This window comes from Methylobacterium sp. E-066 (genome assembly GCF_022829635.1).
Taxonomy (GTDB): domain Bacteria; phylum Pseudomonadota; class Alphaproteobacteria; order Rhizobiales; family Beijerinckiaceae; genus Methylobacterium.
This window is the reverse complement of the sequence record NZ_JAKSYO010000168.1, coordinates 1-42,107: the sequence shown is the minus strand read 5'-3', so window position 1 is coordinate 42,107 and position 42,107 is coordinate 1. Positions and strand designations below refer to the sequence as shown.

The following is a 42,107-nucleotide window of genomic DNA, read 5'->3' as shown; positions in this document are numbered from 1 at the left end:
TATTACAACGAGATCAGACCCCACCAAGCCCTCGGCGGGATCTCGCCCAAGGCCTTCCTCGCAACCCTCACCCCCAACTGACCACCCCGCCCCGATCAGCGAATTTGTGAACCTGCACAATTGCGAGCGCAGCGAAGCAACTCAGGGAAACGCCACGTTCGGGGATCGCGCGCTGCCCTAGGTTGCTTCGCTCCGCTCGCAATGACGGCGAAGGCGGTGCGGACCCTCTGACCGGCCGCCCGTGCTCGCACCTGTCGCGCGCACGGGCGGCCAAGTTTCAAACTAGGCCGCCTCGCCCACGCTCGCCTTGACGATCTTGTCCGGGGAGCGCGGCGGCTCGCCCTTGTTGATCGTGTCGACCACGTCCATGCCCTCCACGACCTTGCCCCAGACCGTGTACTGCTTGTCGAGGAAGCGCGCGTCGTCGAAGCAGATGAAGAACTGCGAGTTCGCCGAGTGCGGGAAGTTGGTGCGGGCCATCGAGCAGGTGCCGCGCACGTGCGGCTCGGCGTTGAACTCGGCCTTCAGGTCCGGCAGCTCGGAGCCGCCCGAGCCGGTGCCGGTCGGGTCGCCGGTCTGGGCCATGAAGTTCTCGATCACCCGGTGGAACGGCACGCCGTCGTAGAAGCCCTGGGCGGCCAGCGTCTTGATCCGCTCGACATGGCCCGGGGCGAGGTCGGGGCGCAGCCCGATCACGACGCGGCCCTTGGTGGTCTCGAGGATGAGGGTTTCGGTGTCGGCCATGGGTAGGTCCTTCCTGTTGGTGGGACTGTAGCGGCGCCCGCCGGATCCGGCGAGCGCGCGTGAGACGGTCAGGCCGGCGGGCGGTAGACGAAGCGGAGGGCCACCGGCCGCCCGGCGATCGCCCGGCCGAGGCCCGGGGTGATCTTGGCCGGCGTGCAGCCGGCGAGCGCGTCCAGGGTCGCCCGCACCAGCGTCCGGCGCTGGTTCTGTGCGTACCCCGCCGCGTAGGTGATGCGTGGGGGGCCGAGCAGGCTGCCGTCGCGCCGCAGCGACAGCCGTGCGGTAATCTCGACGTCGTCGGACCCCGCGGCCGGCCGGCCGAGGCCGGCGGGCGGCTGCCAGCAGGCGGCCAGCACCGGATAGAGTTCGGCCAGGGTGTCGGCCGCCCGGGCCGGCTGATGCGCGAGCGGCACCGCGACGGTGCCCCGCAGGGTCTGCGGGAGGCTCAACGGGTAGCCGCCGCCGGGCTCGTCGGCATAGCCGCCATAGGCATAGAAGCCGTCATAGGCACGCGCCGCCGCCGGAGCGAGGGCGAGCGCGCCGATCACGGCCAGCCGGCGCCACATCGGCGGGCGCTACTTCGCCTTCTCGGCGAGCGTCATGCGGACGATCTTGTCCGGATCCTGCACGGCCCCGCCCGGCGCGCCGGGGGCGGCCTTCTTGATCCTGTCCAGCACGTCGAGCCCGTCCGTGACGTTGCCCACGACGGTGTATTGCTTGTTCAGGAACGGCGCGTCGCCGAGGCAGATGAAGAACTGCGAATTGGCCGAGTTCGGATCCGACGAGCGCGCCATGCCCACGGTCCCGCGGCGGAACTCGGCCGTCTGCGAGAACTCGCCCGGAATGTTCGGCAAGCTGGATCCGCCGGTGCCGTTGCCCTTCGGGTCGCCGGTCTGGGCCATGAAGCCGTCGATCACCCGGTGGAACTTCAAGCCGTCGTAGAAGCCCTGGGAAACCAGCGTCTTGATCTGCTTGACGTGCTTGGGGGCGAGGTCCGGCCGCAGCGCGATGGTGATGCGCCCGTCCTTGGTCTCGAGATAGACCGTGTTGGCGTCGGCGGCCCGCGCGGCCGTGACGGAGCCGAACGTGAGGGCGAGCGCGAGAAGGGCGTAGCGGCGGTTCATCGGGTTCCTTCCAGAAACGTTAGGGAATCAGGCGGTGGCGGCGAAGCGCTGCCGGAGGCGGTCGGCGACGGCCGCGGGCACGAAGGGCGAGACGTCCCCGCCCATGCCGGCGATCTGGCGCACCAGCGTCGCGGTGATCGGGCGCGCCTGGGTCGAGGCGGGCAGGAACACCGTCTGCACCTCGGGCGCCATGGCGCTGTTCATGCCGGCGAGCTGCATCTCGTAGTCGAGATCCGTGCCGTCGCGCAGCCCGCGGATGAAGATCGATGCGCCGCAGCGCCGTGCGGCCGAGACCGCGAGGTCGGCGAACGTCGCGATCTCCAGCGTCGCGCCCTCGGCCTGCGCCACCGGCCCGCAGGTCTCGGCGAGCAGGGCGGCGCGCTCCTCGGCGGAGAACAGCGGCGCCTTCCCGGGATGGACGCCGATGGCGATCACGAGGCGGTCCACCAGCCGGCAGGCTTGGCGGACCACGTCGAGATGGCCGTTCGTGACCGGATCGAACGAGCCGGCATAGAGGGCGGTGCGGGTCATCGAGGCCCGACCTAGAGCATTTTTGCGCCGGACGGAACCTCGGGGTGCGCGGGCCGGAGCCTCACGCCTCCTCGGGGCCGCCCTCCGGACCGGCATCGGGGCCGCTCTCGATGCCGCCGTCCAGGCCGCCGTCCAAGCCGCCCTCGGCGCCGGCTTCGGTGTCGTCCTCGCCCACGATGTGCTCCACCGACACGACCTTTTCGTCCTTGGCGGTGTTGAACACGGTCACGCCCTGCGAGGCGCGGCCGACGATGCGGATATCGTCCACCGGCACCCGGATCAGCTGGCCGCGGTCGGTGACCAGCATGATCTGGTCCGTGGCCTCGACCGGGAAGGAGCCCACGAGGCTGCCGTTGCGGTCGTTGACCCGCATGGCCGTGATGCCCTTACCGCCGCGGCCCGAGGTCCGGTACTCGAACGACGACGAGCGCTTGCCGTAGCCCCGCTCGGACAGGGTGAGCACGTATTGCTCGGCCGCGCCCATCTCGGCGTAGCGCTCCTGGGAGATCGCGGCGGCCTCGGCGCCGTCCTCGGCCTCCACCTCGACGCCCTCCTCCGCCTCGCCGGTGACGGCCCGGCGCATCTTCAGGTAGCCGGTCCGCTCCTCGGCGCTGGCGTCGAAGGCGTTCAGGATCGTCATCGAGATGACCCGGTCGTCCTTGGCCAGCAGGATGCCGCGCACGCCGGTGGAATCGCGGCCCTTGAACACGCGCACGTCCTCTACGGGGAAGCGGATGCACTGCCCCATCGCCGTGGTCAGCAGCACGTTCTGGTCCGGCCGGCAGATCTCGACATGGACGATGTGGTCGCCCGGATCGAGCTTCATGGCGATCTTGCCGTTGCGGTTCACCTGGACGAAGTCCGAGAGCTTGTTGCGCCGGACATTGCCGCTGGCGGTGGCGAACATCACGTCGAGGGTCTCCCAGGACGCCTCGTCCTCCGGCAGCGGCATGATCGTGGTGATGCGCTCCGATGTGTCCTGGAGCTGCAGGATGTTCACCAGCGCCTTGCCGCGGGCGTTCGGGGCGGCCATCGGCAGGCGCCAGACCTTCTCCTTGTAGGCTTGGCCCTGGCTGGAGAAGAACAGCACCGGCGTGTGGGTGTTGGCCACGAACAGGCGGGTGACGAAATCCTCGTCGCGGGTCGCCATCCCTGAGCGGCCCTTCCCGCCCCGGCGCTGGGCCCGGTAGGTCGAGAGCGGCACGCGCTTGACGTAGCCGGCATGGGACACGGTCACGACCATGTCCTCGCGGGCGATCAGATCCTCGTCGTCGACGCTCGAATCGTAATCGACGATCTCGGTCCGGCGCGGCGTGGCGAATTGCTGCCGCACTTCGACGAGTTCGTCCTTGACGATCGCCTGGATCCGGGCGCGCGAGCGCAGGATGTCGAGATAGTCGGCGATCTCGTCGGCCAGCGTCTTCAACTCGTCGCCGACCTCGTCGCGGCCGAGAGCCGTGAGGCGCTGCAGGCGCAGGTCGAGGATGGCGCGGGCCTGGGTCTCGGACAGGCGATAGGTGCCGTCCTCGGCGACCCGGTGGCGCGGGTCGTCCACCAGCGCGATCAGCGGCGCGATGTCGTGGGCCGGCCAGTCGCGGCTCATCAGGGCCTCGCGGGCCGTGTTCGGATCCGGCGAGGTGCGGATCAGCCGGATCACCTCGTCGATATTGGCGACCGCGATGGCGAGGCCGCACAACACGTGGGCGCGCTCGCGGGCCTTGCCGAGCAGGAACTTGGTGCGCCGGGAGACGACCTCCTCACGGAAGTCGACGAAGGCCTGGAGCAGGTCCTTCAGGTTCATCAGCTCCGGCCGGCCGCCGTTGAGGGCGACCATGTTGCAGCCGAAGGAGGATTGCAGCGGCGTGAACCGGTAGAGCTGGTTCAGCACCACCTCGGCCATGGCGTCGCGCTTGATCTCGACCACGATGCGCATGCCGCTGCGGTCGGATTCGTCGCGCAGGTCCGAGATGCCCTCGACCCGCTTTTCCTTGACCAGCTCGGCGATCTTCTCGACCAGCGTCGCCTTGTTCACCTGATACGGGATCTCGGTGAAGATCAGCGCCTCGCGCTCCTTGCGCAGCTCCTCGACATGCGACTTGGCCCGCATGATCACCGAGCCGCGGCCGGTGGCGTAGGCCTGCCGGGTGCCGGCCCGGCCGAGGATCATGCCGCCGGTGGGGAAGTCCGGCCCGGGGACGATCTCGGTGAGCTGCTCGATGGTCAGCCCGGGATCGTCGATCAGCGCCATGCAGGCGTCGATCAGCTCGCCGAGATTGTGCGGCGGGATGTTGGTCGCCATGCCGACCGCGATGCCGCCGGCGCCGTTGGCCAGGAGGTTCGGGAACCGGGCCGGGAGGACCTTGGGCTCCTCCCGCGATTCGTCGTAGTTCGGCTGGAAGTCGACGGTGTTCTTGTCGATGTCCGAGAGCAGCGCGGTCGCAGGCTTGGCCAGGCGCGATTCGGTGTAGCGCATGGCCGCCGGCGGGTCGCCGTCGACCGAGCCGAAATTGCCTTGCCCGTCGATGAGCATCAGGCGCATGGAGAAGTCCTGCGCCATCCGCACCAAGGCGTCGTAGATCGATTGGTCGCCGTGCGGGTGGTAGAGACCGATCACGTCGCCGACGATACGGGCCGACTTGACGTATTTCCGCTCCGGCAGGTGCCCGGATTCGAAGGCGGAATACAGGATGCGGCGGTGGACCGGCTTCAGCCCGTCGCGCGCGTCGGGAAGCGCGCGACTCACGATCACGCTCATCGCGTAATCGAGGTAGGAACGGCGCATCTCGTCGGTGATGGAGACGGGGCGAATGTCGCTGGCGGGCGGGGTGGTGCCCGTCGGATCGGTCTCGGCCAAGGAAGTACCCGTTATCAGGCCCGGAGGGGCGGTGCTGGCGACCGTCCCGGTGGCGCGCGGAGCGCCCGGACGGCCTTGCGGAACAGCAGTGATATCAGGTGGTTAAATAAGCTTTTCCGCGCCCGCACACAAGGCCGCGCCCCGGCCCGATCCGGCCGTGGCGCGGGCTGCACCTCTCAGTAGAACGTCGGGTGCCGCGGGCCGAAATGGCGGCGATACGCGATGGGCCGCCGGTGCCCGTAGTGACGGTGAAAATGGTGACGGCGGTGCCAGTGATGGCGCCGGTGATGCCAGTGCCGCCGATAGTGGTGGCGCCGGTGCCAGTGGCGGCGATAGTGCCAGCGGGCGAGCTGCACCGTGGGGCCGGGCGCAGCCGCCTCGGCGGCGGCCGGGACCGGCAGGGGCGCCGCCTGCGACGGGGCGCTGGCGAAGCCCCCGATCAGCGCGGCGAGCAGGACCAGGATAGGCCAGGGTCGCATCGTCTCTCTCTCCCGTGTGAGCCCCCGGCGGCGTCCCGCCGATCCGGGCCGGCACGATCCGCGCGCCGTCGCCAGGAACCGCCAAGGTCGGCAAACGGTTCGATCCGCTTTGACTGCGCAGACGATCATGGTTGCCGGGACCTCCTGTCCCGGTTCCCTTGCACCAGCCCCCGGAAAGCCCAACTCGGGCGGCAGCACCTGCGCTTCCGACCTCTCCCCAAGAGTCTCCATGCCGTTCGCGATCCCCGACGCCCTCCGGGCCTTCCTGCCGCGCCGTTTCCGCGACCGTCGCCCCCGGGTCGCCGTGGTCCGGCTCTCCGGCACGATCGGGGCGGTCTCGCCGATCCGCCCGGGGCTCTCGATCGGCGGCGTGGCGGGCAGCCTGGAGCGAGCCTTCACGATGCCCGGGATCAAGGCGGTGGCGATCGTGATCAACTCGCCGGGCGGCGCGCCGGCGCAGTCGCACCTGATCCACCGGCGCATCCGGGCCCTGGCCGAGGAGAAGAAGCTCCCGGTCGTAGCCTTCGTGGAGGATGTCGCGGCCTCGGGCGGCTACATGATCGCCTGCGCGGCCGACGAGATCGTCGCCGACCCGACCTCGATCGTCGGCTCGATCGGGGTGGTCTCGGCGGGCTTCGGCTTCCAGGGCCTGCTGGAAAAGATCGGCGTCGAGCGCCGGGTGCACACCCAGGGCGAGGCGAAATCGATGCTCGACCCGTTCCGCCCGGAGGATCCGGCCGACGTGGAGCGCCTGAAGCGCCTTCAGGCCGACATCCAGGACCTGTTCACCGGCCTTGTCACGAGCCGGCGCCCGACCCTGTCGACCTCCGAAAACCTGTTCACCGGCGCGGTCTGGACCGGTCGCCAGGCGTTGCCCCTCGGGCTGGTCGACGCGCTCGGCGACGTGCGCGCGACCATGCGCGCGCGCTTCGGCGACACGGTCGACCTGCGGCTCGTGGCCGAGGCCAAAGGCGGCCTCCTGTCCCGCCTGCTGCGCCGGGGCGGGGCACCGGGCGGGATCGCCGAGGACGCCCTGGCGGCGCTGGAGGAGCGCGCCGCCTTCGCCCGCTTCGGGCTCTGACGCGGGATTCCGCCTACGCAGCCACCTGCGCGAGAAACCGTTCGATCTCACCTTCAAGGTCGGCCGCGACCGTGTCGACGCTCCGGGCGGCCACGGTCACCGTCGCCGCCATCCGGGCTGAACGCGTCGCGGCACCGGCCACGGTGGTCAGCCCGGCGGTGATCACCCCGGTGGCGTCGGCCGTATCGGCGACGTTGCGCGAGATCTCCGCCGTCGCCGCGCTCTGGGCCGCGACCGACGTGGCGATCCCGCCCGTGGTCTCGCTGACCGCCCGCATGCGCGCGCCCATCTGGCCGATCGCCGCCACGGTCGCCGCCGTCGAGGATTCCACCGCGGCGATCTGGCCGCCGATCTCCTCCGTGGCCCGCGCGGTCTGGTCCGCCAGCGCCTTCACCTCGGCCGCCACGACCGCGAAGCCCCTGCCGGCCTCACCGGCCCGGGAGGCTTCGATCGTGGCGTTCAGCGCCAGCAGGTTGGTCTGCCCGGCGATCTGGCGGATCAGCCCGACGACGTCGCCGATGCGGCTCACGGCGACGGACAGGGCGCCGATCTTCGTGTTCATCGCCTCCGCTTCCGCCGACGCGTTGGCCACCAGCGACTGGGCCTTGTCGAGCTGGGTGCCGATCGCGCCGATCGAGGCGGACAATTCCTCGGCTGCGCTCGCCACCGTCTGGATCCTGGCCGAGGTCTCGTGCGAGCTCCGCGCGGTCGTCGCCACGGCGACCTCGGCCTCGGCGGAGCCGGCCGCCATCTCGTCGGCCCGCGCGTGCATCTCGCCGGTGCTGGTGGTGAGCGCGTCCTTGAGCACGAGAACCTGTCCACGGAACGCCTCGATGGCGCGATCGAGATCCGCCCGGCGCCGTGCCTCGTCCGCCGCCCCCGTCCTCTGCAGCTGCTCGAGTTCCCGCATCCGCAGGCCAGCACTGCGCAGCACTTCGAGCGACCGGGCCACGGTGCCGATCTCGTCGCCGCGCTGGGCATGCGGGATCGCGGTCTCCAGATCGCCCGTCGCCAGCGCCTCGATCCGGGCGGCGATCGCGGTAAAGGGCCGGAACAGGCGCGGCGCGGTCAGCCCGATCAGCGCGCAAACGAGCGCCGCGATGGCCAGGGCGGCGATGCTGACGGTGGTCATCGTCTGCGTATAGGCGTCGAAATACGTCTCGATCGGTAGGCCGATGAACAGGATGCCGTTGACCATCCCGGCCGCGTCCACGGTCGGCTGATACACCGTGTAGAATCGGCGCCCGAACAGCGTCGCCGGGCCCTCGTAGGTCTGGCCGGCCTGCATCGCGGCCTGGGCCGGGTGATCCGCCGCGAGGGTGGTGCCGACGGCGCGGGTGCCGTCTTCCCAGCGCACGGTGGTCTGGCGCCGCGCGAAGCTCTTGGAGGCGGGCTCGTAGCTGAAGACCGTGGCGACGCCGCCGGAATAGGCTACCGCGTCGTCCGGGACGGTCGCGTCCGCGAAGTCGGACAGGCTCGGCGTCACCACACTGGCAACCCGCGAGCCGGCCAAGTCAACCTTCGCGCCGGGTACGCGCGCGGCCATCAGCAGCGCCAGCGTGCGCAGGTTGTGCTCGCCGTTGGTGCGCTGCTGCTGCTGCATCTGCGACCAGGTCTGATGGGACACGGTGATCCACAGCGCCGCCACGGTCAGCGCGACGGCGAGCATCGCGAGCAGAGTCACCTTCGTGGACAGCGTCATCGCGCGCAGGGACAGAGGACGGTGAAGCATAGGCTTGATCCGATCGAGAGCACCTCACGAAACGTCCCGCTACCGGCAGTCTTTCTCAGGACACGGCGGCAGAGGGGGCGTTTTGTGAGACGTTTTCGATAGACGCTCCGACATCGCGATCGTCGGGTCGCCCCTGTCGTCAGCGCATCGTCCCGAATATCGGATCCCGGACGATGCACCGAGGCTTTGGTTTTGGAGTGTCTCGCCCCGAAAGTCGATGATCGCCTTTCGGGGCGATGCGCGAAATCCCAGTTCTATCGAACTTGGTCTTAAGACGCGTCGCATCGTCCCTGACGCCTCAGCCGCGCCCCGCCCGCCGGGCCGAGACCCGGGCCAGGGCGGCGAGGTCCTTCTCGCCGTCGCCGTGGCTGATCGCCTCGATCAGGCCGTCGCGCAGGACGCTGGCGAACGGCATCGGCACGCCGGCGCCTTCCGCCGCCTGGAGGGCCAGCCGCACGTCCTTGGCGCCGAGCCTCAATCCGAAGCCCGGCGGCTCGTAGCGGTTCTGGGCGATCGAGGCGCCGTAGCCCTTGTAGACCGGCGAGGCGAACAGCGTGTTGGTCATCAAGTCGAGGAAATCGGCGCCCGCGACCCCGTGGCCCTCGGTGAGCGCGCAGGCCTCGCCCATGGCCTCGATCGCCGAGATCAGCATGAAGTTGCCGGCGAGCTTGACCGCGTTGGCCCGCGACGGCTCCTCGCCGAAACGCCAGGTCTTGGCGCCCATGGCGTCGAGGAGCGGCGCCGCGCGGTCGAGCAGGCCCGCGGCGCCGGCGGCCACGATGTTGAGCTTGCCGGCCTCGGCCACGTCGGGCCGTCCGAAGACCGGGGCCGAGATGTAGGGGACGCCGGCCCGCTCATGCACGGCGGCGAGCTGCCGGGCGAGCGCCACCGAGACCGTGCTCATGCCGATATGCAGGCCGGGGCGCTCGGGCCGGTCGAGCAGGCCGCCCGAGACGATCACCGCCTCGAGCGCCGCGTCGTCGGCCAGCATGGTGATGGCCGCGTCCCCGGCAAACGCCTCCGCGGCGCTCGCCACCGGAATCACCCCGTCGAGGCCTTGCGCGGCCTCGGGCGAGCGGTTCCAGACCCGGACCCTGTGGCCCGCCCGCGCGAGGCTGGCGGCCATACCGCGGCCCATCCGCCCCAATCCGATGAATCCGACGTCCATGCCGTGCTCCTCGCCGCATCTGCCGCCGTGCCGAACCGGGTCGAGCCGCGACGGCGTGAGCGGGGATTTGCTCGGAACGTCGGGCGTGGCAAGCTGGACCGATGGCGCGCAATTGCATTGCAGACATTCCCGGCCTGCGGGTCGGCCACGCCAGCGACTTGCGAATCGCCAGCGGGGTCACGGCGATCCTGTTCGACGCGCCTGTCACCGCCTCCGTCGACGTGCGCGGCGGCGGCCCGGGCACCCGCGAGACCGACCTGCTCGATCCCGAGCGCACGGTGGAGCGGATCGACGCCCTGGTGCTCTCGGGCGGCTCGGTCTTCGGGCTCGACGCCGCCGCGGGGGTGACCGCCTGGCTCGCCGAGGCCGGACGCGGCTTTCCGGTCGGACCGATGCGGGTGCCGATCGTGCCGGGCGCGATCCTGTTCGACCTGCTCAACGGCGGCGACAAGGACTGGGGCCGCTACCCGCCCTATCGCGAGCTGGGCTTTCTGGCGGCGGCGGCCGCGTCGGACGATTTCGCCCTCGGCTCCGTGGGCGCCGGCACGGGCGCGCGGACCGGGAGGCTGAAGGGCGGGATCGGCTCGGCCTCGGCGACCGTGCCGGGCACCGGTTTCTCGGTCGGCGGGCTCGCTGCGGTCAACGCCTTCGGCAGCGCCACGATCGGCGACGGGCCGCATTTCTGGGCCGCGCCGTTCGAGCAGGCGGACGAGTTCGGCGGTCTCGGCTCTCCCGCCCGGGTGCCGGCGGACGCCCTCGCCTTCCCGGCCCGGACGCTCCCCGGCGCGGCGACGACCCTCGCGGTGGTCGCCACCGACGCCGCGCTGACCAAGGCGCAGTGCCGGCGCCTCGCGGTGGTCGCGCAGGACGGCCTCGCCCGCGCCCTGGTGCCGGCCCATACGCCGCTCGACGGCGACCTCGTCTTCGCGGTGGCGACCGGCACCGTGCCGCTCGCCGACCCGGTGGCCGACCTCGCCCGCCTGGGCGACGCCGCTGCGCGGGTGCTGGCGCGCAGCGTGGCGCGGGGCGTCTATTGCGCGACAAGCCTGCCGGGCTACGCTGTCGCGGCGCCTCTATCGGTCATGGGCCTGCCGCCGGCCTGGCGCGACGCGTTCCCAAAGATCCGAGATCTTATTTGACGTCGGGATCCCGGTCGGAAGACAATTCCGAGCAACGGAGATCCCAGTCCCTCTCCTCATCCTGGGGTGCCCGCGGGAGCGGGCCTCGAAGGAGCCTTCCAGGGATCGCGCGGCTGGCTGGAGGGCTCCTTCGAGGTCTCCGCTTCGCTCCGCCGCCTCAGGATGAGGCCGAGGGTAGGAAAGTCCGGTCGAACAGGCTCTCACACCTCCCCGCGCGCATCCGCGATCAGCTGCGCCAGCCCGGCATCGACCTCCTCGCCGAGCATCTTGCGCTCGGCGTCGGTGAGGTCCTTGGCCCAACTGGTGCCGCCGAACCCTTCCGCGCAGCGCGCCCGCTCGGAGGCGATGTAGGCCTCGGTCTCGGCGGGCTGCGTCTTCATCGCGTGGACGAGGCCGAACCAGGCCGCCCGCTCCACCACCGCCAGCCGCGCCCGCAGGCGGATCGCCGCCGCCTTGTCCGGATCGATCCCGTTGTCGCTCATGGTGTGTCTCCCACATCGTTCTCGGCGAGCCGCTCGATCAGGCCCTGGAGCCGGCCCGGCACCGGCTCGGCGGTCGAGCGCGCGTAGAGCACGCGCAGCTGCCGGCCGATCTCGGCGAGGCTCATGGAGCCCTTGGCGATCACCCGGTCGGCCTGGGCCCCGAGGCTCGCCTTCTCGGCGCTGGTGATCTCCTTGGCGGTGAGCACCACCACCGGCACGTCGCCGTCCGGCCGGGCGCGGAGCGCCCGCAGGAAGCTGAACCCGTCCATCTCGGGCATCATCAGATCGAGCAGGATCAGGCTTGGCCGCGTCTGGCTGACCCGCTCCAGGGCGATCCGGCCGTTCTCGGCCTCGTCCACGGTCCAGCCCTCGCGGCCCAGCGACCGGCGCAGGCGCTCGCGGGCATCCGGGTCGTCGTCGACCACGAGGACGCGCGCCTCACCGGGCCCTTCCGGGCGGTAGCGCTCCATCATGCCCTTCAGCCGGTCCCAGTCGATCGGCTTGACGAAGTAGTCGGTGGCGCCGAGCGCCTGGCCGAGCCCCTGCTCGGCCACCACCGAGGTCATGATCACCGGCGTGCCGGCGAGATCCGGATCGTTGCGCACGGCGTGCAGCACCGCCCAGCCGTCCATGCGCGGCATCTCGACATCGAGCAGGATCGCCCGCGGCCGCAGCGCCCGGGCGAGGGTCAGCCCGGCGCGGCCGTCATTGGCGGTGCGGACATGGAACCCCTCGCGCTCGAGGAAGCGCTGGAGCAGCTCCCGGGCGGCCGGGTCGTCGTCTACCAGCAGGACCGTCTCGTGCTGCTCGTGCGGCTCGACCGCGGCCGCGGCGGTCTCGGCGGCGGTCTCCTGCGGCGCGTCCTCGGGCTTGAGCACCGCGGGCAGGCGGATCGTGAAGGTCGCGCCCTGCCCTTCCGTGCTGGTCACGGCAATGTCGCCGCCCATGGTCTGGCAGAAGGCCCGGGTGATCGCGAGCCCGAGGCCGGTGCCGCCGAACTGGCGCGTGGTCGAATCGTCGGCCTGCACGAAGCGCTCGAACAGGCGCGCGATCTGCGCCTCGGACAGGCCGATGCCGGTATCGGTGACCGCGAAGGACAGCCAGTCCGCCCCCGCGTCGTGGTGCCGGCGCACCGCCAGGGTGATGGTTCCGGTCTCGGTGAACTTGGCGGCGTTGCCGATCAGGTTCAGGAGACACTGGCGGATCTTGGTTTGGTCCTGGTGCATCGCGCCCAGTTCGGCCCCGTCGGCGTCGAGGACGAAGCGGTTGCCCTTCTTCTCCACGAGCGAACCGGTGGCGTCGGAGACGTCCCGGAGCAGGTCCGACACCGAAAACGTCTCGGCCGAGGCGGTCATGCGCCCGGCCTCGATCTTGGAAATGTCGAGCACGTCGTTGATCAGCGACAGCAGGTGCCGGGCCGCCGCCTCGATCTTGCGCAGGTCCGGCAGGAGAGCGGCTTGGCCGATATCCTCCAGCTCCTCGCCGAGCATCTCGGAATAGCCGATCACCGCCGAGAGCGGGGTGCGCAGCTCGTGGCTCATATTGGCGATGAACTGGCTCTTGGCCCGGTTGGCGGCTTCCGCGGCCTGGCGCGCCCGCTCGACCGCCTCCTCGGCCTCCTTGCGGTCGGTGACGTCGACGCAGGTGCCGACCCATTCGCGTAAGCTGCCGTCCTCGGCGAGCACCGGCACGCCGCGCACCTCCATGGCGCGCCAGACGCCATCGTGCCGGCGCAGGCGGTACTCGATCTCGTAGGGCTTGCGTTCCTCGACGCAGGCGGCCCAGGCATCGGCCGCGTGGGCGCGGTCGTCCGGATGGACCGCGTCGACCCAGCCCCAGCCCTGGTAGGCCTCCTCGCTCTGCCCGGTATAGGTGCTCCAGCGGACCTGCGGGGGCATCAGCTCGCCCACCGCGTTGGTGTTCCAGATCACCGCCGCGGAGGCGTCCACCAGCGCCCGGAAGCGCTGCTCGGAATCGCGCAGGCGGTCCTCGACGGCGCGGCGCCGAGAGATGTCGGTGTTGGTGCCGTACCAGCGCAGGATGTTGCCCGCCGCATCCCGGTGCGGCAGGGCCTTGGACAGGAACCAGCGATAGATCCCGTCCTTCCCGCGCAGCGGGAACGTGTCCTCCCAGGACTGGCCCAGCATGATCGCCGCCCGGAAGCGCTCGGTCACGGCCTCGACGTGGTCGGGATGGTGGACGGCGCGCCAGCCCCAGCCGCGCATCTCCTCCAGGGTGCTGCCCGTGTAATCGTACCAGCGCTGGTTGTACCAGACGATGGTCCCGTCCGCCTCGGCGATCCAGGCGAGCTGCGGCAGCGTCTCGGCGAGGTTCCTGTAATCGGCATCGGTGACGACGCCTGAACCGCCCTCGGATTCCCTCATCGGCCCGCCGGTATCCCGTCCCCCGCCCCGCGGGGCGCATGGGATGCCTTATACACGCATCGGGTCGGGATCCGACCGGACCTCGACCACAGGTTCCGCGGGCCGCCGGCCGCGCAGGGCATCGACGCTGTAGAGGGCGAGCGCGACCCAGATCAGGGCGAACATCGCCGCCCGGGGCGGCTCGACGTGCTCGCCATAGGCCAGGACGCTCAAGCCCAGCAGGCAGGTCGGGGCGACGTATTGCAGCAGGCCCAGCGTGGTCAACCGGAGGCGAACCGCCGCGGCGGCGAACCAGATCAGCGGCAGCGCGGTGGTCACCCCCGTCAGCATCAGCAGCGCGAGGGTCTTTGGCTCGGCCGGCAGGAACGGCTCGGGCGAGAGGACGAGCCACAGGATCGCGAGCGGCAGGAGCATCAGGGTCTCGGCCAGGAACCCGACCAGGGCATCGACCCCGACGATTTTTCGCACCAGCCCGTAGAGCGCGAAGGACACCGCCAGGGACAGCGACAGGGCCGGCAATTCCCCCGCCCAGAGCACCGCGACGGCGACGCCCGAAGCCGCGATCCCCACCGCCACCGCCTGAAGCGGCCGCAGCCGCTCGCCGAGCACCACTCGGCCGAACGCCACGCTGACCAGGGGGTTGATGTAGTAGCCGAGGCTCGCGTCGAGCAGGTGCCCGCGGTCGATGGCGTAGAGGTAGAGCAGCCAGTTCACCCCGATCATCGCGGCCGAGACGGCCAGCAAGGCGTGGCGGCGGCGCAGGGGAAGCGGCAGGTTGAGGCGCTTGCGGGACGCGAGTGCCAGGGCCAGCCCGCCCGCGAACAGGCTCGACCAGACGATGCGCTCGGCCAGGATGTGGTTCGGGCTGAAGGCCCCGAGCATGCGGAAATGAACCGGGACCAGCAGGCCCCAGCTCAGATAGGCGGCGAGCGCGTAGACGAGGCCCACGTCAGTCCTCCCGATCGACCCGAATCGGCGGACCGAGCCGGGGCTCTACGCCCGTCGGCTCGCGCGGGACAGGGGCGGCGATGCAGGGCTGACATCCCGCACCGCCGCGTCTCGCGCCCGGTTCAGGCGGCCCGGATCGTCGCCAGGAAGCGGCCGACCTCGCCGCTGAGATGCTCGGACTGGCGCGACAGCTCGGAGGCGGCATCGAGCACCTGACCCGCCGCCTTGCCGGTCTCCTCCGCGGCCGAGGCCACGCCGGCGATGTTGCTGGTCACCTCGCTGGTGCCCTGGGCCGCCTGTCCGACATTGCGCACGATCTCCTGCGTCGCCGCGCCCTGCTCCTCGACCGCGGCCGCGATGCTCGTCGCCACGGACTCGATCTCCCGGATGCGGGCGGTGATCCCCCCGATCACCGAGACGGCGGCGCCGGTGGATTTCTGGATCTGGCCGATCTGCCCCGCGACTTCCTCGGTCGCCCGGGCGGTCTGGTTGGCCAGCTCCTTCACCTCGGCGGCCACCACCGCGAAGCCCCGGCCAGCCTCGCCGGCGCGGGCCGCCTCGATCGTGGCGTTCAGCGCCAGCAGGTTGGTCTGGGCCGCGATATCGGTGATCAGCCGCACCACGTCGCCGACCTTGGCGGCCGCGCCGCTCAACTCCTGCACCAGGGTCGCGGTCTGGTCCGCCTCGGACACGGCGCCCTGGGCGAGCTTGGCCGAGCCGTCGACCTGCCGGCCGATCTCCTGGACCGACGAGCCGAGTTCCTCGGCCGCGCTCGCCACGGTGTTGACGTTGGAGGCGGCCTCCTCGGCGGCGGCCGCGACCGTGGTGGATTGGCTGGCGGTCTGCGTGGCGGTGGCGGTCATGGTCTGGGCGGTGGCCTGCAATTCGGTCGCCGAGGACGAGACCTGGCCGATGATCCGGCCGACCGTGCCCTGGAAACCGTCGGCCAGTTCCAGCATCGCCTGGCGGCGCGCCTCCGCGGCCGCTTCGTCGGCCACCCGCCGGATCTCGGCCTGCTCGGCGGCCTTCTGGGCGACCAGCGCCTTGATGCCTTCCACGGCCCGGCCGATCAGGCCGATCTCGTCGCCGCGCCTGGCCTCTGCGATGTCGGTATCGATCTCTCCGTCCGCCATGCGCGTCAGCCTGCCCGCCAGCCTGCGGATCGGGCGCGTCACGCCGAAGACCACGACCAGGGCGCCGCCGCCGATGCCCGCGGCGATGCCGAGGATCGACAGGGTCAGCAGCAGGGTGCGCGTCGCGTAGGTCTCGGCGGTCAGGTCGTCGGAGCGCTTCTGGACCGAGGTATCCATGTCGTCCACCAGACCGCGGACACTCTCGGTCAACTCCCGCCGGATCGGGTCCGCCGTCTTGTGTGCCAGCGACAGTGCCTCGGCACTCTGGCCCTTGCCGGCCAGGTCGCGCATGTCGCGCACGGTCCTGACATAGGTATCGAGCTGTGTGGCGATCCGGTCCACACGCTCCCGGAAGGCGGGGGCTTCCCGGCGTGCACCGTCGAGGAACTTGGACGCCTCGGGCACGAGTTCGTCCAGGGTGGCGCCGACGCTGGCTCCGTCCGCCGTGCCGGCCTCGGCCACGGTGCGGAAGGCGACGTAGCCGAGCTGCGCGACGATGCGGTTCAGCCGCGCCATCTTCACCAGCGCCTTGGATTCCTTGTCGAGCAGGATTGTGTAGGCCGTATCGATCGCGATGATGTTCTGCGACGTGTACACGGCGCATCCGAAAAACAGCGCGCTCATCAAGATGATGACCGCAAAAAGCTTCGTCGGAATATTTATTTTCGAGATCAATTCCATTGGAGCCCCCATGGCGCGACGATGATCGAACCGGGATGAGCTATGTTGAGTTCTTTCGGCGGCGGCAAGAGAGATTTTCGAGGCTGCGTCAGGCAATGTGCCGGTCAAGCGGCGAATTTAATATCGATTTGCCCAGTAATATTTCGGGAATTCGCTGGTGCAGTCTGTGTTGCCTAGAAATAAAGAAGAAACAATGTTTTAATGCTATTTGCAGGAGCCGGCTACCGATTTGTCCCGCGGGACGGCCGTGTCAGGGCGCGATCCAGCTGCCGCTCCAGCCGGCCGGGCTCCGCTGCCAGGCCGCCCGGCGATGGCCGCGGCGGTCGAGATAGAGGAAATCGAGGCGCTCGGCCCGCACCGAGACAGCGGCGAAATGCGGGCGGCCAAGCGTCGCCGCCGTTTCCTCATCCGGCAGCGTGTAGGCGCCGCCGGTGGGCAGGCCCGTGCCCGGAGCGGGGTCGGCGCCGTAGCAGACCCGGCTCATCGCCCGGGAGCCGGCCCAGGCGGCCTCGGCGACGGCGTCGTCCGCGTGGAGCGTCGCCCAACCCTCGATCCGGATCTGGATCTTGGCGGCCTCGTCGTAGGCGGCGAGCGCGCAGGCCGGGTTCGCCCGGATCTCGGCGGCCTTGTCGGAGCGGCGGTCGCAATGGAACCGCAGGGTGCCGGATTCGGGGTCGGCGGCGCGCAGCACCACCGTGCGCAGCCGCGGACCGTCGGGCCCGAGGGTCGCCAGCGCCGGCAGGTGGAACCCACTCCGGCCCTGCGCGGCGCCGTCGCCCAGGAGCCGCCACAGCGCGGCGAAGGTGGCGTCGAGGTCGTCGTAGAAATCCGGCAAGGGCGCGCGGGTCATGCGGGATCCCGTTGCCGGCGCTGCCGCTCGCGGAAGATCAGGGCGAGGTTGCGCAGGTAGATGCCGGTGGACAGGCCCTGGCCGATGATGATCACCGGCTCCCGGCGGACGAACCCGTAGACCAGGGTCATCAGCCCGCCCAGGATCGACAGGAACCAGAACGAGAGCGGCATCACGCTCCGGCCGGCCCGCTCGCTGGCGATCCATTGCAGGATGAAGCGGGAGCCGAACACCATCTGGGCGACGATGCCGAACACCACCCAGAAATCGAGCCGGGTGACGAACACATCGTAGAAATAGTCGGGCAGATCGTGGGCGAGCTGGATCAGCATCCGACATCCTGGTCTGCGGGCGCGGCGGCCGGAGCAAAGAGTTCCTGCGGCTGCGGGTCGGCGCGCTTGCGCCGGATCAGCCACCAGACCCCGGCGAGGTCGAGGAGCCCAACCCAGAGCCGGTCGAACAGGCCGTAATTCGAGACGCCGGTGAGCCGCGGCCGGTCGATCACGTCGTGGTGGACCACCGCAAATCCCTCGCGCACCACCAGGGCCGGCATGAACCGGTGCAGGGCATCGAAATAGGGCAGCCGGAGATACACGGCGCGGCGGAACACCTTTAGGCCGCAGCCGGTATCCCGGGTGGCGTCCTTGAGGATGCGTCCGCGCACGCCGTTGGCGATGCGCGACTGCAGCATCTTGAAGCGCCCGTCCTTGCGTCCGCGCCGCTGCCCCTGGGCCAGGCCGGCCCGTTCGCCGCCCGCCTCAAGGGCGGCCAGCAGGGCCGGGATGAAGGCGGGGTCGTTCTGGCCGTCGCCGTCCAGGGTCGCGACGATCGGCGCCCGGGCCGCGAGGACGCCGCTGCGCACCGCCGCCGACTGGCCGCCGCCGCGCGCGTGCCGCACCACCCGCATCCAGGGCCGGCTGGCGCGCGCCGCCGCCAGGGCGCCCGGCGTACCGTCGGTGGAGCCGTCATCGACGTAGATCAGCTCGAAGCCGAGGGGCGCGCAGGCGGCCTCGATCTCGGCCACCAGGGGGGCGATGTTGCCGGCCTCGTTCTTGACCGGCACGACGACGCTGAGATTGGGCGCGCCGGTCATGGGGTCACTGCGTAGGCGTTCACGAACACCCGCCGGCCGGTATTGAGGTTGAAGCCCTCGACCTCTGCGAGCGGGGCGGGTGCTCCGCGTCCCACCGGCCAGGCGGCGTTGAAATCGTCGCGGTCGCGGGCCTCCACGAACAGCAGCCGGCAGCCGCCCGCCTCGAGGAATTGCTTGGCAGCGGCCCCGTCCGGCGGCAGGGCGAGATCGGTGCCGGTGAGGAAGACCAGACTCGGCTCCCGGTAGCCGAGGCTCGCGACCTGCGGGTTCGGGCAGCTCATCCGGTCGCGCAGGGCGGCCAAACGCGGCGAGACCTTGAGGGCCGGCAGCGCACGCTGTGCCACGCCCAGCACCGCCGGCCCGAGCAGGCCGGAGGCGACGATCCCGAGCACGAGAGCGCGCTCAGGTCTGCCGCCCGCGAAGGCCGACCAGGCCAGGACCGCCACCGCACAGGACGCGGCCAGCAGCGGCAGCGCGGCCCAGGGGAGCGTATGGCTGTCGAGGCGCCAGCCCGCGAGGCACAGGCCGAGCGTCAGCCCAATGGGGATCGCCGGCACCAGCAGGGCCGTCGCCCGCGCGCCCCGCAGCCGCGGGTCGAGCGCGCCGCGCGACAGGGCCAGGGCGGTGAGGATCGCGAGCCACGGCATCAGCGGCAGGACGTAATGGGGCAGCTTGGTCGGCACCGCCTCGAAGATCAGCCAGGCCGGCAGCACGGACGCGATCAGGAACGCGACGGCGGCCTCGCGCCGCGCGCGCCAGGCGAGCGGCAGGCTCATCGCCGCGAAGGCCGCCCCCGGCCAGAAGGTCGCGAAGAACGCGAGCGCGTAGGCTCCGGGCGGACCCCAGTGCCGCTCGGCCGCGCCCCCGACCTTGGCCAGCATATCGTGCCCCACCGCCTCGGCGTAGAAGGCGCCGCCGCTCTTCCAGGCGATCGCCGCGAACCACGGCGCCACCAGCAGGAGCGTCAGCGCCAGCCCCGCTCCGGGCCTCAGGGCGAGCAACCAGCGGCCGGAGCGCGCCGCCACCGACAGGATCAGCGCCGGCAGCACCACGAACAGCGGCACCATCGGCCCCTTGACCAGGATGCCGAGCGCCATCCCGAGCCAGAAGGCCGGGAAGACCGCGCGGCTCACGGCTCCGCCCGCACGGGACGCGAGCCACACCCGGGCCAGCGCCCCGAGGCTAGCGGTGGCGCAGGCGGCGAGCAGGGCGTCGGTCTTGGCGAGATGTGCCTCGGCCGAGAGCATCAGCCCGGCGCCGTACAGGGCGGCGGCGAGCAGGGCGAGCCGGCGCGGCAGGAACGCCATAGCGGCCCAGTAGGCGAGCAGCACCGAGGCGGTGGCGCCGATCAGCGACGGGATGCGGTAGAGGGCGATCTGCCGGCGGGCGTCGGGGACGCCGAGCGCTTCGCCTGCCGCCACCGCGGCGGCCTGCGCCCAGTAGATCCCAACCGGCTTCTTGTGCCGGGCCTCCCCCTGGAAGCGGATGTCGACGAGGTCGCCGCTCTCCAGCATCTGCTTGGAGGCCTGGGCGAAGCGCGGCTCGTCCCGGTCCATCGGCTGGAGCGAGATCTGACCGGGCAGGAACAGCAGCAGGCACAGCGCCAGCAGGGCCGCGGCGGCCCGGGCATGGGTGAGGCTCAGCGCGTCGAGCCCGCGGCCGATCCGGTCGACAGAGGCGAGGCGCGGGACGCCGCCGGCGGAGAGGCTCGTGGTCATGCCCGGCCGGTCAATCAGGATCGGACGGGAAGGTCAAATGCGCCGTCATCCCTCCGTCATCACACGATGACGGCGGAGACCGTCAGGACGCGGCCCGCAGCCGGGCGAAGCCGGCATCGAGATCGGCCTGGAGGTCGGCGACGTCCTCCAGCCCGATATGGAAGCGCAGGGCCGGGCCGCCCGGCGCCCATTGGGTGGCGGTCCGGTAGGGCGTGCAGTCGAACGGGATCACCAGGCTCTCGAAGCCGCCCCAGGAAAAACCCATCCCGAACAGCTCCAGCCCGTCCAGCATCGCGGCCACCGCCGCCTCGGGCACGGGCTTGAGGATCACCCCGAACAGCCCGGAGGCGCCGGAAAAATCGCGCTTCCAGATGTCATGGCCCGGATCCTCCGGCAGGCCGGGATGAAGCACCCGCAGCACCTCCGGCCGCGCCTGGAACCACCGGGCCATCTCGAGCCCGACGCGGCCGTGCTCGCGCAGGCGCAGCGCCATGGTCCGCATGCCCCGGAGCGCCAGGAAGATGTCCTCCGCGCCAGCGCAGGGGGCGAGATGATCGAAGGTGCGCCGCAGAGCCGGGTAATACGCGGCGTTGGCGGAGGCCAGGCCGATCAGCAGGTCCGAGCCGCCGCTGAGATACTTGGTGCCGGCCTCGACGGCGATGTCGACCCCGCGCGCGTGGGGCGGGAACAGCAGCGGCGTCGCCCAGGTGTTGTCCATGATCACGCAGGCGCCCCTTGCATGTGCGACCGCGGCGATGGCCGGGATGTCCTGCATCTCGAAGCTCTGCGAGCCGGGCGCCTCGACCAGCACCGCCTTGGTGTTCGGGCGCATCAACTCGGCGATGCCGACCCCCACGGTCGGGTCGTAATAGGTCACCGCGACGCCGAACCGGGCGAGGACCCCGTCGCAGAACTGCCGGGTCGGGCGGTAGGCCGAGTCGGTCACCAACAGATGGTCGCCGGCCGAGACCGCGGCCATCAGGGCGACGGTCAGCGCGGACAGGCCGGAGGGCGTCACCACCGTGCCGGCGGCGCCGGCGAGTTCCGTCCAGGCGTCGGTCAGCGAGTCCATCGTGGGCGTCGCCGAGGTGCCGTAATTGTAGCGCCCGCGCCGATGCTTGATGGCGTCGTAGGTCGGGTAGAGCACGGTCGAGCCGCGATAGATCGGCGTGTTGACGAAGCCGTGCTGCGCGCCCGGATCTCGGCCCGCATGGACGAGGCGCGTCGCCGCCCCGAATGTCGGCTTGGATTCGGGTTTGGGCGTCAGGGACATTGTGGCTCGACGATCGCGTTGCGCTGCGAAACACGAAGCCCTTGGGTTGGGGCGAGGTCAAGCCTGAGGCGCGGCCGAGGGGGTTGTCTTGGGGGTACGGCCGCGGCTTCACGCGATCGCCAGGGATTCACCTGACGGCCGTCAAACCCGCTTTGTCATTCCGGGGCGCCGCAGGCGAGCCCGAAATCCAGAAGCGCCGACGGTGCAAGGTCCTGGCATGATAGCGTTTTTGGATCCCGGGTCCGCTGCGCGGCCCCGGGATGACGCGGTGGATGATCCGGCATCGACGCGCGTTTCACGCTATCCCCCACCCCTCACGGCGTCTCGGGCGGATCGGAGACCGCGGCCTCCTCGTAAGCTTGCATCCAGCCGGCATGCTCTTCGGAGCCTTCCGGATAGGGGCATTCGCTCGCGGGCTTACCGTAGAGGCGAGCGTTGCGGCCCTGGATGAACGGGCTGTCGCTCGCGGTGGCCTGGACGTTCGTCAATATCGCCTCCCGAACATTGGCTCCCATCCCGGAACTTTGGGGTGGGCTTCGTTAACGGGCCGGCGGGTAATCTGTTGCCGTCTCAAGTCGCGTTCCGGGTCGTCTGCGTGCGTATCCTGCGTTCTCTTTTCGGCGGCGTCCTCGTGCTGGTCTCGACGGCGATCGTCGCCCTCGTCAGCGCCGACCGGCTGGCCCATCTGGCGCCGTCGGCCGTGGTGCGCGCCGCCCAGGCCGAGCCCTCCGCCACCGGTTCGCTTCCGGCCCCGGTGAAGGCTGCGCCCGCGCCGAAGCCGGTGGTGCCCAGCATCCCGAACGGCTTCGACACCGAGCGGCTCAACGCCCTGATGCGCGGCGACCCGATCCTGCCGCGGCGCTGACGAGAGCGCTCGCCGCCGAAGTGGGGACCGGTTCGGCGTAAGCGAGCGCGTAGAATCAAAGACTGAGGGCCGTTCCCGATCGCGACGCGATCGGAAACGGCCCTCGGCGTCTCGGGGCTGCGCGCCCCGAAACCCCCGCCAAAGGGCTGAGCCCTTTGGGAACCCGTTACCGGGCCGTGCGGAACACCTGCAGGTCGAGGTCGCGGACCTTCTTGCGCAGGGTGTTGCGGTTGACCCCCAGCAACTCGGCCGCGCGGATCTGATTGCCCCGTGTGGCGGCCAAAGCCGCGCCGATCAGCGGGCCTTCGATCTCCCGCAGGATCCGGTGATAGAGCCCGGGCGGCGGCAGCGTGTCCCGGTAGCCGGAGAAGTAATCCGACAGGTGGCGCTCCACCGCGCTGGACAGGCTTTCGGATTCGCCATTGGCCTTGCGCGCGCTGCCGTTGGCCGAGGCCGGGGCGGCGAGCGGCAGGGTGTCGAGCTCGGCCTCGATCACCGGGCCGGTGATCGTCTCCTGCGGATAGAGCGCGGCGAGCCGCCGGACCAGGTTCTCCAGCTCGCGGACGTTGCCGGGCCAGCGGTAGCGCTTGAGCCGCTCCATGGCGTCGCCGTCGAGCGACTTGCGGGTCAGGCCCTCGCGCTCGACCAGCACGAAGAAGTGGCGGATCAGGTCCGGCACGTCCTCGGACCGCTCGCGCAGGGCCGGCAGCCGCAGCGGCACGACGTTGAGGCGGAAGAACAGGTCCTCGCGGAAAATGCCCTGCTGGATCGAGATCCGCAGGTCCTTGTTGGTCGCCGCGATGATCCGGACGTTGGTCTTGATCGGCACCCGGCCGCCGACCGTGGTGTACTCGCCCTGCTGGAGCACGCGCAACAGCCGGGTCTGAGCCTCCATCGGCATGTCGCCGATCTCGTCGAGGAACAGCGTGCCGCCCTCGGCCTGCTCGAACCGGCCGGCCGAGCGCTGGAGTGCGCCGGTGAAGGCGCCCTTCTCGTGGCCGAACAGCTCGGATTCGATCAGGTCGCGTGGGATCGCGGCCATGTTGACCGGCACGAACGGACCGGTGCGGCGGCGGCCGTAATCGTGCAGCGCCCGGGCGACCAGCTCCTTGCCGGTGCCGGACTCGCCGGTGATCATCACGGTGAGGTCGGTGGGCATCAGCCGGGCAAGCGCCCGGTAGATCTCCTGCATCGCGGGCGAGCGCCCGACCAGCGGGATGTCCTCGTTGTCGGGCGGCGCGCCGGCCGCGGGCGCCCCGCGGGGACGCGACAGCGCGCGGCCCACGATGGCGATCAGCTCCTTCAGGTCGAAGGGTTTCGGCAGGTACTCGTAGGCGCCCCGTTCAGAGGCGCGGATCGCCGTCATGAAGGTGTTTTGCGCGCTCATGACGATGATCGGCAGCTCTGGCCGCACCCGCTTGATCCGCGGCAGCAGGTCGAACACGTTCTCGTCGGGCATCACCACGTCGGTGATGACGAGGTCGCCCTCCCCTTGCGCGACCCAGCGCCACAGGGTGGCGCAATTGCCCGTCGAGCGGACTTCGTAGCCGGCCCGGGACAATGCCTGGTTCAGCACCGTGCGGATCGCGGCGTCGTCGTCGGCGACGATGATGTGGCCGTTCGGCATGACTCTCTACTCAGACCTCCGGCCGGGCGGCCGAAACACAAGGCGACGTCACGGGTCGACCGCCGATTCGCGCCCGTCGCGGGCGCTGGACATCGGCAGGAGGATGCGGAACGTCGTGCGGCGGGGGGCGGGATCGCACTCGACGATGCCTCCGTGGTCGCCGACGATCTTGGCCACCAATGCAAGTCCGAGGCCGGAGCCCTGGGCCTTGGTGGTCACGAACGGGTCGAACAGGTCGGGCAGCAGGTCGGCCGAGATGCCCGGGCCGTTGTCGCGGATCGCGACCTCGATCGGCAAGCTGACCCGCTCGCGGGAGCCCGGCACCTGGAGGCGCAACCCGGTGCGGAACGCGGTGGACAGGGTGATCTCGCCCTCGACCGCGTCGGGGCCGATCGCCTCGGCGGCGTTCTTCACGAGGTTCAGGATCACCTGGATCAACTGGTCGCGGCTGCCGAGCACCGGCGGTAGCGACGGGTCATAAGTCTCGATGAACCGGATATGGCGCGCGAACCCCGACTGCGCCGAACGCTTCACCTGGTCGAGCACCCCGTGGACGTTGACGGCGCCGCGATCGGCCGGGCGCTCGTCGCCGAACAGCTCCATCCGCTCGACGATGCGCACGATCCGGTCCGATTCGTCGCAGATCAGTCGGGTCAGCATCCGGTCCTCCTCGGCGCCGGTGCTCTCCAGGAGCTGTGCGGCGCCGCGGATGCCGGCCAGCGGGTTCTTGATCTCGTGGGCCAGCATCGCGCCGAGCGCCACCATCGAGCGCGCGGCGCCGCGATGGGTGAGCTGGCGGTTCATCTTGTCGGCGATGGTGCGCTCCTGGAGCATCATCACCACGGCGTCGTCGTCGTCACCGAGCGGCGTCGCGAACACGTCGACGCTGCGCTCCAGCCCGAGGCGCGGCTGGGTCAGCTCGACCCGGTACTCGCTGACGCTGGCGCGGCGGCGGCGGACCTCGGCCACCAGGGCGATGATCGGCGAGGCGAACGGGATGATGTCGCGCAGGCGGCGGCGCTGCATCAGGCGCGCGGAATAGTCGAAGAACGCCTCCGCGGCGTGGTTGCAGTGGAGGATCCGCTCGTCACCGCCGATGGTCAGGACCGGCAGCGGCAGGGCGTTGAGCACGGCCTCCCCGGCGGGGGGGCGCTGGCCGCCGGGCTCCTGCGGAAAGGCGTCCTCGCTCACGCGGCCTCCCGGATCATTTCGGCCGCCCCGAAGGCGCGGGCGAGCAACGCCAGCGCCACCTCGGGATCGGTGGTGGTGAGCAGCGCAGTGCGCTCGGCCGGCTCCAGCGCACCGCCGGTCTCGGCATAGGCGGCGAGGTGCTTGCGGGCGTGGCGCACGCCCATGCGGCGGCCGTAGAGCGACAGCAGGCCGGCATAATGCGCGGCCGCCATTTCCGCCTGCTCGGCCCGCGACGGCGCCTCCGCCGGACGCCCCGCCAGGGCTGCGGCCACCTGCCCGACCAGCCAGGGTCGCCCGGTGGCAGCGCGCCCGATCATCACCCCGGCGGCGCCGGAGGCGGCGAGGCACGCCCGGGCGCTGGCGAGGTCGACCACGTCGCCGTTGGCGATCACCGGGATCGACAAAGCCTCGACCACGGGGCGGATCGCGGCCCAATCGGCTACGCCGGTGTAGAATTGCTGCCGTGTCCGCCCGTGGACGGTCACGGCGTTCAGTCCGAGCCGCTCGGCCCGGGTCGCGAGATCGACGGCGTTGCGGCTTGCGTCGTCCCAGCCCAGCCGCATCTTGACGGTGACCGGCACCGATACCGCACCGCGCACGGCGGCGAGCAGGCGCTCCGCATGATCGAGGTCGCGCATCAGGGCTGAGCCCGAGGCGATCCCAGTGACGATCTTGGCCGGGCAGCCCATGTTCACGTCGATCACGTCGGCGCCGCCGGCCTCGGCCAGCCGTGCGGCCTCGGCCATGGGCTCGGCCTCGCAGCCCGCGAGCTGGACCACGTGCAGGTCGACCCCGGAACCGGCCGCCCGCAGGGTCGCCTCCTCGGCGCCGCGGGCGAATTCGCGCGCGGCCACCATCTCCGACACAACCGCGTCGGCGCCGCAGCGCCGGGCGATCCGGCGCATATGCAGGTCTGTGACCCCGGACAGGGGCGCGAGCAGGCAGAGCGGCGCGGGAGATTCGCCCCCGCCGGCCGGTCGTCCGTCGCGCAGCGCGCTTAAATAATGATCAGTCGCCATTCTGCACAACAATGAGGCAAGGGCGGTCCGCTGGCAAGCGGGGGCCGCGCGTTGATTTCGCGCACTCCCCCGCTTAAACGACGGGCACCCTCACCGGCAGAGGCTCGGCAGCACGGCTGGCCCGCGCGCCCGCTGCCGTCCTCTTCCCGGTTTCCACGAGTTCGCTGCCCATGCCCGCCACCGGCACGCCTGCCACCGGACCTGCCCATGCAGGGTCCGGCGTCGCCGCAGTGGTGGTCGCGGCCGGACGCGGCATCCGCATCGGCGGCGGCACCCCTAAGCAGTACCGCCGGGTCGGCGGACAGGCGGTCCTGACCCGGACGCTCGCCGCCCTCGCCGCCCAGGACGCGATCGCCCGGATCCAGCCGGTGATCGCCGCCGACGCGGCCGAGTTTTTTCAGAGCTGCCTCGAAGAACTCGCCCCTGCGATGCGGGAAAAAATCGGCGCCCCCGTCGAAGGTGGGGCGACCCGCCAGCTCTCGGTGCGCGCCGGGCTCGAGGCCCTGGCGGCCGGCGCGGCGCCGGAGATCGTGCTGGTGCACGACGCCGCCCGCCCCTACGTCGACGCCGCCCTGATTGCCCGGGCGATCGCAGCCGGCCGCGACCACGCCGCCGCGGTGCCGGGCGTGCCGGTGACCGACACGGTCAAGCGCGTCGCCGAGATCGCCCCCGGCATCGGCCGGGTGCACGAGACCCCGCCCCGGGAGCATCTCCGCGCGGTCCAGACCCCCCAGGCCTTCGCCTTCGCGCCGCTGCTCGGCGCCCATCGCGAGGCGGCCGCGCAAGGCCTCGACGGCTTCACCGACGACGGCGCGCTCGCCGAATGGGCGGGCCTGCCGGTGGTGGTGTTCGTCGGCGACATCGCCAACCGCAAGATCACACAGCCCGCCGACCTGATCGAGGCGGACCGGGCCTTCGCCTCCGACCCATCCGAAACGCCAGCGCCCGGAGCCCGCGCCATGACCGCCTACGTCACCCGCCTCGGCACCGGCTTCGACGTCCACGCCTTCACCACCGGCGACCATGTCTGGCTCGGCGGCATCAAGATCCCGGCCGATCGCGGGGTGCTCGCCCATTCCGACGGCGACGTGGCGCTGCATGCGCTCACTGACGCGCTGCTCGGCGCCATCGCGGACGGCGATATCGGCACCCACTTCCCGCCCTCCGACGAGCGCTGGCGGGGTGCCTCCTCCGATCAGTTCCTGGCCCATGCCTGCGGGCTGGTCCGGGCGCGGGGCGGCCGGATCGACCATCTCGACATCACCGTGCTCGCCGAGGCGCCGCGGATCGGCCAGCACCGGGAGGCGATCCGCGCCCGCATCGCCGCCATCGCCGGCGTGCCGCTGACCGCCGTCTCGATCAAGGCGACGACCACGGAAAAACTCGGCTTCGTCGGCCGCGCCGAGGGCCTCGCTGCCCAGGCCGCCGCCACGATCCGCCTCCCCGAAGAGGACGGCCCCGCCCTCGACGCGGAAGCCGAGACTGCGATGCGGCAGGGGTGAGGGGCGTCGACGCCTTTCCCGCCCCTCCGTGGAATCTATGGGCTACACAGGTTTCGACCGTAGCCGTGATCATGCCGTGGGCGCAGAAGGCGCGGGTCCCCTCTGCCGTGCGGGTGAGGGACAGGGTGAGGGATGCAACCTCTCCGGACAGAGCTGATCCCTTACCCCAACCCTCTCCCGCTCGGGAGAGGGCGCGCGTCGCGGTCTGCAACAACACCTGCGCTTTAAACCTGTGTAGCTCGTAGCAGCGGAAGGGGGAGACGGTTGCGGACCCTGCCTCGACGGCATGACATCGGGCGGCAATCGGTCAACCCGCTATGTGGGCCGACGCACGCATAGGGTCTATCCCACCTACTCCCTCATCCTAAGGTGTGAGCGCAGCGAGCCTCGAAGGAGCCCTCCAGGGATCGCGCGGCCGGCTGGAGGGCTCCTTCGAGGCCTCCGCTTCGCTCCGTCGCCTCAGGATGAGGGGATTGGTTGGAGGAGCGCCAATCTTGACCGAGCGAATCCGCTCTCAAAAAAGAATCACGCCGTCCGCAGCAGCAGCGCGATCGCCGCGATGGCCAGCACCGCCAGCGTCAGCAAGATCCCGCCGCCCCGGCAGGCGAATTGGCGGGGGGAGTTCGGCGCGGCGAACATGCCGATCGGGTGGAGGATGCGGCCGACCAGCAGGGCGATCAGCAGGCCCTGGACTAGGCCATGGCTGCCGCCGCCGGCTTCCAGCAGGCCGACCAGGATCAGCGCCAGCGGCACGTATTCCGAAAAGTTGGCGTGCGACCGGACCCGCTTGAGCATGGATTCGTCGCCGCCGTCGCCGAACAGGACGTTGTCGGAGACGCGGGATCCCATCACCCAGCCGGACAGGCCAAGATACACGAGGGCGAGCAGCGCGGCGTAGACGGCCGTGGTCGCAGGGAAGATCATCGGGTCGGGGTCTCCTATGGGGGGCGGCCGGTCCTTGAGCCGGGACCGGGCTTGGGTCACAACACGAGATAGGGCGCTCCGGCCCAGGGCGAGCCTCGCGCGATGATCGACGACACGGAGCTTCTCCAACGCGCCGAGGCGCTGGTCGCAGCCTATGCCAAGGCCGGACGCACGCTCGTCACCGCCGAATCCTGCACCGGCGGGCTGGTGGCGGGGCTGCTCACCGCCGTGCCGGGCTCTTCGGCCGTGCTCGAGCGCGGCTACGTCACCTACTCGAACGAGGCCAAGGTGGAGGCGATCGGGGTGCCGATGGACCTGATCCGCCGGCACGGCGCCGTCAGCGAGGACGTGGCCCGGGCGATGGCCTCCGGGGCGCTGGCGGCCTCGCGCGCCGCGGTCGCGGTGGCGATCACCGGCATCGCCGGCCCCGGCGGCGGCAGTGCCGACAAGCCGGTCGGGCTGGTGCATTTCGGGCTGGCCCAGCGTGAGGGCGGACGCCGCCACCTGGAGCGACGCTACGGCGATCTCGGCCGCGGAGAAATCCGCCGTGCCGCCGTGGCGGACGCGCTCGGCCTGTTCGAAGGGGCGCTCGCCGACTGATCAGACGGAACGGAGGGTCCGATGGATAGCCTGAAGACCCAGCTCTGCATCGTCGGCGGCGGTCCGGCGGGCATGATGGCCGGGCTGCTGTTCGCCCGGGCCGGGATCGCCGTCACGGTGCTGGAGAAGCACGCGGATTTCCTGCGTGACTTCCGCGGCGACACGATCCACCCCTCCACCCTCGACCTGATGGACGAGCTGGGCCTGTCCGAGCGCTTCCGCGCCCTGCCCCAGCGGCGGGTCGAGACCTTTTCGGGGGTCGTGAACGGCCGGAGCTACCGGGTCGCCGATTTCAGCCGGCTGCCGACCCGCAACCGCTTCCTGTCGTTCATGCCGCAATGGGATTTTTTGGACTTTTTGGCCGGTGTGGCGGCCGGCTATCCGGGGTTCCGATTGATCCGCAGGACCGAGGCCCGCGACCTGATCGAGGCCGACGGACGGGTCACGGGCGTGCGGGCTGAGGGGCCGGACGGGCCGGTGGCGATCCGGGCCGACCTTGTGCTCTGCGCCGATGGGCGCCACTCGCTGATGCGCGAGCGCGCCGGCTTCACGCCCCGGGCCTTCGGGGCGCCGATCGACGTGCTATGGTTCCGCCTGCCGCGCCGGGACGGCGATCCGGAGGCGGCGGCCGGACGGTTCGGCCCGGGGCGCATCCTGATCACCCTCGACCGGGGCGACACCTGGCAATGCGCCTACGTGGTCCCGAAGGGCGGGGACGCGGCGTTGCGCGCGAAGGGGCTGCCGGCCTTTCGGGCGGCGGTCGCCGAGATCGCGCCGTTCCTGGCCGACCGCACCGACGCCATCGCCGACTGGGATGCGGTCAAGCTCCTCACCGTGACGGTGGACCGGCTGAAGCGCTGGCACCGTCCCGGCCTGCTCTGCATCGGCGACGCCGCCCACGCGATGTCGCCGGTGGGCGGGGTCGGCATCAACCTGGCGATCCAGGACGCGGTGGCGGCGGCCAACATCCTGGCCGAGCCCCTGAGGGCGGGGCCCGTGACCGAGGCCGACCTCGCCCGCGTCCAGGCCCGGCGGCTCTTCCCGGTCCGGGCGACCCAGACGCTGCAGCGGGTGATCCAGGCCCGGGTGATCGCCACCGCGCTCAAGGCCGACGCGCCGTTCCGGGCGCCGCTGGCCCTGCGCATCCTCGACCGGCTGCCGATCCTCCAGGCCCTGCCCGCCCGGATGATCGGGATGGGCGTGCGGCCGGAGCATGTGTCCGCGCCGGCCCGGGCCTGATCCGCTCAGGCGGTGCCGTACATCCGGTCCGCCCGGCCCTCGAAGGCGTCGGTGAACTTGCGGAAGGCGCGGTCGAACATCGTGCCCATCAGGAGGCCCAGCGTCCGGCTCTTGAACTCGTAGGTGATGAAGAAGTCGACGGCGCAGCCGCCGTTCGGCGCCTCCTTGAACGACCAGCGGTTCTCCAGGTGACGGAACGGGCCGTCGATATATTCGGCGACGATCTTGTGGTTGGCCGGATCGAGGCTGACCCTTGTGGTGAAGCGCTCGCGGATCGCCTTGTAGCCCACGCCCATCTCGGCGATCAGCACCTGCCCGCCCTCCGGCATATCCTGGCGGCGGATCACCCGCAGGGATTCGCACAGCGGCAGGAATTCCGGGTAGCGCTCCACATCGGCCACGAGATCGTACATCTGCTGCGGCGAATGCCGCACCGTGCGGGTAACCCGGAAGGACGGCATTTCTTTTCCGACGTACTCAGGCCGAGAGGGCGGGGGCGTGCGGGACGGCATGCTTGGCGAGCCGGGCCGCCTGAAGCTTGGCAAAGTCCTCGCCGGCATGGTGCGACGAGCGGGTGAGCGGCGTGGCCGAGACCAGCAAAAAGCCTTTGGCGTAGGCGGTGGTCTCGTAGGTCTTGAATTCGTCGGGCGGCACGAAGCGCACCACTTCGTGGTGCTTCTTCGACGGCTGCAGGTACTGGCCGATGGTCAGGAAATCGACCTCGGCCGAGCGCAGGTCGTCCATGAGCTGGAGCACCTCGTTCCGCTCCTCGCCGAGCCCGACCATGATGCCGGACTTGGTGAAGATCGTCGGGTCGAGCTCCTTCACCCGCTGGAGCAGGCGCACCGAGTGGAAGTAGCGGGCGCCGGGCCGCACCGTCAGGTACTTGGCCGGCACCGTCTCCAGGTTGTGGTTGAACACGTCGGGCTTGGCCGCGACAACCACCTCCAAGGCCCCGTCCTTGCGCAGGAAGTCGGGGGTGAGGATCTCCACCGTGGTCCCGGGGCTCGCCCGGCGGATCGCCGCGATGGTCCGGGCGAAATGCTGGGCGCCGCCGTCCTTCAGGTCATCCCGGTCCACCGAGGTGATCACCACGTGGTGCAGGCCGAGCTTGGCCACCGAGTCGCCGATCTTTTCGGGCTCCAGGGCGTCCAGCGCGTCGGGCAGGCCGGTGCGGACGTTGCAGAAAGCGCAGGCCCGCGTGCAGGTGTCGCCCATGATCATGAAGGTGGCGTGCCGCTTCTCCCAGCACTCGCCGATATTGGGGCAGCCGGCCTCCTCGCAGACCGTGACGAGGCCGTGCTCGCGCACGATCTTCTGGGTCTCGGTCCAAGCCTTGGAGCCCGGCGCCTTGACCCGGATCCAGTCCGGCTTCTTGGCCTGGACGGGCTGGTCCGGCCGGTGCGCCTTCTCGGGATGGCGCAGGCGCGCGGAGCGCGGATCGTTCTTCAGGATGTCGAGGACGATGGCCATGCCACACCGCGGGGAAGCGCCCGGAGGCGCGGTCGGTCAGGAAGGACTGACTTAAGGCGCCCGGCCCCGCGCCGCAAACCGCCGCGACGCCGGGACGCCATGCGGCGGTTGAGGATGCGGCGTTTCCGTCAGATCCCGAGCCCCCGCACCAGCACGCCCGCGAGCACCGCCCCGATCACCGGGCCGGCCACCGGGATCAGCGCGTAGCCCCAGTCGGAAGAACCCTTGCCGGCGATCGGCAGGACCGCGTGGGCGAGGCGCGGCCCGAGGTCGCGGGCGGGGTTGATGGCGTAGCCGGTGGTGCCGCCGAGAGACAGGCCGACGCCCCAGACCAGCATGCCGACCATGTAGGGCGCGACCCCGCGGGGGATCGCCCCGGAGGCGCCGAGCGTGTTGGTCACCAGCGCCGAGATGGTCAGGATCAGGAAGAAGGTGGCGATGATCTCCGAGGTCCAGTTGGCCTTGGCGTCCCGGATCGCCGGCCCGGTGCAGAAGCAGGCGAGTTTCAGGTCCTGCTCCGGGGTGGCCGCCCAGTGCGGCAGGTAGTGCAGCCAGACGATCGCCGCGCCCACGAAGGCGCCGAGCATCTGCGCCGGGATGTAGATCGCGAGCTTTGAAAAATCCCCGGCGCTGACGGCGCCCGCCACGGTCACGGCCGGGTTGAGATGCGCGTCCGGGCTGCCGGTGGCGGTGGCGACGAAGATCCCGGCGAGCACCGCGAAGGCCCAGCCGGCGGTGATGGCGATCCAGCCGGCGTTCTCCGCCTTGGATTGCTTGAGCAGGGCGCCGGCGACGACGCCGTCTCCCAGCACGATCAGCGTCATCGTGCCGAGGAATTCACCCAGGAATGGCGATGTCATGATGTAGCTCCCCCGTTTGCTGCTTATTTTAAGATTTGTACAGCTTGTGCGAGTGTGTGATCTTGATAAAGCGTTGCCGATATTTACGGCTCTCCTATCCCCTCCCTCGTCCTGAGGTGCCGGGGCGCAGCGGAGGCCTCGAAGGAGCCCTCCAGCTGGACTCGCGATTCCCGGAGCCCTCCTTCGAGGCTGCTCCGCAGCACCTCAGGATGAGGTCGAGGGTGGGACTGCGCGGATGGCAGCGGCCTCCGGCCCGCGAGGGCCGAAGGTTCTCTGCTCAATCCTCGTCGAGCTTCCAGTCGAAGGAGCGCTTGACCGCGCGGCTCCAGGCGGCGGCGATCTTTTCGCGCTGGCCGGCATCCATCTTCGGGGTCCAGCGCTTGTCGACGCCCCAGTTGCGCTTGAGGTCGTCGAGGCCCTTCCAGTAGCCGACCGCGAGGCCCGCCGCGTAGGCGGCGCCGAGCGCCGTGGTCTCGGAGACTTTTGGGCGCACCACCGGCACGTCGAGCATGTCGGCTTGGAACTGCATCAGCGTGTTGTTGGCGACCATGCCGCCATCGGCGCGCAGCTCCTTGACCGGGATGCCGGAATCCTTGGCCATGGCGTCCAGCACCTCGTGGGTCTGGAAGGCGGTCGCCTCCAGCACCGAGCGGGCGATGTGGCCGCGGTTGACGTAGCGGGTCAGGCCGATGATCAGGCCGCGGGCGCCCTCGTTCCAGTGCGGCGCGTAGAGGCCCGAGAAGGCCGGCACGAAGTAGACGCCGCCATTGTCCTCGACCGTGGTGGCCAGCGTCTCGACCTCGGCCGAGTCCTTGATCATGTGGAGGTTGTCGCGCAGCCACTGCACCAGGGCGCCGGTGATCGCGATCGAGCCCTCCAGGGCGTAGGCCGGCTTCTCGCCGTCGAGGCGGTAGGCCAGGGTCGTGACCAGGCCGGCCTTGGACGGGACCGGCTCGGTGCCGGTGTTCATCAGCGCGAAGCACCCGGTGCCGTAGGTGTTCTTGGCCTCGCCCGGACTGAAGCAGGTCTGCCCGAACAGGGCCGCCTGCTGGTCGCCCAGGATGCCGGCGATCGGCACGCCCGCGAACGGCGCCTTGGTCTCGCCGTAGACCTCGCTCGACGAGACGATCTTCGGCAGCATCGCCTTCGGGATCCCGAAGGTCGTCAGCATGCCGTCGTCCCATTCCAGGGTCTTCAGCGACATCAGCTGCGTGCGGCTGGCATTGGTCACGTCGGTGACGTGCAGCCCGCCCTCGGTGCCGCCGGTGAGGTTCCAGACCAGCCAGGTGTCGATGTTGCCGAACAGCACGTCGCCGGCCTCGGCCCGCTCCCGGGCGCCGTCGACATGGTCGAGCAGCCAGCGCAGCTTGAGGCCCGAAAAATAGCTCGCCAGCGGCAGGCCGGTGAGGTCGCGGAATCGGTCGCGACCGCCGTCACGGGCGAATTCGGAGACCAGCCGGTCGTTGCGGGTATCCTGCCAGACCAGGGCGTTGTGCAGCGGCTTGCCGGTGCGCCGGTCCCAGATCAGCGTGGTCTCGCGCTGGTTGGTGATGCCGATGGCCGCAAGGTCGGAGGGCTGGAGGCCGGCTTTGTCCAGGGCCTCGCGCATCACGTTTTGCGTCTTGGTCCAGATCTCGGCGGCGTCGTGCTCGACATGGCCGGGGGCCGGATAGATCTGCGCGTGCTCGGCCTGGGCCAGCGCGATGACGCTGCCCTCGCGATCGAACACCATGAAGCGGCTGCTCGTGGTGCCCTGGTCGATGGCCCCGACGTAACGGCTCATCGTTCCCTCCCTGAGTTATGCCCGACCGGTCTCGCGCCGGATCGGGTTCGGCACAATCATGCAGCCTCGGCCTTGCGGTCGAGGTAGGCGGACAGGCGCGCAGCGCTCTCCGGGCTGGTGCGCAGGCCGAGCTTCGAGCGGCGCCAGAGGATATCCTCGGCGGTGACCGCCCATTCCTCGACGCGCAGGTAATCGACCTCGGCCGCGGTGAGGCCGCCGTCGAACACCTCGCCCAGATCGGCCATGGAGCGCGCGGTCCCGACGATCTCGCGTGCCTTGGTGCCGTAGGCGCGGGCGAGGCGCCTTGCGGTCTCGGCGGGTAAAAACGGCTTCTCGGCCTGGAGCTTGGCGAGGAAAGAATCGAAGTCCGCGTCCTTCATGGCGCCGCCGGGCAGCACCGCCTCGCCGGTCCAGGCCGGCTTGAGGCCGGGGAAGAACGGCTTGAGCTTCTCGATCGCGTGCTCGGCCAGGCGCCGGTACGTCGTGATCTTGCCGCCGAACACCGACAGTACCGCCGCCTTGCCGCCCTGGTCCTCCACGTCGAGGACGTAGTCGCGGGTCACCGCGGAGGCGTTCTCGGCCGCGTCGTCGTAGAGCGGACGCACGCCCGAATAGCTCCAGACCACGTCGGCCGGGGTGATGCGGTTGTCGAAGGAGCGGTTGATGCAGCCGCAGAGGTAGTCGGTCTCCTCCAGGGAAATCGAGACCGGCCCGGGCTCGCCGTCATAGGGCACGTCGGTGGTGCCGATCAGCGTGAAGTCGCGCTCGTAGGGGATCGCGAAGATGATCCGCTTGTCCGGCTGCTGGAGGATGTAGGCCTGGTCGCCCGGGAACAGGCGCTTGACCACGATGTGGCTGCCCTTGATCAGGCGCACTGCCGCGCGGCTGTTGATGCCCAGCGTGCCGCCCAGCGTCGCGCTGACCCAGGGGCCGGCGGCGTTGACCACGGCCTTGGCCCGGATTGCCCGCTCGGATCCGGTGCGCTCGTCGCGCAAGGTTGCGACCCAGCCGTCACCCTCGCGGCGGGCCGAGATCACGCCGGTGCGGGTCAGAACCGTGGCGCCGCGCTCGCGGGCATCCATGGCGTTGAGCACCACCAGGCGGCTGTCCTCCACCCAGCAGTCGGAATAGACGAAGCCCTTGGTCAGGCGCTTCTGCAGCGGCGCGCCGTAGGGCGAGCTGCGCAGGTCCACCGACTTCGAGCCCGGCAGGGTCCGCAGCCGCGCGAGATGGTCGTACAGGAACAGGCCGAGCCGCAGCATCCAGGCCGGGCGCAGGCCCTCGTCGTGGGGCAGCACGAAGCGCAGAGGCCAGATCACGTGGGGCGCCTGGCGCAGCAGCCGCTCGCGCTCGGCCAGGGCCTCGCGGACGAGGCGGAATTCGTAATATTCGAGGTAGCGCAGGCCGCCGTGGATCAGCTTCGTCGAGGACGAGGAGGTGAAGCCGGCCAGATCCCCGCGCTCGGCCAGCAGGACCGACAGGCCGCGGCCCGACGCATCGCGCGCGATTCCGGTGCCGTTGATGCCGCCGCCGATGACCAGGAGATCGTAGGCGTCGGACGGCTCGCGCTGGCGCGTTGCAGCCGGCATTGTTCCTCCTCTCCCGCCCTGGATGGCGGGTTCAGAACATATTGAGCTGCCCGCTGATTTTCGCAAGCGAAAAAACGCATGTTCGTTACGGTTCGTCGGCGTTGTCCGCCACCGCCAGGGTCACCCCTTGGCGCTCGATCATCGCGACGATCTCCGGCGGCGGCATCCGGTCGGTGAAGAACGTGTCGACCTGATCCAGCCGGCCGACCTGCACCATCGGGCGCCGGGTGAACTTGGTATGGTCGGCGACCAAAAAGGTCTTGCGGGCATGGGCCAGGATGGTCTGCGTCGCCCGCACCTCCTCGTAATCGTAGTCGAGCAAGGCGCCGTCGGAATCGATGCCGCTGATGCCGATCACCGCCACGTCGACCCGGAACTGGCTGAGCGTGTCGCAGGTGAGCTGGCCGAGCACCGCGCCGTCGCGGTTGCGCACCGTGCCGCCGGCCACGACGATGTGGAACTCCGTGGCCTCGGCCAAAGAGAGCGCCACGTTGAGGTTGTTGGTGATGACGCTGAGGTCGTCGTGCCGGGTCAACTCGCGGGCCACGGCCTCGGGGGTCGTGCCGATATTGACGAAGACCGAGCAGTGTGACGGGATCCGGCTGGCAGCCAACCGGCCGATCCGGGTCTTTTCCGGCAGCAGGGTCACCCGGCGGTCGGCATAATCGATGTTCTCGACGCTGGACGGGAGCCCGCCCCCGCCCCGGTAGCGCTCCAGCCGCCCTTCCGCGCTCAGCTCGTTGAGGTCGCGCCGGATCGTCTGGACGGTGACGCCGAACTGCGCGGCGAGCGCCTCGATGGTGACGAAGCCCCGCTGGCGCACCGCCGCCACGATGGCGCTGCGCCGTCCCTCGACCCCCGTGGCCTCGATCCTGTCCTCGGATCTCCGGTCGAGCGGGCGTGACATCGAGCCTCCTGGCGTTTCCTCGGACCACCTTACGGGCGCGAATGTTCGTTTGCGAACATCCTGCGGGTGTGGCGGCTTTCGCGAGAGAGTGAACCGGCCGGGGCGGTGGGGCAACCGGATCGCAGGGCGGAGGATTGGATTCTTACATGGGCCGAATGCGGCCCGCGTCTTCTCCCGCGCACAGTGCCGGACTCACAGGATGCCGGATGCGACGCGCCCCCTCTCCCGTGCGGGAGAGGGGGCGCGTCGCGACCTGCACAACCTGTTGTACGACCATCGAGCCCGCCTAGACCGGCACCCCCAGAACCTGAAGCGTCGCTTTCGACGGCGACCCCCGCTCACGTGGGCTCCAGGCGGAGGGAGAGAGGCGTCCGTGCCACCTTGCGAATGAGTCGTCCGAACCACGTCCGAAAAACCCCACAAAAAAGGCCTGCCGCGGGTGCGACAGGCCAGACCGTCCGGGTGATGCCGCGCTGCGGCGCTCCCCGGAGCCGATCACATCTGGTGGTGGCGCATCCGGCGGTGATGCTTCATCATCCGCTTGTGCTTCATGCGCTTGCGCATCATCGGGCGCTCGGTCGGGGCTGCGGCGCCCCGCTCCATGGCGGCGGCTTCGCCGGCGCGCTCTAGGCCGCCGCGGGGACCACCGGCCTGGGAACCGGAATTGTTGTAGGGCGCGTTGCCCTGAGCGAGGGCGGAGCCCGCGAGCAGCGTCAGCGAGGCGGCGGCCAGCAGCAGTTTCTTCATGATCGGATCCCGGCTTCAAGACAGTCGCAGGCGAGGCGTCGCCCGTCGTCTGGAGCGGTGCCGCTGCGTCGGAAAATAAGCGGCTGAGAGGAGACTTGGTTCCCCGATCCCGCCATTCGGAGGTGGATGATTGCTTGCCGGGGTCCGACAGCCTATTGCGCGCCCTGTCCCAGCGCGACCGCGATCGGGATGCGTTCGGGAGGGGGCGGCTTTGGCCTGCAGCGGTTCGGCCTATCTGCTCCTCGACGTCGCCGGAACGCCCTGCGCCCTGCCCCGCGCCGCGGTCTCCGAGATCCTGCCGCTGCCGGATCTGCACAATCCCCCCGCCACCGGCGGCTGGCTCGCCGGCTTCCTCAATCTCGGCGGCGCGCCGATCCCGGTGATCGATCTCGCGCCGCTGCTCGGCCTGCGCCCGGCCGCCACGGAGCCGGGCCTGTACGCGCATCTGGTGCTGACCCGGGACGATGCGGTCGCCTACCTGGTCGACCGCGCCGCCGATCTGGTGATCGTGCCCGATTCCGCGATCCGGCCGGCCGAGGAGGCCGGCACCCTCAACGGCTGCGTGGCGGCCGAGCTCGTGATCGGCGACCAACTCGTGCACGCCCTCGCCCCCGACGGCCTGCTGACCGCCCAGGAGCGGGCCCGGGTCGCGGCGCTGACGCAGGCCGCCGCCGAGCGCCTGGCCGCCCTGCCGCCCTCCGCCTGATCCCGCAATGCGGCGTCCCGTCCCTCCCCGCCCCGATCCGGGCGACGACCCGGCCTATGCCGGGCTGAAGGCGCGGATCATCGCCCGCACCGGCCACCATTATTATATCGACAAGGACGAGCTCCTGATCGAGCGCCTGCGCCGGCGCTTCCGGGCCAATGCGGTCGCCGATTGCGCCGCCTACACCGCGCTCCTGGCCGACCGGTCCAAGGGCGAGGCGGAATGGGCCAATCTGGAGGCCGAGATCACCGTCGGCGAGACCTTCTTCTTCCGCTACGCCGAGCAGTTCCAGGCCCTGCGCGAGACCATCCTGCCGGCGCTGATCGCGGCGCGCAGCCTCGACCGCACCCTGCGGATCTGGAGCGCCGGCTGCTCCACCGGCGCCGAGCCCTATTCCCTGGCGATCCTGGTCCGCGAGGCCCTGGGCGACGCCCTGCCCGACTGGCGGATCGTGATCCTCGGCACCGACATCAGCGTCGAGGCGCTGGCGACCGCCCGGGCGGCCGAGTACGGGCGCTGGGCGCTCAGGACCATGCCGCCGGAGGAGAGGCTGCGCTACTTCACGCGCCTGCCCCCCGCCCCCGGGATCCGCCGCGAGGGCGGCTACGCCCTGCGGCCGGAATTCCGCGCGCTGGTGCGGTTCGAGCGTGGCAACCTCCTCAGCCTGGTCGAGCCGAAGCTGCCGCCCGGCGAGGGCTTCGACCTGATCCTGTGCCGCAACGTGCTGATCTATTTCGAGGCCGAGACGGTGGCCGCGGTGGTGCGCGGCCTCGGCCGAAGACTCCGGCCGGAGGGCTGGATGCTGCTCGGCCATGCCGAGCCGAACCCGACCTTCTCAGGGTTCCTCGATCCGGTCAGCCTGCCCGGCACCGTGGCCTACCGCCGCCTCGGTGACGTGGCCCCACCCGTGCCGCGGCCGGTCTCGCCCGCCGTCGAGCCGGTGCCGCCGCAGCGCGTCCGGGCCGTGGAAGAGCCCTGCGCGGCGCTCGAGACCGTCGTCGCGACCCTGGCCCAGCCGCGCCCTCCCGCGGCGGACGCGCTTCCGCCGGCCGAGGCGGCCCCCGCCGACGCGCCGGACGGCGACCTCGCGCAGATCCGGGCCCTCGCCGATGCCGGGGAGACCGGCGCCGCCTGGCGGGTGCTGCGCGGCGCCCTCGCCCGCGACCCGACCGATCCGGCTTTGCGCTTCTACGAGGGTCTGCTCGCCCACACGCTGGGCCGGGACGCCGAGGCCGAGCGGGCGCTGCGGGCGGCGCTCTACCTCGACCGGGGCTTCGTGATGGCCCATTACCATCTCGGCCTGCTGCTCATCGGGCTCGACCGTCCCGACGAGGCGGCCCGCGCCCTCGACAACGCCATCGCCCTCAGCCAAGCGCTGGGGCCGAACACGCTCCTGCTCGAGGGCGACGGCGCCGCGGCCGGCGAGATCGCCGCCGGGGCGGCCGCGGCCCGCGCCGGGCTCGGCCCCCATCGCGGCGCAGATACCGGGAGTCCCTGATGGACGCGCGCCAGAGCGCACCGAAGCACGGCGCCCGGCCCAGAACCGAGCGGGACATCCGGGCCGAGCGCGCCGCGTCCCTGGCGCGGCGGAGCGCCGCCGCGGCGGGGCCGGAGATCGGGATCGACCACCTCGTCTGCGCCTGCGGGTCCGAGCGCTACGGGATTCCGCTCGCCGCAGTCGCCCAGGTGCTGCCGATGCGCCCGTGCACGCCGATGCCCGGGGCGGTACCGGCTTTGCTCGGCCTGATCGCCCTGTCGGGCCGGATCGTCGGTGTCGTCGGTCTCGCCCGGGCGCTCGGCCGGCCGGAAGCCCCGCCCGAGGGCGAGAGCGGGGGCGGCCACCTCGTCGTGCTGCGCGGCGGCCAGCCGCAATCCGTCGCCCTGGCGGTGGACCGGGTTCTGGGGATCGCCGCCGCCCCGGGACCGTCCGCCGCAGGGATTGCGGAGGATGCGGATCCCGCCGGGTTGGGCAACGCGGCCGCTTCGGGGTATGCCCCCGCTTCGGCCCGCGACGGCCGACCGGATTTCGTCGTCGTCGACCTCCCCCGCCTCCTGCGCCGCGTACTGCCCTAAGTCCCGTCCGCGCGCCCCTCCACCGGAGCCAGCCCCGACCGTGACGTTCTCGATCGGAAGACGCATCCTTCTCGGCTTCGGCGCCGTCACGGTGGTGATCGTGGCGCTCGGCTTCTACGCGCTGGAGCAGATCGGATCGGTGCGCGACACCACCGACGCCATCGTCCGGCGCGACATGGCGGTGCTGCGCCAGCTCGACGATCTCGGCAACCAGGCCCGCGACCTCGGGCTCCTGCGCCGCACCGCCGTGATCGGGATGCTGTCGCAGGCGCAAGGCCGGCCGGTGCGCGCCGACGACACCCTGGCGGCCTGGCGCCGCACCGCCGCCGAGGTCGAGAGTGGCCTTGCCGCCACGGCCCAGCTCGCCGGCCAGTACCGGACGCAATCGATCACTGCCGAGCGCAACGTCGCCTGGGACCGGATCGCCGCCGCGACCGCCGAGGTGCAGCGCTCCTTCCTGGAGGTGCGGACCGCGAGCGAGGCGCAGTTCGCCGCCATCGCCAAGCAGGATCTCCCCGCCGTCGAGGCGCGCAACGACGAGATCAGCCGTCTGCAGGCGCCGTTCCTGGGCGGCATCACCAACCTGCGCACCCTGCTCGACGGCAGCATGGCCCTGGGGCAACGCGCCGCCCACGAGGTCTACGAGCGCTCGCGCCTGTCGATCTACCTGACGCTGGCTGCCGCGGTGCTGCTGGCGGTGCTGGTCACCTGGATGATCCGCCGCGCGGTGGTGCGTCCGCTGGAGACCGTGATGGCCTTCGTCGAGCGGGTCGGCGACGGCGACCTCTCGGGGAAGCTCGCCATGCAGGGCGGCGACGAGATCGCCCGTCTCGGGCGCACGCTGGACGCGATGGTGGACAACCTGTCCGACCTGGCCCGGACCAACCGCGCGGCCACCGCCGATCTCAACGCCGCCGCCGCCGAGATCCGCGCCTCCGCCCAGCAGCAGGCCGCCTCCGTCGAAGAGCAGTTCGCTGCCGTGCAGGAGACCGCCGCGACCGTCGACGAGATCACCCATTCCGGCGCCCAGATCGGCAAGCGCGCCACCGAGGTGATCGCCACCGCCCAGGCCACCGCCCAGACCTCCCGTCAGGGCCTGCGCGCGGTCTCCGACACCGCCAAGGCCATGGACGCGATCCGCGAGCAGGCCGAGGCGGTCGCCGGCAACATCGTCAGCCTGTCGGAGAAGACCCAGACGATCGGCGACATCATCGAGACCGTCAACGACATCTCCGAGCGCACGCATCTGCTCGCGCTCAACGCCGCGATCGAGGCGGCCGCGGCCGGCGAGAGCGGGCGCAGCTTCGCCGTGGTGGCCTCCGAGATGAAGCTGCTCGCTGACCAAGCCAAGGCGGCCACCGGCCAGGTCCGGGGGATTTTGGGCGAGATCCAGCGGGGCATCAACACGTCGGTGATGCTGACCGAGGAGGCGGTGAAGCGTGCGGCCTCGGGCAAGACGCGCTCGGACACGACGCAGCGGACGATCGAGGAGATCACGGCGCGGGTGGAGGAGAACGTGCAGACGTTCCAGCAGATCGTGGCCTCGACCAACCAGCAGCAGCTGGGGATCGAGCAGGTGATGGGGGCG

At 70.9% G+C, this 42,107-nt stretch carries 39 protein-coding genes; 10 read left to right on the top strand and 29 right to left on the bottom strand.

Annotated features, from left to right (window positions below; genetic code table 11):
- Nucleotides 1–282: 282 nt before the first annotated feature.
- From MKL20_RS23215 to MKL20_RS23190, 6 genes are all read right to left on the bottom strand, one after another.
- Nucleotides 283–744 carry a peptidylprolyl isomerase gene (locus MKL20_RS23215; protein WP_058192188.1) on the bottom strand — a complete coding sequence of 154 codons (462 nt, stop codon included), beginning with the start codon at nucleotides 742–744 and terminating at the stop codon, nucleotides 283–285.
- A 68-nt stretch (nucleotides 745–812) separates the two neighbouring features.
- Nucleotides 813–1,310 (bottom strand): hypothetical protein, encoded by a 498-nt coding sequence (locus MKL20_RS23210; RefSeq protein WP_244038651.1) that lies wholly within the window; start codon nucleotides 1,308–1,310, stop codon nucleotides 813–815.
- Nucleotides 1,311–1,319: 9 nt separating this feature from the next.
- Nucleotides 1,320–1,868 carry a peptidylprolyl isomerase gene (locus MKL20_RS23205; protein WP_244038650.1) on the bottom strand — a complete coding sequence of 183 codons (549 nt, stop codon included), beginning with the start codon at nucleotides 1,866–1,868 and terminating at the stop codon, nucleotides 1,320–1,322.
- A 27-nt stretch (nucleotides 1,869–1,895) separates the two neighbouring features.
- Nucleotides 1,896–2,399, bottom strand: coding sequence for a pantetheine-phosphate adenylyltransferase (gene coaD, locus MKL20_RS23200; protein WP_244038649.1), 504 nt, complete (start codon nucleotides 2,397–2,399; stop codon nucleotides 1,896–1,898).
- A gap of 61 nt (nucleotides 2,400–2,460) precedes the next feature.
- A complete protein-coding gene (gene gyrA / locus MKL20_RS23195) occupies nucleotides 2,461–5,253 on the bottom strand; it encodes a DNA gyrase subunit A (protein ID WP_244038648.1) in 2,793 nt (930 codons plus the stop codon).
- A 176-nt stretch (nucleotides 5,254–5,429) separates the two neighbouring features.
- Nucleotides 5,430–5,732 (bottom strand): hypothetical protein, encoded by a 303-nt coding sequence (locus MKL20_RS23190; RefSeq protein WP_243965449.1) that lies wholly within the window; start codon nucleotides 5,730–5,732, stop codon nucleotides 5,430–5,432.
- A gap of 229 nt (nucleotides 5,733–5,961) precedes the next feature.
- Between MKL20_RS23190 and MKL20_RS23185 the strand changes: the two genes are divergently transcribed.
- Nucleotides 5,962–6,813, top strand: a complete 852-nt coding sequence (locus tag MKL20_RS23185; protein ID WP_244038647.1) for a S49 family peptidase — start codon at nucleotides 5,962–5,964, stop codon at nucleotides 6,811–6,813.
- Nucleotides 6,814–6,826: 13 nt separating this feature from the next.
- Here the strand turns inward: MKL20_RS23185 and MKL20_RS23180 are convergent, their stop codons facing one another.
- On the bottom strand, nucleotides 6,827–8,545 hold the full coding sequence (locus MKL20_RS23180; RefSeq protein WP_244038646.1) for a methyl-accepting chemotaxis protein: 1,719 nt from the start codon (nucleotides 8,543–8,545) through the stop codon (nucleotides 6,827–6,829).
- A 298-nt stretch (nucleotides 8,546–8,843) separates the two neighbouring features.
- On the bottom strand, nucleotides 8,844–9,713 hold the full coding sequence (locus MKL20_RS23175; RefSeq protein WP_244038645.1) for an NAD(P)-dependent oxidoreductase: 870 nt from the start codon (nucleotides 9,711–9,713) through the stop codon (nucleotides 8,844–8,846).
- Between the two features lie 101 nt (nucleotides 9,714–9,814).
- Between MKL20_RS23175 and MKL20_RS23170 the strand changes: the two genes are divergently transcribed.
- Nucleotides 9,815–10,852: a P1 family peptidase gene (locus MKL20_RS23170; RefSeq protein WP_244038644.1), complete on the top strand. Its 1,038-nt coding sequence runs from the start codon at nucleotides 9,815–9,817 to the stop codon at nucleotides 10,850–10,852.
- 200 nt (nucleotides 10,853–11,052) lie between these two features.
- Here the strand turns inward: MKL20_RS23170 and MKL20_RS23165 are convergent, their stop codons facing one another.
- The 10 genes from MKL20_RS23165 to MKL20_RS23120 all read right to left on the bottom strand — a co-directional run bounded on the left by MKL20_RS23165 (nucleotide 11,053) and on the right by MKL20_RS23120 (nucleotide 21,902).
- Entirely contained in the window at nucleotides 11,053–11,334 is a 282-nt protein-coding gene (locus MKL20_RS23165; RefSeq protein ID WP_244038643.1) for a hypothetical protein, read from the bottom strand.
- Nucleotides 11,331–13,718, bottom strand: coding sequence for a response regulator (locus tag MKL20_RS23160; protein WP_244038642.1), 2,388 nt, complete (start codon nucleotides 13,716–13,718; stop codon nucleotides 11,331–11,333). The genes MKL20_RS23165 and MKL20_RS23160 overlap by 4 nt, the downstream gene beginning before the upstream one ends.
- A 48-nt stretch (nucleotides 13,719–13,766) precedes the next feature.
- Nucleotides 13,767–14,666, bottom strand: a complete 900-nt coding sequence (rarD, locus tag MKL20_RS23155) for an EamA family transporter RarD (protein ID WP_244038641.1) — start codon at nucleotides 14,664–14,666, stop codon at nucleotides 13,767–13,769.
- A 122-nt stretch (nucleotides 14,667–14,788) separates the two neighbouring features.
- A complete protein-coding gene (locus tag MKL20_RS23150; RefSeq protein WP_409568190.1) occupies nucleotides 14,789–16,423 on the bottom strand; it encodes a methyl-accepting chemotaxis protein in 1,635 nt (544 codons plus the stop codon).
- A 307-nt stretch (nucleotides 16,424–16,730) separates the two neighbouring features.
- Nucleotides 16,731–17,330 (bottom strand): pyridoxamine 5'-phosphate oxidase family protein, encoded by a 600-nt coding sequence (locus tag MKL20_RS23145; protein WP_244038639.1) that lies wholly within the window; start codon nucleotides 17,328–17,330, stop codon nucleotides 16,731–16,733.
- Nucleotides 17,327–17,662: a lipid-A-disaccharide synthase N-terminal domain-containing protein gene (locus tag MKL20_RS23140; RefSeq protein WP_092043020.1), complete on the bottom strand. Its 336-nt coding sequence runs from the start codon at nucleotides 17,660–17,662 to the stop codon at nucleotides 17,327–17,329. The genes MKL20_RS23145 and MKL20_RS23140 overlap by 4 nt, the downstream gene beginning before the upstream one ends.
- The gene (locus MKL20_RS23135) at nucleotides 17,656–18,423 is read right to left on the bottom strand and encodes a glycosyltransferase family 2 protein (RefSeq protein WP_244038638.1); all 768 of its coding nucleotides are present in this window, start codon (nucleotides 18,421–18,423) and stop codon (nucleotides 17,656–17,658) included. The genes MKL20_RS23140 and MKL20_RS23135 overlap by 7 nt, the downstream gene beginning before the upstream one ends.
- Nucleotides 18,420–20,141, bottom strand: coding sequence for an ArnT family glycosyltransferase (locus MKL20_RS23130; protein ID WP_244038637.1), 1,722 nt, complete (start codon nucleotides 20,139–20,141; stop codon nucleotides 18,420–18,422). Before MKL20_RS23130 ends, MKL20_RS23135 begins: the two co-directional genes overlap by 4 nt.
- Before the next feature lie 82 nt (nucleotides 20,142–20,223).
- On the bottom strand, nucleotides 20,224–21,414 hold the full coding sequence (metC, locus tag MKL20_RS23125) for a cystathionine beta-lyase (RefSeq protein ID WP_244038636.1): 1,191 nt from the start codon (nucleotides 21,412–21,414) through the stop codon (nucleotides 20,224–20,226).
- 314 nt (nucleotides 21,415–21,728) lie between these two features.
- The gene (locus MKL20_RS23120) at nucleotides 21,729–21,902 is read right to left on the bottom strand and encodes a hypothetical protein (protein ID WP_243965480.1); all 174 of its coding nucleotides are present in this window, start codon (nucleotides 21,900–21,902) and stop codon (nucleotides 21,729–21,731) included.
- Between the two features lie 74 nt (nucleotides 21,903–21,976).
- On the opposite strand from MKL20_RS23120, the gene MKL20_RS23115 reads away from it, so the two are divergent.
- Nucleotides 21,977–22,279, top strand: a complete 303-nt coding sequence (locus tag MKL20_RS23115; RefSeq protein ID WP_243954380.1) for a hypothetical protein — start codon at nucleotides 21,977–21,979, stop codon at nucleotides 22,277–22,279.
- Nucleotides 22,280–22,445: 166 nt separating this feature from the next.
- Here the strand turns inward: MKL20_RS23115 and ntrC are convergent, their stop codons facing one another.
- Genes ntrC through dusB form a run of 3 tightly spaced genes read right to left on the bottom strand, consistent with a single transcriptional unit; the run spans nucleotide 22,446 to nucleotide 26,116 of the window.
- Nucleotides 22,446–23,906, bottom strand: coding sequence for a nitrogen regulation protein NR(I) (ntrC, locus tag MKL20_RS23110; RefSeq protein ID WP_243965482.1), 1,461 nt, complete (start codon nucleotides 23,904–23,906; stop codon nucleotides 22,446–22,448).
- 48 nt (nucleotides 23,907–23,954) lie between these two features.
- Nucleotides 23,955–25,097: a two-component system sensor histidine kinase NtrB gene (locus tag MKL20_RS23105; RefSeq protein WP_244038635.1), complete on the bottom strand. Its 1,143-nt coding sequence runs from the start codon at nucleotides 25,095–25,097 to the stop codon at nucleotides 23,955–23,957.
- A complete protein-coding gene (dusB, locus tag MKL20_RS23100; protein WP_244038634.1) occupies nucleotides 25,094–26,116 on the bottom strand; it encodes a tRNA dihydrouridine synthase DusB in 1,023 nt (340 codons plus the stop codon). The genes MKL20_RS23105 and dusB overlap by 4 nt, the downstream gene beginning before the upstream one ends.
- Before the next feature lie 170 nt (nucleotides 26,117–26,286).
- On the opposite strand from dusB, the gene MKL20_RS23095 reads away from it, so the two are divergent.
- On the top strand, nucleotides 26,287–27,618 hold the full coding sequence (locus MKL20_RS23095; protein ID WP_244038633.1) for a bifunctional 2-C-methyl-D-erythritol 4-phosphate cytidylyltransferase/2-C-methyl-D-erythritol 2,4-cyclodiphosphate synthase: 1,332 nt from the start codon (nucleotides 26,287–26,289) through the stop codon (nucleotides 27,616–27,618).
- A 525-nt stretch (nucleotides 27,619–28,143) separates the two neighbouring features.
- Here the strand turns inward: MKL20_RS23095 and MKL20_RS23090 are convergent.
- The gene (locus MKL20_RS23090) at nucleotides 28,144–28,542 is read right to left on the bottom strand and encodes an MAPEG family protein (RefSeq protein WP_244038632.1); all 399 of its coding nucleotides are present in this window, start codon (nucleotides 28,540–28,542) and stop codon (nucleotides 28,144–28,146) included.
- Between the two features lie 102 nt (nucleotides 28,543–28,644).
- Here MKL20_RS23090 and MKL20_RS23085 point away from each other — a divergent pair, with 102 nt between their 5' ends.
- Both MKL20_RS23085 and MKL20_RS23080 read left to right on the top strand, forming a co-directional pair.
- Nucleotides 28,645–29,142: a CinA family protein gene (locus tag MKL20_RS23085; protein WP_244038631.1), complete on the top strand. Its 498-nt coding sequence runs from the start codon at nucleotides 28,645–28,647 to the stop codon at nucleotides 29,140–29,142.
- A 21-nt stretch (nucleotides 29,143–29,163) separates the two neighbouring features.
- The gene (locus tag MKL20_RS23080; RefSeq protein WP_244038630.1) at nucleotides 29,164–30,381 is read left to right on the top strand and encodes an FAD-dependent oxidoreductase; all 1,218 of its coding nucleotides are present in this window, start codon (nucleotides 29,164–29,166) and stop codon (nucleotides 30,379–30,381) included.
- A 5-nt stretch (nucleotides 30,382–30,386) separates the two neighbouring features.
- Here the strand turns inward: MKL20_RS23080 and MKL20_RS23075 are convergent, their stop codons facing one another.
- From MKL20_RS23075 to MKL20_RS23045, 7 genes are all read right to left on the bottom strand, one after another.
- Nucleotides 30,387–30,842, bottom strand: coding sequence for a type II toxin-antitoxin system RatA family toxin (locus MKL20_RS23075; RefSeq protein ID WP_243965491.1), 456 nt, complete (start codon nucleotides 30,840–30,842; stop codon nucleotides 30,387–30,389).
- A 16-nt stretch (nucleotides 30,843–30,858) separates the two neighbouring features.
- A complete protein-coding gene (gene lipA, locus MKL20_RS23070; protein ID WP_243965492.1) occupies nucleotides 30,859–31,854 on the bottom strand; it encodes a lipoyl synthase in 996 nt (331 codons plus the stop codon).
- Nucleotides 31,855–31,982: 128 nt separating this feature from the next.
- On the bottom strand, nucleotides 31,983–32,714 hold the full coding sequence (locus MKL20_RS23065) for an MIP/aquaporin family protein (RefSeq protein WP_244038629.1): 732 nt from the start codon (nucleotides 32,712–32,714) through the stop codon (nucleotides 31,983–31,985).
- Nucleotides 32,715–32,991: 277 nt separating this feature from the next.
- On the bottom strand, nucleotides 32,992–34,497 hold the full coding sequence (gene glpK, locus MKL20_RS23060) for a glycerol kinase GlpK (protein ID WP_244038628.1): 1,506 nt from the start codon (nucleotides 34,495–34,497) through the stop codon (nucleotides 32,992–32,994).
- 56 nt (nucleotides 34,498–34,553) lie between these two features.
- On the bottom strand, nucleotides 34,554–36,086 hold the full coding sequence (gene glpD / locus MKL20_RS23055) for a glycerol-3-phosphate dehydrogenase (RefSeq protein ID WP_244038627.1): 1,533 nt from the start codon (nucleotides 36,084–36,086) through the stop codon (nucleotides 34,554–34,556).
- A gap of 85 nt (nucleotides 36,087–36,171) precedes the next feature.
- Entirely contained in the window at nucleotides 36,172–36,993 is an 822-nt protein-coding gene (locus MKL20_RS23050) for a DeoR/GlpR family DNA-binding transcription regulator (protein WP_243965496.1), read from the bottom strand.
- 495 nt (nucleotides 36,994–37,488) lie between these two features.
- Nucleotides 37,489–37,740 (bottom strand): hypothetical protein, encoded by a 252-nt coding sequence (locus MKL20_RS23045; protein ID WP_243965497.1) that lies wholly within the window; start codon nucleotides 37,738–37,740, stop codon nucleotides 37,489–37,491.
- Nucleotides 37,741–37,951: 211 nt separating this feature from the next.
- Between MKL20_RS23045 and MKL20_RS23040 the strand changes: the two genes are divergently transcribed.
- The 4 genes from MKL20_RS23040 to MKL20_RS23025 all read left to right on the top strand — a co-directional run.
- Nucleotides 37,952–38,446 carry a chemotaxis protein CheW gene (locus tag MKL20_RS23040; RefSeq protein ID WP_244038626.1) on the top strand — a complete coding sequence of 165 codons (495 nt, stop codon included), beginning with the start codon at nucleotides 37,952–37,954 and terminating at the stop codon, nucleotides 38,444–38,446.
- A 7-nt stretch (nucleotides 38,447–38,453) separates the two neighbouring features.
- A complete protein-coding gene (locus tag MKL20_RS23035) occupies nucleotides 38,454–39,944 on the top strand; it encodes a CheR family methyltransferase (protein ID WP_244038625.1) in 1,491 nt (496 codons plus the stop codon).
- Entirely contained in the window at nucleotides 39,944–40,519 is a 576-nt protein-coding gene (locus tag MKL20_RS23030) for a chemotaxis protein CheW (RefSeq protein WP_244038624.1), read from the top strand. Before MKL20_RS23035 ends, MKL20_RS23030 begins: the two co-directional genes overlap by 1 nt.
- A gap of 40 nt (nucleotides 40,520–40,559) precedes the next feature.
- Nucleotides 40,560–42,107, top strand: a 1,548-nt coding sequence (locus tag MKL20_RS23025; protein ID WP_244038623.1) for a methyl-accepting chemotaxis protein, incomplete at its 3' end; no start/stop codon positions are given.

What these genes read in the sequence shown, in the direction of transcription:
- MKL20_RS23215 (WP_058192188.1), bottom strand. Translation starts at nt 744, where the DNA reads ATGGCCGACACCGAAACCCTCATCCTCGAGACCACCAAGGGCCGCGTC.
- MKL20_RS23210 (WP_244038651.1), bottom strand. Translation starts at nt 1,310, where the DNA reads ATGTGGCGCCGGCTGGCCGTGATCGGCGCGCTCGCCCTCGCTCCGGCG.
- MKL20_RS23205 (WP_244038650.1), bottom strand. Translation starts at nt 1,868, where the DNA reads ATGAACCGCCGCTACGCCCTTCTCGCGCTCGCCCTCACGTTCGGCTCC.
- coaD (WP_244038649.1), bottom strand. Translation starts at nt 2,399, where the DNA reads ATGACCCGCACCGCCCTCTATGCCGGCTCGTTCGATCCGGTCACGAAC.
- MKL20_RS23190 (WP_243965449.1), bottom strand. Translation starts at nt 5,732, where the DNA reads ATGCGACCCTGGCCTATCCTGGTCCTGCTCGCCGCGCTGATCGGGGGC.
- MKL20_RS23185 (WP_244038647.1), top strand. Translation starts at nt 5,962, where the DNA reads ATGCCGTTCGCGATCCCCGACGCCCTCCGGGCCTTCCTGCCGCGCCGT.
- MKL20_RS23180 (WP_244038646.1), bottom strand. Translation starts at nt 8,545, where the DNA reads ATGCTTCACCGTCCTCTGTCCCTGCGCGCGATGACGCTGTCCACGAAG.
- MKL20_RS23175 (WP_244038645.1), bottom strand. Translation starts at nt 9,713, where the DNA reads ATGGACGTCGGATTCATCGGATTGGGGCGGATGGGCCGCGGTATGGCC.
- MKL20_RS23170 (WP_244038644.1), top strand. Translation starts at nt 9,815, where the DNA reads ATGGCGCGCAATTGCATTGCAGACATTCCCGGCCTGCGGGTCGGCCAC.
- MKL20_RS23165 (WP_244038643.1), bottom strand. Translation starts at nt 11,334, where the DNA reads ATGAGCGACAACGGGATCGATCCGGACAAGGCGGCGGCGATCCGCCTG.
- MKL20_RS23160 (WP_244038642.1), bottom strand. Translation starts at nt 13,718, where the DNA reads ATGAGGGAATCCGAGGGCGGTTCAGGCGTCGTCACCGATGCCGATTAC.
- MKL20_RS23150 (WP_409568190.1), bottom strand. Translation starts at nt 16,423, where the DNA reads ATGAGCGCGCTGTTTTTCGGATGCGCCGTGTACACGTCGCAGAACATC.
- MKL20_RS23145 (WP_244038639.1), bottom strand. Translation starts at nt 17,330, where the DNA reads ATGACCCGCGCGCCCTTGCCGGATTTCTACGACGACCTCGACGCCACC.
- MKL20_RS23140 (WP_092043020.1), bottom strand. Translation starts at nt 17,662, where the DNA reads ATGCTGATCCAGCTCGCCCACGATCTGCCCGACTATTTCTACGATGTG.
- MKL20_RS23135 (WP_244038638.1), bottom strand. Translation starts at nt 18,423, where the DNA reads ATGACCGGCGCGCCCAATCTCAGCGTCGTCGTGCCGGTCAAGAACGAG.
- MKL20_RS23130 (WP_244038637.1), bottom strand. Translation starts at nt 20,141, where the DNA reads ATGACCACGAGCCTCTCCGCCGGCGGCGTCCCGCGCCTCGCCTCTGTC.
- metC (WP_244038636.1), bottom strand. Translation starts at nt 21,414, where the DNA reads ATGTCCCTGACGCCCAAACCCGAATCCAAGCCGACATTCGGGGCGGCG.
- ntrC (WP_243965482.1), bottom strand. Translation starts at nt 23,906, where the DNA reads ATGCCGAACGGCCACATCATCGTCGCCGACGACGACGCCGCGATCCGC.
- dusB (WP_244038634.1), bottom strand. Translation starts at nt 26,116, where the DNA reads ATGGCGACTGATCATTATTTAAGCGCGCTGCGCGACGGACGACCGGCC.
- MKL20_RS23095 (WP_244038633.1), top strand. Translation starts at nt 26,287, where the DNA reads ATGCCCGCCACCGGCACGCCTGCCACCGGACCTGCCCATGCAGGGTCC.
- MKL20_RS23090 (WP_244038632.1), bottom strand. Translation starts at nt 28,542, where the DNA reads ATGATCTTCCCTGCGACCACGGCCGTCTACGCCGCGCTGCTCGCCCTC.
- MKL20_RS23085 (WP_244038631.1), top strand. Translation starts at nt 28,645, where the DNA reads ATGATCGACGACACGGAGCTTCTCCAACGCGCCGAGGCGCTGGTCGCA.
- MKL20_RS23080 (WP_244038630.1), top strand. Translation starts at nt 29,164, where the DNA reads ATGGATAGCCTGAAGACCCAGCTCTGCATCGTCGGCGGCGGTCCGGCG.
- MKL20_RS23075 (WP_243965491.1), bottom strand. Translation starts at nt 30,842, where the DNA reads ATGCCGTCCTTCCGGGTTACCCGCACGGTGCGGCATTCGCCGCAGCAG.
- lipA (WP_243965492.1), bottom strand. Translation starts at nt 31,854, where the DNA reads ATGGCCATCGTCCTCGACATCCTGAAGAACGATCCGCGCTCCGCGCGC.
- MKL20_RS23065 (WP_244038629.1), bottom strand. Translation starts at nt 32,714, where the DNA reads ATGACATCGCCATTCCTGGGTGAATTCCTCGGCACGATGACGCTGATC.
- glpK (WP_244038628.1), bottom strand. Translation starts at nt 34,497, where the DNA reads ATGAGCCGTTACGTCGGGGCCATCGACCAGGGCACCACGAGCAGCCGC.
- glpD (WP_244038627.1), bottom strand. Translation starts at nt 36,086, where the DNA reads ATGCCGGCTGCAACGCGCCAGCGCGAGCCGTCCGACGCCTACGATCTC.
- MKL20_RS23050 (WP_243965496.1), bottom strand. Translation starts at nt 36,993, where the DNA reads ATGTCACGCCCGCTCGACCGGAGATCCGAGGACAGGATCGAGGCCACG.
- MKL20_RS23045 (WP_243965497.1), bottom strand. Translation starts at nt 37,740, where the DNA reads ATGAAGAAACTGCTGCTGGCCGCCGCCTCGCTGACGCTGCTCGCGGGC.
- MKL20_RS23035 (WP_244038625.1), top strand. Translation starts at nt 38,454, where the DNA reads ATGCGGCGTCCCGTCCCTCCCCGCCCCGATCCGGGCGACGACCCGGCC.
- MKL20_RS23030 (WP_244038624.1), top strand. Translation starts at nt 39,944, where the DNA reads ATGGACGCGCGCCAGAGCGCACCGAAGCACGGCGCCCGGCCCAGAACC.